The organism is Streptomyces sp. NPDC101225 (assembly GCF_044767585.1).
Taxonomy (GTDB): Bacteria; Actinomycetota; Actinomycetes; order Streptomycetales; family Streptomycetaceae; genus Streptomyces.
Map to the genome: position 1 here is coordinate 126121 of NZ_JBIWOE010000007.1, position 54492 is coordinate 180612.

Genomic DNA, 54492 nt, shown 5'->3' on the forward strand with positions numbered 1-54492 from the left:
GCCCGAGCAGGCCGAGACGTCCGAGCGAGGCGAGACGCCCGAGCAGGCCGAGACGTCCGAGCGGGCCGAGACGCCCGAGCAGGCCGAGACGTCCGAGCGAGGCGAGACGCCCGAGCAGGCCGAGACGTCCGAGCGGGCCGAGACGCCCGAGCAGGCCGAGACGTCCGAGGGGGCCGAGACGGATGCCGGCACGGAGGCCGCCTCCGACGGCGCCCCCGGCACCGACGGCGGCGGCAGCGGCAGCGGCAGCGGCAGCGGCAGCGGCAGCGGCGATGACTCCGCCGCGCCCACCGAGGTCCCCGGCCCCCACGAGATCGACCCCGCCCCGCCCGCCCGCCGGCGCACGCCCGTGCTCATTGCCTCCGTCGCCGCCGCTGTGCTGCTCGCGGGGGGCGGTGGCGCGTATCTGGCCATGGGGGCTTCCGGAGGCAACGGGGCGGGCACGGGCTCCGGAGCGCGCGGTGGCGGGGACACTCCCCCGCCCCTGGTGCTCGACGGGTACTCCACGGGCGGTTCGAACGGCATCGCGCCCGGGGAGCCCAATCCGTACGGCGTGACGTACCAGGCCGACGGCCCGCTGCCCGCGGGCCCCGGCTCCGCGGCCGTCTACCGGGCGCGCGGTGAGGTCGGCAAGGACGAGGTGACACGGCTGGCCGAGGCGCTCGGGCTGGACGGGACGCCGGTGCTGCGCGGGCAGGCCTGGCAGATCGGCCCCTCCAAGGACGGGTCCGGACCGAGCCTGGTGGTGGACAAGCAGGCGCCGGGCACGTGGACGTTCCGCCGGTACGCGGCCGGCACCGACAACTGCGACGCCGTCGCCACCTGCACGAAGGACCCCGCGAACCCGGCCGGGAAGCGGGTGAGCGAGGCGGAGGCGGAGCGGGCCGCGGCGCCGGTGCTGAAGGCGATCGGGCAGGACGACGCCAAGGTGGACGCGAGCCAGGTCATGGGCGCCCAGCGGGCGGTGAACGCCGATCCGCGGTTCGGCGGCCTGCCCACCCACGGCTGGACGACCGGCCTGACGGTGAGCGCGCAGGGCGAAGTGGTGGGCGGAACGGGCCGGTTGAAGGCGCCGGAGAAGAGCGACACCTACCCCGTGCTGGACGCGCGCGAGACGCTGGCGCTGATGAACAAGGCACCCCTGACCGACCACCGCATGGGCATCGGCGGCTGCGCGAGCCCCGTGCCGCTCAAGGACCGGCCGGAGCAGTCGTGCGGGCAGCCGACGACCGGCACCGCCCCGACGGAGACCGTCACGATCGGGAGCGCGGCCTTCGGGCTGGCCGCGCGGGCCGTGGACGGGCGGCAGGCGCTGGTTCCGTCCTGGCTGTTCCAGGTCAGGGGCGCGGACGGGCAGAACGGCTTCACGGTGACGTATCCGGCCGTGGACCCGCGGTACCTGGCCTCGAACTCCGCCTCGCCCACCCCGTCGGCGACCGCTCCGGGCGACGGGCCGACCTCGGCGCCGGCCACGCGTGACGTCCCGGTGGCCGGCTACACCGCGGACGGCAGGGAGCTGACCGTGAGCTACACGGGCGGGGTGTGCGCCGACTACACGGCCACGGCGGCCGAGAGCGCCAGCGAGGTGACCGTGAAGGTGACCAAGAAGCCCTGGAAGGGCAAGGTCTGCATCATGATCGCCAAGGAGATGCACCAGACCGTGCAGCTGGACCGGCCGCTCGGCGACCGCACGGTCAAGGACGCGGACGGCAGGGCGCTCCCGCTGGAGAAGCAGGGCGCACGGCTGCCCGGGACCACGACGGTGCGCTGACACTGCGGCACCAGGGCGGCAGGTCCCGGAGAAACGTGAAGGCGGCGGCCCCGTCGGAGGGGGCCGCCGCCTTCGGCCGTGTCGGTGGGCCGGACGGCTCAGCTGAAGGAGTCGCCGCAGGCGCAGGAGCCCGTCGCGTTCGGGTTGTCGATCGTGAAGCCCTGCTTCTCGATCGTGTCCACGAAGTCGATGGTGGCGCCGCCCAGGTACGGGGCGCTCATGCGGTCGGTGACGACCTTCACGCCGCCGAAGTCCTTCTCGACGTCGCCGTCGAGGGCGCGCTCGTCGAAGAAGAGCTGGTAACGCAGGCCCGAGCAGCCACCGGGCTGGACGGCCACACGCAGTGCGAGGTCGTCACGGCCCTCCTGGTCGAGCAGGGCCTTGACCTTGGACGCGGCGGCGTCGGTCAGCACGATGCCGTCGGTGACGGTGGTGGTCTCGTCCGATACGGACATCTACATCTCTCCCGGGTTGTACGGAGACTGCTTGCCGACGAGTGCAACCGGCAAGGCCGCGGATTCATTCCGGGCCGGGCGCCTTACTTTCGGCCCCTCCTTCATGCTCGCACATGCTCCCGGAAGCGGAAAACGCCTCATGGGGATTCACGTCACATGGACGCTATGACCATCGTCAAACTGACGTGAACCGGGTTATGATAGATAACGTCAATTCGACGAAAAGTAGAAAGGGTGCGTGTCGTGACCACCGCCCAGACCCCGGAGCTCGACGTACAGCCGACTCCTCTTGCCCTGCTGCTCCTCGGCCGCGAGGCCGACCCGAAGAGCGAGCGCGGCGTCGAGTGTCCCGGTGACCTGCCCTCGCCGTCCGACCCCGATCTCGTGGCCCGCGCCCGCGCGGCCAAGGAGAAGCTCGGCGACAAGGTCTTCGTGCTCGGCCACCACTACCAGCGCGACGAGGTCATCCAGTTCGCCGACGTGACGGGTGACTCCTTCAAGCTGGCCCGGGACGCGGCTGCGCGCCCGGAGGCCGAGTACATCGTGTTCTGCGGTGTGCACTTCATGGCGGAGTCCGCCGACATCCTGACGTCCGACGCGCAGAAGGTGATCCTGCCCGACCTCGCCGCCGGCTGCTCCATGGCGGACATGGCCACGGCCGAGCAGGTCGCCGAGTGCTGGGACGTGCTGACCGAGGCCGGCGTGGCCGAGCAGGTCGTGCCGGTGTCGTACATGAACTCCTCCGCCGACATCAAGGCGTTCACCGGCAGGCACGGCGGCACGATCTGCACCTCCTCCAACGCCCGGCGGGCGCTGGAGTGGGCCTTCCGGCAGGGGGAGCCCGATGCGACGAAGGTGCTGTTCCTGCCCGACCAGCACCTCGGCCGGAACACCGCGGTGCGGGAGATGGGCATGTCCCTGGAGGACTGCGTCGTCTACAACCCGCACAAGCCCAACGGCGGGCTGACGGCCGAGCAGCTGCGCGACGCGAAGATGATCCTGTGGCGCGGCCACTGCTCCGTGCACGGCCGCTTCTCGCTGGACTCGGTGAACGACGTCCGCGAGCGCATACCCGGCGTCAACGTCCTGGTCCACCCGGAGTGCCGGCACGAGGTCGTCGCGGCCGCCGACCACGTCGGCTCGACGGAGTACATCATCAAGGCCCTGGAGGCGGCCCCGGCCGGTTCCAAGTGGGCCATCGGCACCGAGCTCAATCTCGTGCGCCGGCTCGCCGACCGCTTCGCGCCCGAAGGCAAGGAGATCGTCTTCCTCGACAAGACGGTCTGCTTCTGCTCGACCATGAACCGCATCGACCTGCCCCACCTGGTCTGGGCCCTGGAGTCCCTGGCCGAGGGCACCACGGTCAACCGGATCGAGGTCGACCAGGAGACCGAGGCGTTCGCGAAGCTGGCGCTGGAGCGGATGCTGGCGCTGCCGTAGAACCGCGGCCCGACCGGCACCGGGGCCCCGGTGGTGGTGGCGGGCGCGCGCGACGCCGCCCGGCTCAGTCCGCCCTCGGACGTACCAGTCCGGACTCGTACGCGATCACCACCAGCTGGGCCCGGTCGCGCGCGCCGAGCTTGGCCATGGCCCGGTTGACGTGCGTCTTCACGGTGAGCGGGCTGACCTCCAGGCGTTCGGCGATCTCGTCGTTGGAGTGGCCGCCGGCGACCTGGACCAGGACCTCGCGCTCACGGACGGTGAGCGTGCCGAGCCGTTCGGAGCGGGCCGGGTCGCGGCCGTCGTCGTCGGAGTCGCCCTGGGCGAGGAAGCGGGCGATCAGGCCCTTGGTCGCGGCCGGGGAGAGCAGGGCCTCGCCGCCGGCGGCGACGCGGATGGCGCTCAGCAGTTCGTCCGGCTCGCTGCCCTTGCCCAGGAAGCCGGAGGCACCGGCCCGCAGCGACTGGACCACGTAGTCGTCGACCTCGAACGTCGTCAGGATCACCACCCGGACCTGGGCGAGGGACGGGTCGGCGCTGATCATGCGGGTGGCGGCGAGACCGTCGGTACCGGGCATCCGGATGTCCATCAGGACGACGTCGGCGCGCTGTTCCCCGGCGAGCCGCACCGCCTCCGCGCCGTCGGACGCCTCGCCGACCACCTCCATGTCGGGCTCGGAGTCGACGAGCACACGGAACGCGCTGCGCAGCAGGGCCTGGTCGTCGGCGAGCAGGACACGGATGGTCGTCATACGGGGTCCTTCGCGGAGGGCGGGGCGGTGGGTGTCCGGCGGCCCGCACGGAGGCGGCCCGTTCGGAGGCGGCCCGTACGGCGGTGGGTCATACGGCGTCTTCCGCGGCGCGTGAGCGGGTCCTGACCGGAAGGATGGCATGGACGCGGAAGCCGCCGCCGTAGCGGGGGCCGGTGGTGAGGGTGCCGCGCAGGGCGGTGACGCGCTCGCGCATGCCTAGCAGACCATGACCGCCGCCCTGCGACTCGTCGTCCTCGGCGGCGCCGTTGTCGAGGACCGTGATCTCCACGTTCGGGCCGACGCGTACCACGCTGACCTCGGCCTTGGCCTCCGTGCCCGCGTGCTTCTGCACGTTGGTGAGGGCTTCCTGGATGACGCGGTAGGCGGCCAGGCCGGCGGCGGCGGGCAGGGTGGTGCCCTGGTCGGCGCGGGCGACGTCGACGTGCAGGCCCGCGCTGCGGAAGGTGCCGACCAGCTCGTCGAGGCGGTCCAGGCCGGGAGCCGGTTCGGTCGGGGCCTCGGGGTCGCCGGACTGGCGCAGCAGGCCGACGGTGGCGCGCAGTTCGTTGAGCGCGGAGCGGCTGGCCTCGCGGACGTGGGCGAGCGCCTCCTTGGCCTGGTCGGGCCGCTTGTCCATGACGTGGGCCGCGACACCCGCCTGCACGTTGACCAGGGCGATGTGGTGGGCGACGACGTCGTGCAGGTCGCGGGCGATGCGCAGGCGCTCCTCGGCGACCCGACGGCGGGCCTCCTCCTCGCGGGTGCGTTCCGCGCGCTCGGCACGCTCGCGGATGGCCTGGACGACGGCGCGGCGGCTGCGGACGGCGTCGCCGGCGGTGGCCCCGATGCCGGTCCAGGCGAAGATGGCGAGGTTCTCCTGGGCGTACCAGGGCAGCGGGCCGGCGAGCATGGCGGCGCCGGTGAGGACGGTCATCGTCAGCAGGCCCAGGCGCCAGGTGGTGGGGCGGTCGGTGCTGGCGGCGACGGTGAACAGGGCGACCACCGCGGACATCGCGACCGGTGCCCTGGGGTCGTCCACCACGCTCTCGACGACCGAGAAGGTGCCGGTGAGGGCGAGGACGGTCCTCGGGGCGCGGCGGCGGAAGACCAGGGCGAGGGCGCCGAGGACCATCAGGACCACGGCGAGCGGGCCGGGGCTGCGGATGGCCCACTCCCCGCCGTCCCTGCCGCTCGGGTCCACGAAGGAACCGGCCACCATGCAGGCGAGCACACCGGCCGCGAGGGTCGCGTCCAGTGCCAGCGGATGTGCCCTGAGCCGGCATCTGGTGCGGTCTAGTGTGCTCACGCCTTGACAGTACGGGGGTGCACGCGGCGCGGGAACCAGTGGCCGCAGCTTGCGGTGACCGTCACCGCTGGCCGCCGTCCCCGGACCCCCGCCCGGGCCCGGACGGCCTCCTCCCCGCCGTCAGCCCGGGATCAGGCCGTCGTCGCTGAGCAGCTTCCGGACCTCCTCCAGGGTGGCGTCCGGGGACGGCAGGATCAGCTGGGACGGTTCCAGGGAGTCGTCGGGCAGGGGGGCGCCGAGTTCGCGGACCTTGGTGAGGAGGGCCTGCAGGGTGCGGCGGAAGCCGGGGCCGTCGCCGTTCTCCATCTCCGTCAGGAGTTCGTCGTCGAGCTTGTTGAGCTCGGTGAGGTGGCTCTCGGCCAGCCTCACCTGCCCCTCCCCCATGATCCGCACGATCATGTCGCCCATGTCGGCCTCCTAGGCGTGGCCCCTACTGCTTGTCGAAGCGCGGGGTGTCCGTCGGCTGCTGCTGGGACTGTCCCTGACCGGTGCCGCCCTCGATGGCCTGCTGCTGCGAGCTCGAGCCGCCGGCCAGCTCCGCCTTCATGCGCTGCAGTTCCAGCTCTACATCACTACCACCGGAGATCCGGTCCAGCTCGGCCTGGATCTCGTCCTTGTGCATGCCGGACTGGTCGTCCAGGGCGCCCGAGGCGAGCAGTTCGTCGATGGCGCCGGCGCGGGCCTGCAACTGCGCCGTCTTGTCCTCGGCGCGCTGGATCGCCAGGCCGACGTCGCCCATCTCCTCGGAGATGCCGGAGAACGCCTCGCCGATACGGGTCTGGGCCTGGGCCGCCGTGTACGTGGCCTTGATCGTCTCCTTCTTGGTGCGGAAGGCGTCGACCTTGGCCTGCAGCCGCTGGGCCGCCAGGGTGAGCTTCTCCTCCTCGCCCTGCAACGTCGCGTGCTGCGTCTCCAGGTCGGTGACCTGCTGCTGGAGCGCGGCGCGGCGCGACAGCGCCTCACGGGCCAGGTCCTCACGGCCGAGCGCCAGCGCCTTGCGGCCCTGGTCCTCCAGCTTGGACGACTGCGACTGCAGCTGGTTCAGCTGGAGTTCCAGCCGCTTGCGGGACGTGGCCACGTCCGCCACGCCCCGGCGCACCTTCTGGAGCAGCTCCAGCTGCTTCTGGTACGAGTAATCGAGGGTTTCGCGCGGGTCCTCGGCCCGGTCAAGGGCCTTGTTCGCCTTCGCGCGGAAGATCATCCCCATACGCTTCATGACACCGCTCATGGGCTTCGCGCGCCCCCTTCTGACCGACTCCGGCTCCAGCTCTGCGACAGGACCCACAGTACGGGCCCTGCATCCATTGACGCACTGTTCGGGGACGGATGCGCTCATCCGCAAGGACGACTGCTGCCGATCCCGATCCGGCGCAGGGAGTAGGTGGCCCCCCGGGAAGCACCGTGCGCAACGTCCCCTCTGTCCCTTACATGACGACTGGTGTTGCCGGATCGTTCCCCGCGGGGCTGGGGTCCAACCCCGGCCACCCCGTACCCTTGGGTTTTGTGTTCCGTAGCCGTGCCAAGGAAGAGAAGGCCGGCACCGCCAAGGTGTCCGTGACCGACTCCAAGCAGCCCAGAGACCCGCAGGCCCCGAAGGGTCGGCCCACGCCCAAGCGCAGTGAGGCCCAGTCCCAGCGCCGCAGCGTCGCCAACACCTCGATGACGCGCAAGGAGGCCGCCAAGCGCCAGCGCTCGGACCGCCGTACCGCGCTGGAGCGGCAGCGTCAGGCGCTGGCCGGCGGGGACGAGCGGTATCTGCCGGCCCGCGACAAGGGCCCGGTCCGCAAGTTCGCGCGCGACTGGATCGACTCGCGGTTCAACGTGGCGGAGTTCTTCCTGCCCATGGCCGTGGTCATCCTCGTGCTGAGCATCGTCCGGGTGCCCGCGCTGCAGAACATCGCGCTGCTGCTGTGGCTCGTCGTGATCGTGCTGATCGTGCTCGACGCGATCGTCAGCGCCGTCCGGCTGCGCAAGGCGCTCGCCGCCCGCTTCCCGGACCAGAACACCAAGGGCGCCACCCGCTACGCCCTGATGCGCTCCCTGCAGATGCGGCGCCTCCGGCTGCCGAAGCCGCAGGTCAAGCGCGGAGAGCGGCCCTGAGCACGACATCTTTCTCCGGGGGCGCGGCGGATGCCTGGCTGAGCAGGCTGGGCGGGCTGCGGGATGTCGTACGCCAGGAGCTGGTGGCCCGGCAGCTCGACGAGCAGATGGCGGGTCGGTTCCCGGTGGGGCAGCGGCTGCGGGTGCTCGACGTGGGCATGGGCCAGGGCACGCAGGCGCTGCGCCTGGCGCGGGCCGGGCATCAGGTGACCGGCCTGGAGCAGGACGCCACGATGGTCGCGGTCGCGCGCGAGGCGCTCGCCGGTGAGCCCCAGGGCATCCGAGAGCGGATGCGGATCATCGAGGGAGACGGCCGGGACACCGGCGTGCACTTCCTGCCGGGCAGTTTCGACGTGGTCCTGTGCCACGGCGTGCTGATGTACGTCGAGGAGCCGGACCCGCTGCTGGCCGGGCTGGCGCGCATGCTGGCCCACGGCGGGCTGCTGTCCCTGCTCGTGCGCAACGCCGACGCACTGGCGATGCGGCCGGGGCTGGCCGGCGACTGGCCGGCCGCGCTCGGCGCCTTCGACACGGTCTCCTACACCAACCGGCTGGGGCTCGACGTGCGGGCCGACCGGCTGAAGACGCTGACGGCCACGCTCGCCGGGATCGCCGCCCCGCTGCACGCCTGGTACGGGGTACGGGTGTTCACGGACACCGCTGCCGACGGGGCGCGGCTCCCGGACGACCTGGAGACCCTGCTCGCGGCCGAGGAGCGGGCCGGGCGGACGGATCCCTACCGCGGGGTGGCGGCGCTGCTGCACCTGTGCGGGGTGCGCGGCTGAACCCCATTCGGGCGTGCACCGCGCGCCGGGGGTCCGGCCCGACGTGAGACTCGGGGCATGGACGTTTCCCGCACCCCCGCCGTCCGGCTGCTCGTCCCGGCCGCGCTGTGCTGTTGCCTCGCGCTCCTCGCGGGCTGCTCCGGTTCCGCGTCCCGGGGCGGGAAGGAGCGGTCGACCACCCGGGCCGCGCAGGCCGCCGTACCCCTGTCGGGGGTGGACCTGCAGAGCGACTACCAGAAGGTGATCAAGGACGTACTGCCCTCGGTGGTGCAGATCCAGGCGGGCAACGACCTGGGCTCGGGGATCGTCTACGACGACCAGGGGCACGTCGTCACCAACGCGCACGTCGTCGGGGACCAGAAGACGTTCAAGGTGACGACCGCCAACAGCGAGGACGCGCTGACCGCCGAGCGCGTCTACTCCTACCCCGCGCAGGACCTCGCCGTCATCAAGCTGGACAGGATGCCGAAGGGGCTGAAGGCGGCCGCCTTCGCGGACTCCGCGAAGGTGCAGGTCGGGCAGATCGTGCTGGCGATGGGCTCGCCGCTCGGACTGTCGTCCAGCGTGACGCAGGGGATCGTGTCGGCGACCGGACGGACCGTCACCGAGAACAGCTCGGGCGGCGGTACGGGCGCGACGATCGGGAACATGATCCAGACGTCGGCGGCCATCAACCCGGGCAACAGCGGCGGCGCCCTGGTCAATCTGGACGGGCAGGTCATCGGCATTCCGACGCTCGCCGCCGTCGACCCGAACCTCGGCAACAGCGCGGCGCCCGGCATCGGGTTCGCGATCCCCTCCTCGATGGTGCGCACGGTCGCCGACCAGATCATCAAGAACGGCAAGGTCACCGACTCGGGCCGGGCCGCGCTGGGCATCACGGGCCGTACGGTCGTCGACGACCAGCTCCAGCCCGCCGGGGTCGCGGTGGTGGAGGTGAAGAGCGGCGGGGCGGCCGACCAGGCCGGTCTCCGGGCCGGGGACGTCATCACCCGGCTGGGCGACACGGACATCACCACGATCACGTCGCTGACCGAGGCGCTGGCCGCGGAGAAGCCGGGCGACAGGACGACGGTGACGTACACCCGCGGCGGCCGGCAGCAGAAGGCGGACGTGACGCTGGGCGAGCAGTGAGGGCCGGGCGGGCGTGAAAGGGGGCGGCCGGATGCCGGCCGCCCCCTCCTGCCCCGTACCGCCTATGCCTCGTCGGCGTGCAGGCTCATCGGCCCGTAGATCTCCGCGGTGTCCTCGAACAGCCGCACCTGGTCGGCGCCGCCTTCCTGAAGGGCCTTCCAGTGCTCCCCGATCCAGGACTCGGCGTCTCCCTGCGTGGTGAACTCCTCGGGCTGCACCGCGGGCCGGACCTCAGCCCCGTCCGCCTTCTCGAAACGCCACGTCCATGCCGCCATGTACGCCTCCCGTGTCTGGGGCACCTGCAGAGCAGAAGCCGGATCTTGGTCCGGCTCCTGCCCAGAAGACTAGTCGGACGGGCAGCACCTGCGCAGACACGCGAAAATCACTGTCGTGGAAGTGACTCTGCTCGGCACCGGTGCCCCCGCGGGCCTGCCCCGCCCCGACTGTCCCTGCGCCGCCTGCGCGACCGCGCTCGGCGGTGACGCGCGGGCGGCGACCGCCGTGCTCGTGGACGGGACGCTGCTGCTCGACCTGACGCCGGGCGCCGCGTTCGCGGCCGCGCGGTCGGGGCATTCGCTGGGCGGCGTACGGCAGGTGCTGCTCTCGCATCCGCACGACGGACCGCCGGTCGAGGTGCCCGCGGGGCTGCCGCACCCCGGACGGGTGCCGGACGGGCAGGAGTTGGCGCTGCTGACGGGCCATCGGGTGCGGGCGGTGGCGATGGACGCGCCGGGCACCGGGTACGCGGTGACCGGACCGAACGGGCAGCGGCTGCTGTACCTGCCGCCCGGCGGCGCACCGGCCGGGCTGGAGAACGGGTCGGCCCCGTCGTACGACATGGTGCTCGCCGACGTCGTGGGGCGCCCCGACGCGCCGGCCGGGCTGCGGGCGGCGGGGGCGCTCGGCCCGACCACGGACGTCGTCGCCGTCCACCTGGACCACGACGCGCCGCCGGGGCGCGAGCTGGCACGGCGGCTCGCCGCCGCGGGGGCGCGCGCCGTGCCGGACGGGACGACGCTGACGGTGGGGGTGTACGAGGACGTGCCCGACGTACCGCGGCGGACGCTGGTGCTGGGCGGGGCCCGGTCGGGGAAGTCCGTGGAGGCCGAGCGGCGCCTCGCGGCCTTCCCCGGCGTGCTGTACGTGGCGACGGGCGGCTCCCGGGACGGCGACGCGGAGTGGGCCGCACGGGTCGCCACGCACCGGGAGCGCCGGCCCGGGTCCTGGCGGACCCGGGAGACCTGCGACCTGGTGCCGCTGCTGAGGCAGGACGGGCCGCCGCTGCTGATCGACTGCCTGTCCCTGTGGCTGACGGACGCGATGGACTCCGCCGGGGCGTGGGACGACGCGCGGTGGGCGGACGGCGGGGAGCGCGCGCTGCGGGAGCGGGTGCGGGAGCTGACGGAGGCGGTGCGGGCCACCCGGCGGACCGTGGTCGCCGTGTCGAACGAGGTGGGCTCGGGCATCGTGCCGGCCACGCCGTCCGGCCGGCGCTACCGGGACGAACTCGGGCGCCTGAACGCCGCGTTCGCCGGTGAGTGCGAGCACGTGGTGCTGGTGGTGGCGGGCCAGGCGCTGGTGCTACGCGGCTGACCCGGTGCGGCGCACGACGATCCGGTACGTGCGCGGGAACCGGTCCAGGAGGTGCCGGCTCGCGGCCACGACCGTGCAGCCCAGCTCCTCCAGCCGGCGGCGCAGCTCGGGCGCCTCCCGGGGGGCGGCCTCCACCAGGAGGAGTCCGCCGGGGCGCAGGAGCGTGAGGGCGGCCGGGAGTTCGGTGCGGGGGTCCGGGACGGGTGAGCGGTGGTCGAGGAGGGTGACGACGTCGTAGCGGCCGCGCAGGATCGCGGTGATGTGCCGGTCCGTCACATGGCCCGCGTACGCCTCCTCGACGCGCTCCAGATGGCGGGCGTACGCCACGCGCGGGCCCGGGTCGAGGCCGTCGATGGAGGTGTACGGGAAGAGTTCCCGCGCCGTCTGCGGGAAGTGGGCCTCACCCGTGCCGACGTCCAGCCAGCTCTCCGGCTCGGGCAGCAGGCGCCGGATCGCGCGGGCCGTCGAACGGTGGCGTCTGTGCCGGTCGACGGCGCTGACGCGGGTGCGCAGGCGGTTCATGGCGGCTCCCCGAGGCATACGACAATCCACTGCAAAACGGAACGTAAGGGATCGGGATCGCGGGGGCAACGACGTCGTGTGCGTGTGGTGCCCCGGTGGCGCTGTCCTGTTCGACGGGTGCCGGTACTGTTCGGCGAATGAGCTCGCTTAATCTCGACGACTTCACCGATCTGATCGAGCGCCCGGACGGCGGGGTGCGGCGCGACGCCGAGGCGCGCAGGGAGCGCCGGATCGTGCCGCCAGGATCGCTGGGCCGCCTCGACGACCTGGGTGAGTGGCTGTCCGCCGCGCAGTCCGCCGTGCCGGTGCGGCCGATCGAACGGCCGCGGGTGGTGCTCTTCGCCGGTGACCACGGAATCGCCGAGCTGGGCGTGTCGGCACGGCCCGCGGGCAGCGCCGGGCTGCTGGTGCGGGAGGTCCTGGAGGGCGGCCGTCCGGTGTCCGTGCTCGCCCGCCGGCTCGGGGTGCCGGTGCGCGTCGTCGACATGGCCCTGGACTGCGACCCGGAGACGCTGCCCGACGAGGTCGTACGGCACCGGGTGCGGCGCGGCAGCGGGCGCGTCGACATCGAGGACGCGCTGACGGCCGAGGAGGCCGAGGCGGCGTTCCGCGCCGGGATCGCGGTGGCCGACGAGGAGGCCGACTCCGGCACGGATCTGGTGGTGCTCGGCGATGTGAGCGTGGGCGGCACGACGGTGGCCGGTGTGCTGATCGCCGCACTGTGCGGGACCGACGCCTCGGTGGTCACCGGACGGGGCGGGCTCGCCATCGACGACCTGGCGTGGATGCGCAAGTGCGCGGCGATCCGGGACGCGCTGCGCCGGGCGCGGCCCGTGCTGGGCGACCAGTTGCAGTTGCTCACGGCGGTGGGCGGCGCGGACCTGGCCGCGATGACGGGCTTCCTGCTGCAGAGCGCGGTGCGCAAGACGCCGGTGATCCTGGACGGGGTCGTGGCGGCCGCCTGCGCGCTGGTGGCGCAGCGGGTCGCGTTCCGGGCGCCGGACTGGTGGCTGGCCGCGCACGACAGCGGGGAGCCGGGGCAGGCCAAGGCCCTGGACCGGATGGCGCTGGAGCCGCTGCTGTCGCACGGGGTGACCGTGGGCGAGGGCGCGGGCGCCCTGCTCGCGCTGCCGCTCGTCCAGGCCGCGGCGGCGCTCGCCGCGGAGCTGCCCGAGAAGCCGGAGAAGCCGGAGGACTCCGGCGACGGTGACGACGGCGGTCTCGGCGCCGACGGGAAGAAGGACGCGGAGACCGAGACCGAAGAGATCGGGTAGGCACCGCGACAGGGGCCGAAAGTCGACCGACCGGCGACCAAAGATGGAGGGGTTCATCAGGGCATCGCCCATATGATCCTCTCTCATGGGAGATGCCCGAATTGCCTCGAGGCGGTCCGCCGCATTCGCCGTCTGGTATTTGCGGGCCGTCGCGTTCGTCAACTTTCTCAGTGCCGTGTGGGTGTCGCTGGGACAGGACGTGCGGCGGCACAACCAGGAGAACTTCTTCACGCCCTACCTGCTGACCGCGGGCTTCGCCTCCGGGGTGTTCACGGCCTTCCTCGCCGTCACCATGCGGCGCCGCAAGCGCGCCGCATGGATCCTCAACCTCGCGCTGGCGGGCCCGTTCCTCGGGCTGCTCGGCTTCGCGATGGTCTTCCCCGAGATCCGGCAGTACGCCCAGAACTGGGTCTCGCTCGCCCTCACCGCCGCCTTCGTCACCGCCCTCCTGGTCGGCCGCCGGGAGTTCTACGCCAAGGGCGACCGCTCCAACCCCCGGCTCGCCGCCGCGGTGGCGGTGGGCGGCACCCTGTCCGCCTCGCTGCTCGCCGGTCTGCTGGTGACGCTCACCAACCAGGCGCCGGACGCGGCCGGTTCGACGTTCCTGGAGCGCTGGCGCTACGGCACCTTCCGCCTGGTCTCCATCGCCGTCGACGAGTCGCGCTTCCCCGGCGTGGACGCGCCGAACTGGGTCAACGTCGCCATCAACGTCCTCAGCACGGTCCTCGTCCTCGCCGTCTTCTACGCCGCCTTCCGCTCCCGGCGCGCCGTCGACCCGCTCACCGAGGACGACGAGAAGCGGCTGCGGGAACTGCTGGAGCGGCAGGGGGAGCGGGACTCGCTCGGGTACTTCGCGCTGCGGCGGGAGAAGAGCGTGGTGTGGTCGCCGACGGGCAAGGCGGCGGTGGCGTACCGGGTCGTCGGGGGTGTCTCGCTGGCCTCCGGCGATCCCATCGGCGACCCCGAGGCCTGGCCCGGCGCCATCGAGCCGTGGCTCGCCGAAGCGCGGGCGCACGGGTGGATCCCGGCGGTGATGGGGGCGAGCGAGGAGGCCGGGACGGTCTACGCCCGGCACGGCCTGAACGCGCTGGAGCTGGGCGACGAGGCGATCGTGGAGGTCGCCGAGTTCACCCTGGAGGGCCGGGCCATGCGCACCGTGCGGCAGGCCCGCAACCGGGTCGAGCGGGCCGGGTACGGCGTGCGCGTCCGGCGGCACGAGGACATCCCGGCCGACGAGATGGCGTATCTGCTCCAGCGGGCGGACGACTGGCGCGACGGGGCCACCGAGCGCGGGTTCAGCATGGCGCTGGGGCGGCTCGGAGACCCCGGGGACGGCCGGTGCGTGATGCTCGAATGCACGGACGGGAAGGGCGAGTTGCGGGCGGTGCTGTCCTTCGTGCCGTGGGGGCCGCACGGCCTCTCCCTCGACCTCATGCGGCGCGACCGGGACTCCGAGAACGGGCTGATGGAGTTCATGGTGCTCGAACTGCTGCGCCGTGCCGGGGACATCGGCATCACCCAGGTCTCGCTCAACTTCGCCATGTTCCGGTCGGTCTTCGAACGCGGGGCGCGTCTCGGCGCCGGGCCCGTGCTCCGGCTGTGGCGCTCACTGCTCAGCTTCTTCTCGCGCTGGTGGCAGATCGAGTCGCTGTACCGCGCCAACGCCAAGTACCGGCCCATCTGGGAGCCGCGGTTCCTGCTCTTCGAGAAGAGCGCGGACCTGCCGCGCATCGGCATCGCGTCGGCCCGGGCGGAGGGGTTCCTGGAGGCGCCGGGGCTGCCGAAGTGGCTGCACCGCAGGCACCTGGAGACGCACCGATGAGGACCACCGCGTGAGGGCCCTCGCCCGCTGGGCCCGCGCCGAATGGGGACTGCTGTACGTCACGGCGCGCGAGCCGCTGCGGGAGCGGCGCTGGCGGGCGGTGCCGGCGACGCTCGGGGCGGTGCTGCTGACGGCTCTCCTGCAGCTGGTCCAGAACCAGTCCTGGGGCTACCGGTTCGTGCAGGACATCGGTGCGGTGCGCGTCGAGGACCCGTTGTGGCTGGCGCTCGTGCGCACCCCCCTCTCCCTGTTCGTGCCGGCCCTGGACCTGCCCGTGTGGGGTGCGCTCGTCCAGGTCCTCCTGGTCTTCGGCGTCGCCGAACTCTGCCTGGGCCGCCGGCTCACCCTCGGCATCGCCTACGCCGCCACCCTCGCCGGCACGCTCTACGCCCGCGCGGGCGTGGAGCTCGGCTTCGACCACCCCCTCGGCCTGCCGCTCTCGGACGCCGCCGTGGTCGACACGGGCCCCTCGGCGGCGGTGGTGGGCCTGGCCGTCTTCCTCGGCCGGCGCTACGGCGCCTACGCCACGGCCTGCGCCGTGACGGCCGCGATGGCGATCGAGGTCGCACTGAAGGGCAACCTGGCGGGCAAGGAACACCTGGCGGCGATCGCGGTGGTGATTCCGCTCTGCGCGCTGCCGGCGTCCCGGCACCGTCGCCGGTGGCCGGCCCGGGGCGGACGGGGGGCGAGGTTGCGGCGGACGCGGCCGGTGCGGCGGGTCCGGACCGGCCGCGAGTGCGGCGGCCGCACCGGATCCCCGTCACCGGCCGGGCACCCGGCCCGGCGGCGCGCCGGGCCGGAACCCCCGCTGCGGCGCCATGAGCACCGTCACCGGCTCAGCACGCGCCCCGGCGCCGGGTCCGGCTTGCCGCCGAGGAAGTCCTCGAACTTGCGGCGGGGACCCAGCCAGCGCCGGTCGTGGTGGTAGGCGCGCAGCAGGGACTTGGCGCGGGCCCGGGGGCGCCGGCGGTAGAAGCGCCGGGCCCAGGGGGAGGCGGGGCGGGCCACGCGGACGATGCCGATCAGGCCGATGAACGGGACGATGACGCTGAAGATCGCCATCCGCGTCTTGCCCTTGCTCAGGACGGCCAGCGAGAACAGGAAGTTGATGACCACGGTCGAGATCACGCTGCTGCGGTCCTGCAGTTCCTGGGACGTCATGTCGTTGACGCCGAACGGTGAGAAGCCCGCGAGCATCAGGCCCACCAGGGCCGCCGTGAGAACGACCACCTCGACGCTCTTGCGGCCCTCCTCGCTCCAGTAGACGTCGTCGAGGTGCAGGATCAGCGCGAACTCGTCGAGGACGAGCCCCGCCCCGACACCGAAGACGACCGCGAACGCGGCGGCGCCGAACCCCTGCCGGCTGCTGGCCACCGCGCCGAAGCCGCCGAGGACGGTCAGGACGACGCCGGGCACCACGTGGTGGATGTGCATGCCGCCCGCCTTGACGTTGCCGAACGGGCCCCTGCCCGCCCGGATGAGGCGAGTGATGACCCGGGTGACCAGGAACGTCAGCACGAACGCCGTGAGTGCGAGCAGCAACGGCAGCTTGCCCGGCTCGATGATGTTCCGCTGCAGCCAATGTCCCATATGCGCACTGTATCCAGGCCCGTCGCGACCCTCCTGCCGACTGCCGGGTAACCTGCGCCGGTGCCCGAACCCTCCAAGACGCCCTGGCCGGACGGCCTCCGTTTCGCCTTCGGCACGCTCACCGTGCTGCCGGTCCCGGTGACCCGCTGGGACCGCTCCGCGGCCCGCGGCGGCATGCTCTGCGCCCCGCTCGCCGGAGCCGTGGTGGGCGGCGCCGCGGCCCTGGCCGGCGTGGCACTGCTGGCGCTGGGCGCGAGCGCCCTGGTCGCCGCCGTCGCCTCCGCGGCGGTCCCCGCCGCCCTCACCCGCGGCCTGCACCTGGACGGGCTCGCGGACACCGCCGACGGCCTCGGCAGCGGCAAGCCCGCCGAGGAGGCGCTGCGCGTCATGAAGCAGTCGGACATCGGCCCCTTCGGGGTGATCACCCTGGTCCTCGTACTGCTCGCCCAGGTGGCCGCCCTGGCCCAGGCCTACGGCGGCTCATGGGCCCGCGGCGCGCTCGCCGCCGTCGTCTCGGCGACCGCCGCCCGCCTCGCGCTGACCCTGGCCGCCCGCGCCGGGGTGCCGGCCGCCCGCCCCGAGGGCCTCGGCGCGGCGGTGGCCGGCGTGGTGCCGGTACGGGCGGCGGCGCTCACGGCGGTCCTGGTCACCGGTGCGGCCGCCGGAGCCGGCGCGCTGCTCGGGACGTACGACGTCGTCCGCACGGCGGTCGCGGTCGTCACCGCGCTGCTCGTCGCCGAGCTCCTGCTGCGCCACTGCACGCGCCGCTTCGGCGGGGTCACCGGAGACGTGTTCGGCGGACTGGCCGAGACGGCGGCGACCCTGTGTGTCCTGGTCCTGTCGCTGGGGCGGTAGTCTCGTCCGCCGTACGGACACATGCAGGTGATCGGGGGACGTTCGTGCCGAAGCTTCGCCGTGCCACGGCCTGGTTCATCGACTTCGCGCTGGTGCTGGCGCTCGCCGCCGTGCTGGCCGTGCTCACCTTCCACCGCATAGCCGCGCTCGTCTCCGACGTGCCCGAGCTCGCCACCCGCGGCGGCCTCGACCTGCTGACCTCGCGCGGCGACGTGATCGGCGCCTCCGAGGGCTTCGGGGTGTCGCTGTGGGACAAGGCGGTGCTCTACGTGGAGGAGGCCTTCGGCCTGCTGATCGCCGTCACCTTCCTCTACCAGTGGGCCTGTCTCTGCGTCGCCGGGCGCACCGTCGGCAAGGGGCTCCTCGGCCTGCGGGTCACCCCGAGCCCGCCGCGCCGGGCCGCGGTGCGCGCCGCCGTCACCACGGCCGCCGACATCGCCGTCTACGCCGTCGCCTGCGTGCTGCTCGTCGAGGGCGACTTCCTGCTGTCGTTCGCGGTGTGGACGCTGGCCGTCGCCGTCTTCTTCCTGAACGCCCTGCCGGTCCTCTCCCCCACCCGCCGCTCCCTCGCCGACCGCCTGGCCGGCACCGCGGTCACCGGCCTCGGCCTGGGAGCCGGCGCCGCCACGTCCGCGGTCCGTCCGCTCTGAGCGACGCCCGCCCGCCACGAGGACGGCGCCGGGAACGAGTGAGCGCGCGCACGCGCGTAGTCTCGTGCCGAGTGTTCGCCGCACCGGGGAAGGCCCCGCTGAGCCCGCACCCTGAGGTCGGATCCAGGGTCGGCCGTCGGGCCCGGTCGACCCACACAGATCGACCACAGGAACTTCACATCGGAAGCGAGATTTCACCACCGTGACTGCTCTCACTCTCAGCACCGCCGCGGCGCCCGGTCTTCGGGCCGACGCGATCGTGATCGGTGTGGCCAAGGGCGCGAAGGGCCCGGTCGTGGCACCGGGCGCCGAGGCCGTGGACAAGGCCTACGACGGCAGGCTCGCCGGCGTCCTGGAGACCCTCGGCGCGTCCGGCGCCGAGGGCGAGGTGACGAAGCTGCCCGCGCCCTCCGGCTTCAAGGCCCCGCTCGTGGTGGCGGTGGGCCTCGGCCAGGAGCCCGACAAGGACGCGCGGGCAGCCTTCGACGCCGAGGCCCTGCGCAAGGCCGCGGGCTCGGCCGCACGTGCCCTCACCGGTGCCAGGAAGGCCGCCTTCGCCCTGCCCGTCGGCGACGCCGCCGACGTGTGCGCGATCGGCGAGGGCGTGCTGCTCGGCGCGTACTCCTTCGACACCTACAAGGAGACCGCGTCCTCGAACAACGCGGCCAAGAACGGCAAGGCCCCGCTCGCCGAGGCCGCGCTGCTCGGCGCCAAGCCGCGCGACAAGGAGCACAAGGCCGCCGTCCAGCGCGCGGTCGCCGTCGCCGAGGAGCTCAACCGCGCCCGCGACCTGATCAACACCCCGCCCAACGACCTCAACCCGGAGGCGTTCGCCGCCGTGGCGCTGGCCGCGGCCAAGGAGCACGGCATCAAGGTGCAGGTGCTCGACGTCAAGGCGCTGGAGAAGGGCGGCTACGGCGGCATCCTCGGCGTCGGCGCCGGTTCGGCGTCGGGGCCGCGGCTGGTGAAGCTGTCGTACACCCCCTCCCGGGCGAAGAAGCACCTCGCGTTCGTCGGCAAGGGCATCACCTACGACTCGGGCGGCATCTCGCTGAAGCCGGCGGGCCACAACGAGACGATGAAGTGCGACATGAGCGGCGCGGCCGCCGTCTTCGCCGCCGTGGTCGCCGCCGCGCGCCTGGGCCTGGACGTGAACGTCACCGGCTGGCTGGCGCTCGCCGAGAACATGCCGTCGGGCTCCGCGACCCGTCCCGGTGACGTGCTGCGCATGTACAGCGGCAAGACGGTCGAGGTCCTCAACACCGACGCCGAGGGCCGGCTGGTCCTCGCGGACGCGCTGTGGGCCGCCTCCCAGGAGAAGCCGGACGCCATCGTGGACGTCGCGACCCTCACCGGCGCGATGATGCTGGCGCTGGGCAGCCGGACGTTCGGGATCATGGCGAACGACGACGCGTTCCGCTCGGCGGTGCACGAGGCGGCCGAGGAGGTCGGCGAGCCGGCCTGGCCGATGCCGCTGCCGGAGCACCTGCGCAAGGGCATGGACTCCCCCACCGCCGACATCGCCAACATGGGCGAGCGGATGGGCGGCGGCCTCGTCGCCGGTCTCTTCCTGCGCGAGTTCGTGGGCGAGGGCATCACCTGGGCGCACCTGGACATCGCGGGCCCGGCCTTCAACGAGAGCGGCCCGTTCGGCTACACCCCGAAGGGCGGCACGGGTACGGCGGTGCGGACCCTGGTCCGGCTCGCGGAGCTGACGGCCTCGGGCGACCTGGGCTGATGCAGAAATGAGTGAGGGGGCTCCGCGCGCGGGTAGGGCGGAGCCCCCTTTTTCCGGCGGTTGCTCACATGAACGTGGGACGTCTCACACACCGGCCCGGCGTCTCGTTCACCTCCGACAAGTGCGAAGATGGGCCACGGCAGGACAGGGCCCCCACCACAGGGCCGAAGAAAGAGCGGCCGGACACCAGCCGACCGACCGGTCAACCCCGCGTATGGGACAAAGGGGCCCGGCGTACGGCGCACATGCATGGAGGACGTGACGTGGCGAACGACGCCAGCACCGTTTTCGACCTAGTGATCCTCGGCGGTGGTAGCGGTGGTTACGCCGCGGCCCTGCGCGGGGCGCAGCTGGGCCTGGACGTCGCCCTGATCGAAAAGGACAAGGTCGGCGGTACCTGCCTGCACCGTGGGTGCATCCCCACCAAGGCCCTGCTGCACGCGGGCGAGATCGCCGACCAGGCCCGCGAGAGCGAGCAGTTCGGCGTCAAGGCCACCTTCGAGGGCATCGACGTCCCGGCCGTCCACAAGTACAAGGACGGCGTCGTCTCCGGGCTCTACAAGGGCCTGCAGGGACTCATCGCCTCCCGCAAGGTGACCTACATCGAGGGCGAGGGCCGGCTGTCCTCCCCCACCTCCGTCGACGTGAACGGCCGCCGTGTCCAGGGCCGCCACGTGCTCCTCGCGACCGGTTCCGTGCCGAAGTCGCTGCCGGGCCTGGAGATCGACGGCAACCGCATCATCTCCTCGGACCACGCCCTCGTCCTGGACCGCGTGCCGAAGTCCGCGATCGTCCTGGGCGGCGGCGTCATCGGCGTCGAGTTCGCCTCCGCCTGGAAGTCCTTCGGCTCGGACGTCACCGTCGTCGAGGGCCTCAAGCACCTCGTCCCGGTCGAGGACGAGAACTCCTCGAAGCTTCTCGAGCGCGCGTTCCGCAAGCGCGGCATCAAGTTCAACCTCGGCACCTTCTTCCAGAAGGCCGAGTACACCCAGGACGGCGTCAAGGTCACCCTCGCCGACGGCAAGGAGTTCGAGGCCGAGGTCCTGCTGGTCGCCGTCGGCCGCGGCCCGGTCTCGCAGGGCCTGGGCTACGAGGAGCAGGGCGTCGCCATGGACCGCGGCTACGTCCTGGTCGACGAGTACATGCGCACCAACGTGCCCACCATCTCCGCCGTCGGTGACCTCGTCCCCACGCTCCAGCTCGCGCACGTCGGCTTCGCCGAGGGCATCCTGGTGGCGGAGCGTCTGGCCGGCCTGAAGACCGTCCCGATCGACTACGACGGCGTGCCGCGGGTGACCTACTGCCACCCCGAGGTCGCCTCCGTCGGCATCACCGAGGCCAAGGCCAAGGAGATCTACGGTGCGGACAAGGTCGTCGCTCTGAAGTACAACCTCGCGGGCAACGGCAAGAGCAAGATCCTGAACACCGCGGGCGAGATCAAGCTCGTCCAGGTCAAGGACGGTGCCGTGGTCGGCGTCCACATGGTCGGTGACCGCATGGGCGAGCAGGTGGGCGAAGCCCAGCTGATCTACAACTGGGAGGCGCTGCCCGCCGAGGTCGCCCAGCTCATCCACGCCCACCCGACGCAGAACGAGGCGATGGGCGAGGCCCACCTGGCCCTGGCCGGCAAGCCCCTGCACTCGCACGACTGACCCTCGGTCGACTTCGCGACGACACAGACTTTCCGCAATTCGTAAGGAGCAACCGAAACCATGGCGGTTTCCGTAACCCTTCCGGCGCTCGGCGAGAGCGTCACCGAGGGCACTGTCACCCGCTGGCTGAAGGCCGAGGGCGAGCGCGTCGAGGCCGACGAGCCGCTGCTCGAGGTGTCGACCGACAAGGTCGACACCGAGATCCCCTCGCCCGCCGCCGGTGTCCTCGCCAGCATCAAGGTCGCCGAGGACGAGACCGTCGAGGTCGGCGCCGAGCTCGCCGTCATCGACGACGGCACCGGTGCGCCGGCTGCCGCGCCCGCCCCGGCCGCTGCGGAGGCTCCGGCCCCCGCCGCCGAGGCCCCGGCCGCCCCGGCCCCCGCGCCCGCCGCCGCCCCCGCCGCTCCGGCCGGTGGCGCGTCCGGCACGGACGTGGTCCTGCCCGCGCTCGGCGAGTCCGTCACCGAGGGCACCGTCACCCGCTGGCTGAAGTCGGTCGGCGACTCCGTCGAGGCCGACGAGCCGCTGCTCGAGGTCTCCACGGACAAGGTCGACACCGAGATCCCGGCGCCCGCCTCCGGCACGCTGCTGGAGATCGTCGTCGGCGAGGACGAGACCGCCGAGGTCGGCGCCAAGCTCGCCGTCATCGGCGCCGCGGGTGCCGCCCCGGCGGCCGCCCCGGCCCCCGCCGCTCCCGCGCCCGCCGCCGAGGCCCCGGCCCCGGCTCCGGCCGCCCCCGCGGCTCCCCCGGCCCCGGCTCCCGCCGCCCCGGCCCCGGCTCCCGCCCCGGTCGCCGCCGCGCCGGCCCCGGCCGCCCCGGCCCCCGCGCCGGCCGCCCCGGCTCCGGTCGCCCCGGCCGCTCCCGCGCCCGCCGCGGGTGCCACGGACGAGGGCGCCTACGTCACCCCGCTGGTGCGCAAGCTCGCCGCCGAGAACGGCGTCGACCTGGCCGGCGTCAAGGGCACCGGCGTCGGCGGCCGTATCCGCAAGCAGGACGTGATCGCCGCCGCCGAGGCCGCGAAGGCCGCGGCCGCTCCGGCTCCGGCCGCTGCCGCCGCCCCGGCCGCCAAGAAGGCGCCGGTCCTGGAGGCCTCTCCCCTCCGCGGCCAGACCGTCAAGATGCCGCGCATCCGCAAGGTCATCGGCGACAACATGGTCAAGGCGCTGCACGAGCAGGCGCAGCTGTCCTCGGTCGTCGAGGTCGACGTCACCCGCCTGATGCGCCTGCGCGCCCAGGCCAAGGACTCCTTCGCCGCGCGCGAGGGCGTCAAGCTCTCCCCGATGCCGTTCTTCGTGAAGGCGGCGGCCCAGGCGCTGAAGGCCCACCCGGTCGTCAACGCCAAGATCAACGAGGCCGAGGGCACGATCACCTACTTCGACACCGAGAGCGTCGGTATCGCGGTGGACTCGGAGAAGGGCCTGATGACCCCGGTCATCAAGCACGCGGGCGACCTCAACCTCGCCGGCATCGCGAAGGCCACGGCGGAGCTGGCCGGCAAGGTCCGCGCCAACAAGATCACCCCGGACGAGCTGTCCGGCGCGACCTTCACCATCTCCAACACCGGTTCGCGCGGTGCGCTCTTCGACACGATCATCGTGCCGCCGGGCCAGGTCGCGATCCTCGGCATCGGTGCCACGGTCAAGCGCCCGGCGGTCATCGAGACCGAGGAGGGCACGGTCATCGGCGTCCGCGACATGACCTACCTGACCCTCTCCTACGACCACCGTCTGGTGGACGGCGCCGACGCGGCCCGTTACCTGACCGCGGTCAAGGCGATCCTGGAGGCCGGCGAGTTCGAGGTCGAACTCGGCCTGTAGGGCTCCAGCAGGTGCCGCAGACACGCGCCCCCGTCCGGAACTCCGGGCGGGGGCGCCGTCGTCGGCGCGACGGACCCCGGCTAGTGCGGCCGGAGCGTGTGGTCGCTCCAGTCCCACAGCGTCTCCACCCACACGTTCGGGATGTCCAGGTGCGGCGCGTAGGTGAGGTGCCGCGTCCGGTAGGCGTGCAGCACGTCGTAGACGGCGTCGAGGCAGTCCCGCGAGGTCAGGTCGCCGGTCGTCCGGTCGAGGCCGACGAGGAAGCCGCGGCTCTCCACGGCGCGGACCGCCCTGCGGGCGGCGGCCACGTCACCGGCCGGGGACGCGACGCAGCGGTAGCGGCGGTACGGGTGCGTCGACGTCCCCGGGTAGTGCGCGTCCCGGGACATCTCGCTGAGCATGCGGGCGTAGGAGCCCTGCGCGTGCCAGGCGCCGATGAAGCCACCGGGTGGGGTGTAGAGGGCGTTCGTGGGGTTCTCGACGGCGCCGTAGACCCATCGGTCCGTGCCCGTGACCCGGAAGCCCCAGCCGACGTGGCCGAACTTCTGCGCCCCGTCCGGCTTGACGAAGACACAGGCCCCGCCGGGTCCGGCGGGTCCTGTGGCGGACACGGCCGCGCCGGCCGTGCCCTGGACCCGTGTGCCGCCGTCCGCCGTGGCGGTGGCCGCCTCACGGGTGCTCGCGCCGGACGCGGCGGTGGGGGTCGGCCGGCACCCCGCGACGCCGACGACCGTTGCCGCGAGGGCCATCGCGACCGTCCAACCGAGCCTGCTGCGCCGTTCCCCGATGTTCATGCCGTCCCCCGGATGGTGCGGGGGCGCCCCGTTCGGACACCCTTGCCGACCGCGACGGCGCGGGGCGCCCGGGGGTTCTCCCCGTGACACGGCGGTGACGGCTCCGGGGCGGCTCCGGTACGGGTCTTTACACGCGACAGCGCTCTGTGCAGCGTGTAAGTCTCGTCTCACCTGCACGAAAGCGCCCCCGTGCGCCCCTCCGGAAAGGGCTCGCGGCCTTATTGTCTAAACGTCGAACGCCCCCGGGGCCGAGGGGCGGCCCCTCCCTAAGGAGCCTTCATGACCGCGCCCGTCATCCACTCGCTGCGCGAACAGATCCGCGAGCACATCGTGGAAGGGATCGTCAGCGGGCGCTGGCAGCCGGGCGAGCGCATCGTGGAGCGGCGCATCGCCACCGAGCTGGAGGTCAGCCAGACGCCGGTGCGGGAGGCGCTGCGCGAGCTGGAGTCGCTGCGGCTGATCGAGTCGGCGCCCAACAAGGGCGTGCGGGTGCGCAATCTGACAGCCGCCGACCTGGAGGAGAGCTATCCGGTCCGGGCCGGCCTGGAGGCGATCGCCGCGGAGCTGGCGGCCGAGCGGCTGGCCGCGGACTGCTCGGCCCTGGAGCCGCACGTGGCCGCCCTCTACCAGGCCGACCGCGCCGCCGACGGCACGGGCCAGGTGCGGCACACGGTCGCCTTCCACCGCGAACTGGTGCGGGCGGCCGGGAACTCGGTGCTGCTGCACACCTGGGAGGGCCTCGGCATCGAAGTCTTCACGGCACTGTCCATCCGCTGGCTGGGAACCGTTCAGCAGTCGTACGCGGAGGAGCACGAGGAGCTGGTGCAGGCGTTCCGCAGGAGGGACCCGAGGATCGCCGAGCTGGTGAAGGCTCACGTGCTGGGCTGCGCGCCGCGCGCTTGACACAGTCGAGCATCCCCTCGCTCACCTGCGGAAACCCTTCGAAAACGCGGCACCCGGTGCCACCGGACAAGGCACCGCATGCCCACTTTCTCGTCATCGAGAAGTTTTGCCCGGGAACCCTTTGATCGATCATCGATCAGGGAGTTATTGTCGCCGGTGGGCCTGAACCGAGGCCCAGCGCCCTGTCCTGCCAAAGACAAAGGGCACCCCCGAACCCTTACCGATGAGGGAACCCCCTTCGACTGAGGAAGGCGGCGACATGACCGACCCCAACGCCATCCAGCCGAGCGAGCTCGACCAGCTCCCCGACCGGGACCCCGAGGAGACCGCCGAATGGCAGGCCTCTCTGGACGCGGTCGCCAAGGCGGCGGGCCCGCACCGTGCCGCGTACCTGATGCGCCGCACGCTGGAGCGCGCGGAGGGCAACGGCATCGCGCTGCCCAAGCTCCTGGAGACCGACTACGTCAACACCATCCCGACCGCCGCCGAGCCCGGCCTGCCCGGTGACGAGGCGATGGAGCGCCGCATCACCGCGTGGAACCGCTGGAACGCGGCCGCGATGGTGACCCGGAGCAGCAAACTCGGCGTCGGCGGCCACATCGCCACCTTCGCCTCCGCGGCCTGGCTCTACGAGACGGGCTTCAACCACTTCTTCAAGGGCAAGGAATCCCAGGAGTCTCCCGGCTCCGGCGACCAGCTCTACATCCAGGGCCACGCCTCCCCCGGCATCTACGCCCGCGCCTTCCTCGACGGCCGCCTCACCGAGGCGCACCTCGACAGGTTCCGCCAGGAGGCGGGCGGCGGCGGCCTCCCGTCCTACCCGCACCCGCGGCGCCTGCCCTGGCTGTGGGAGTTCCCCACGGTGTCGATGGGCCTCGGCCCGCTGTCGGCGATCTACCAGGCGCGCTTCAACCGCTATCTGACCGCCCGCGGCATCAAGGACGTCTCCTCGTCCCACGTCTGGGCGTTCCTCGGCGACGGCGAGATGGACGAGCCGGAGTCCACGGCCGCGCTCGCCCTCGCCGCCCGCGAGGGCCTGGACAACCTGACCTTCGTCATCAACTGCAACCTGCAGCGTCTCGACGGTCCGGTGCGCGCCAACTTCAAGATCGTGCAGGAGCTGGAGGCCCAGTTCCGCGGCGCCGGCTGGAACGTGGTCAAGTCCCTGTGGGGCTCCGCCTGGGACGAGCTGTTCCAGCTGGACACCACGGGCGCGCTCGTACGCCGCCTGCGCGAGGTGCCGGACGCCCAGGTGCAGACGTACCAGACGCGCGACGCCGCCTACATCCGCGAGGACTTCTTCGCCAAGGACCCGGCGCTCGCCGAGATGGCGAAGCTGCTGAGCGACGACAAGATCCTCGAGTGCTTCCACCTCTCCCGCGGTGGCCACGAGGCGCGCAAGGTCTACGCCGCCTACAAGGCCGCCGTCGAGTTCAAGGGCGCGCCGACCGTGATCCTGGCCCAGACGGTCAAGGGCCACACCCTCGGCGAGGGCTTCGCGTCGAAGAACGCCAACCACCAGATGAAGAAGCTGACGGTGGACGAGTTCAAGACGATGCGGGACCTGCTCGAACTCCCCATCCCGGACGCGCAGTTCACCGACGGCCAGGTGCCCTACGGCCACCCCGGTGCCGACTCCCCCGAGGTCCGCTACCTCCAGGAGCGCCGTGCGGCCCTCGGCGGCCCGGCCCCGGCCCGCCGCTCGCACGCGCTCGCCCCGCTGCCCGCCCCCGCGGACAAGGCCTTCGCCTCCTTCGACAAGGGTTCCGGCTCGCAGAACGTGGCGACGACGATGGCCTTCGTCCGCCTGGTCAAGGACCTGGTCCGCGACAAGGAGACCGGGAAGCGCTGGGTGCCGATCGTCCCCGACGAGGCACGCACCTTCGGCATGGAGTCGCTGTTCCCGTCGCTCGGGATCTACTCCCCCAAGGGCCAGACGTACGAGCCGGTCGACCGCGACCAGCTGATGTACTACAAGGAGGCCAAGAACGGCCAGATCCTCAACGAGGGGATCACCGAGGCCGGTTCGATGGCCGACTTCATCGCCGCGTCCACCGCGTACGCGACGCACGGCGAGGCGATGATCCCGTTCTACATCTTCTACTCGATGTTCGGCTGGCAGCGCACGGCCGACCAGATGTGGCAGCTCGGCGACCAGCTCGGCCGCGGCTTCCTGGTGGGCGCCACGGCCGGCCGTACGACGCTGACCGGCGAGGGCCTCCAGCACGCCGACGGCCACTCGCCGGTCATCGCCGCGACCAACCCGGCGGCGCTGACGTACGACCCGGCCTTCGCGTACGAGATCGCCGCGATCGTCAAGGACGGTCTGCGCCGCATGTACGGCGAGGCGGCTCCGGGCGAGGACTCGAACGTCTTCTACTACCTCACCGTCTACAACGAGCCGATGCCGCAGCCGGCGAAGCCGTCCGCGGCGGGCGTCGACGAGGGCATCGTCAAGGGCCTGTACCGCTTCAGCACGGCCGAGGAGGCGGGGCTGGCGCCGGCCGCCAACGCCCCGCGCATCCAGCTGCTCGGCTCCGGCACGGCGATCCACTGGGCCCTGCAGGCGCAGAAGCTGCTCGCCGAGGAGTGGGGCGTGGCCGCGGACGTCTGGTCGGCGACCAGCTGGACCGAGCTGCGCCGCGACGCGATGGAGGCCGACGAGGCGCTGCTGCGCGGCGAGGAGCGTGTCCCCTACGTCCGCCAGGCGCTGCACGGCGCCGAGGGCCCGGTGCTCGCGGTCTCCGACTACATGCGCCAGGTCCCGGACCAGATCGCGCAGTGGGTCGACCAGGACTGGTCCTCGCTCGGCGCCGACGGCTTCGGCCTCTCGGACACCCGTGACGCGGCCCGCCGCCACTTCGGCGTCGACGCCCCCTCGATCGTGGTCGCGGCGCTCGCGCAGCTGGCGCGGCGCGGCGAGGTGAAGGCCACGGCCGTGAAGGAGGCGCGCGAGAAGTACGGCCTGTAACAGGCGGAGCCTGCGAAGAGCCGGTTGACGGGGCCCCCGCCGCGGCGGGGGCCCCGTTGCATCATGAACCCATGCGCGCTGCCCGCCTCATCAAGATGGTGCTGCTCCTCCAGTCCCGGGCCTCCATGACCGCCGCCGAGCTGGCGCGGGAGCTGGAGGTCTCCGAGCGGACCGTGACGCGGGACGCGCAGGCGCTGTCCGAGGCGGGCGTGCCGGTGTACGCGGACCGGGGGCGGGCCGGCGGGTACCGGCTGGTCGGCGGGTACCGCACCCGGCTGACCGGGCTGGCGCGCGGTGAGGCCGAGGCCCTGTTCCTGTCCGGTGTGCCGGGCGCCCTGCGGGAGATGGGGCTGGAGGACGCCGCCTCGGCCGCCCGGCTGAAGGTGTCGGCGGCCCTGCTTCCGTCCCTGCGGGACGCCTCCCGGACGGCCGCGCAGCGTTTCCATCTGGACGCCCCCAACTGGTTCACCGAGCCGACGTCACCCGATCTGCTGCCCGGCGTCGCGGACGCGGTGTGGGACGACCGGCGGGTCACGGCGCGCTACCGCGGCCGGGACGGCGGGGTGGAGCGGGTACTGGAGCCGTACGGGCTCGTGCTCAAGGCGGGGGTCTGGTACGTGTGCGCCCGGGTCGCGGAGAACGGGTCGTACCGGGTCTACCGCGTCGACCGGTTCACGGCCGTGGAGCCCGGCGGGGAACGGTTCGCGCGGGACGAGGAGTTCGACCTGCCCGCCTTCTGGGAGGAGCGGGCCGCGCAGTTCGCACGGTCGATCCTGCACGCCGAGGTCGTCGTACGGCTGTCGCCGGACGGGGCGCGCAGGCTGCCGTACGCCGTCGATCCGGCCGCCGCGCGGGAGGCGCTCTCGGCCGCGGGCACGCCGGACGGGGACGGATGGCTGACGCTGACGCTCCCGGTGGAGTCCGAAGAGGTCGCCCACGGCCAGCTCGCGGGGCTCGGCCCCGAGGTGGAGGTGCTGGCCCCCGAGACCCTGCGGGCGCGTTTCGCCGGCGACGCGGCACGCCTGGCCCGCCTGTACGGGACATAACAATCCGTCGCACTCCACGTGCGCCCCACCCGCCCAGGGCCGATGCTGGACGCGTGATGGACGAGACGGAGTTCTGGGAGCTGGTGGACGCCACCCGCGAGGGCGCCGAGGGCGACCCCGAGGAGCAGGCCGACCTGCTCGTGGACCGGCTGCTCCAGCTGGACCCGGACATGGTCCTGGACTTCGCCCGTCATTTCGAGGCCCGCTACAACCGCGCCTACACCTGGGACCTGTGGGGCGCGGCATGGGTCCTGCTCGACGGCGCGAGCGACGACGCGTTCGACTTCTTCCGGTGCTGGCTGATCGGCCAGGGGCGCGAGGTGTACGAGGGGGCCGTGCACCAGCCCGACACACTGGCCGACCTCCTGGCCGACTTCGACGAGGAGATCGACGGCGACGGCGAGGAGCTGGGCTACGCGGCGGACGAGGCCTACGAACAGCTCACCGGGACCGTCGCGCCCGACCTCGGCATCCCGCCCGCGCCCTCCGAGCCGGAGGGCGCGCCGCTCGACTTCGAGAACGAACGGGTGCTGGCCCAGCGCTATCCCAAGCTCTGGGACCGCTTCAGGGATTGACGACCACCATGTCGACGTCAGACGTCAGGGGGATCATGGCCCGCATTCCGTACCCGGAGCGTGCTGCCGACGCCGTCACCAGGCTGCCCGTGCAGCTCAACGCCTTCCGCATGCTCTCGCACGCCCCGCCGATGACGGGCCCGGCGATCGACCTGGGCCTGGCCGTGCTGCGCGAGTCGACGCTGCCGGTCCGGCTGCGCGAACTGGTCGTGCTGGCGGTCGCGTCCGGCACGCGGTGCGCGTATCTGTCCGTCCAGCACGGCCCGATCGCGCTCAACGCTGGTGCCACGCCGGAGCAGTTGGCGGCGATCGCCGAACAGCGCACCGACGGGCCGGAGTTGGACGCGACCGAGTCGGCGGCGGTGACCGCGGCGTTCGAGCAGGTGTCCCGGCACACCCTGTCCGAGGGGACCCTGGCCGCCCTGCGTGCCCGTGTCGGCGACCGGCAGGTGGTCGAGGTCGTCATGACGACCGGTTACTACGTCATGCTGGCGGGCCTCATGAACGGCCTCGGGGTGGACGTCGATCCGTCCGGCGAGAAGTTCCTGGGACTGGTCGGCGGCGACCCCGGCTGAGCGTCAGGCCCCGGCCGTGTGCCGGCGAACGGTGTCCGAGGGGACGCGGGCCTGCGCCTGGTCCGCCTTCACCGCGTGGCGCATCGGGGCGGCGTTGGCCTGGTCGAGCGCGGACGCGGTGACGGCGGCCGGGCCCAGCACGACGGCGACCGCCGCGCAGAGCGCCGCCCAGGGGCCGCGGGAGGTCCGGACCGCGGTGCCGGTGCGACTGCTGCTCATCTCTTCCCCACCTCCGGTCGAGTGCGTGTGCCCGAGCCTAGGAAGGGAAGCTCGGCGGGCCCGGTGAGACGGCTGCGAGACACCTGTGAGCGCCTCCCGGGCCGCGTACGGAGCCCACGCCGCGCCCCACGCCGCGCCCCGCGCCGCGGGACCTTCGCGGCACGTCCTAGGGAGTCCGCCCCTGCAGCCGCGCCGCCCGGCGCCTGATCTCCGGGAGGCGGGCGCTCAGGGCCTCGCCCGGGCAGGACGTCATGTAGGCGTCCTTGTGGCCGGCCAGGGCCGGCAGGGTGGCGGCGGTCCCGGCGGGGTAGCGGCTGAGGCTGTTGCTGGAGACCAGATGCGCCTCGGAGCGCGGGTCGACGTCGGCGAGCCCCAGCTTCCACGCGGCGAGGGCGGCGATCGCGTCCGTCATGGCCCTGGGCACCGGGACGCCCGCCGTGAAGGTGCCGATCGCGGCGATGCCGGCGGTGCGGTGGTTGAAGCCCTGGGTGTGGGCGCCGGTGACGGCGCGGTCCACCCCGCCCGCGCGGCCCTCGTAGATGGTGCCGCAGCGGTCGACGAGGAAGTTGTAGCCGATGTCGTCCCAGTCCCGGGCGCCGGTCTGGCCCGCGTAGAGGTAGCGGATGATCCGCGGCACATTGGCGCAGTCGTAGCCGTTGGGCGAGTCGGTGTGGTGGACGAAGACCGCGACGACCTCGTCGTCGTAGCGCGGGGGCGGCTGGGCGCGCCGGGAGAGCGGATCCAGCCAGGCCGACCGGGGCACGATGCGCGGCTTCGGCGCGGTGTGCCGGGTGGCGGCGCGCGCCTCGGCGGACGGGCCGGCCTTCGGGCCGCGGTGCCCGACGCCGTCCGCGCACAGGACCAGTCCGAGGACGGCGGCCAGTCCGGGCAGCCAGGAGAGCAGCACGAGCACGGGCCGGGGTGTCTGCGCTCGGTGCGCCCGCCCTGCTCCGCGCGGTCTTCGGACACGCATGACTTCACTTTCGGGCCGATCCGCCCCGTCCGCGATGTGTGCTGTGCCACCCGGTGGAACCATCGTCCTGGTCCGAGGCGTTTTTCCCGGTGCACGCCTGCGTGCGGCCGGTTCCCCGGCCTCGTGTGCGGGCAGTTGATCACCGGGCCCGTCCCGCTCGTAATGACGCTTGACCGGGGGTCTGAGAGAAAGGCGGCTCCGTGGACCTGCTCGACATCCTGCTGGTGCTCGTGGTGGTGGCCTACGCGGCGTCCGGCTACCGACGCGGGCTGGTGGCCGGCTGCGTCTCGCTGGCCGGGTTCGTGGGCGGCGCCGTTCTCGGCGTGTGGGTCCTGCCGTGGGTGATGGACCTGGTGACACCGGGCACGACCCGGGCGACCGTGACGGCGGTGCTGACGGTGCTGGTGCCGGCCGCGGTGGGGCACGAGCTGGCGGGGCGGCTGGCGCTGCGGCTGCGCAGGGAGCTGGACCGGGGGCCGCTGCGGGTGGCCGACGGGGTCGGCGGCGCCGCGGCCAACTCGGTGGCGGTGCTGATCGTGGCGTGGGTGGCCGCGAGCGTCCTGGGCGCGTCCTCCTCACCGCTGCTCACGACCGCGATCCGGGACTCCGCGCTGCTCGGCGCGGTGCAGGACGCGATGCCGGACACCACCCCGGCCTGGTTCTCGCGGGCCACCTCGGCGCTCACCCAGGCGGGCTTCCCCCAGGTCTTCAACCCCTTCGAGAACGATTCGACGGCCCGGGTCGCCAAGCCCACCGGCGACAGCGTCACCCCGAGCGCCGCGAACGCCGCGAAGCTCAGCACGGTCAAGATCGAGGGTGTCTCCGGCAACCAGGGCCGCGAGGGCAGCGGGTTCGTGTACGCGCGCGACCACGTGATGACCAACGCGCACGTGGTGGCCGGCATCGACGACCCGAACGTGCGCATCGGCGGGGTCGGGCGGTCGTACGAGGCGCGGGTGGTGCTCTTCGACCCCGACCGTGACGTGGCGGTGCTGTACGTGCCCGGGCTGCGCGCCCCTGTGCTGCGCTTCGACGGCGGCGCCGCGCGCGGGGACTCGGCGGTGGTGGCCGGCTATCCGCAGGACGGCGACCTGAACCTCCAGGCGGCGACCGTCGCGGGCCGGGTGCAGGCCACCGGCCGGAACATCTACGGCGACGCCACGGTGACGCGCGAGATCTACTCGATCCGCTCGACGGTGCGGCCCGGCAACTCCGGCGGCCCGCTGCTGACGACCGACGGCCGGGTCTACGGCGTGGTCTTCGCCCGCTCGACGACCGACGGCGAGACGGGCTACGTCCTGACCGCGGACGAGGTCTCCTCCGACGCCGGGCGCGCGGCGGCCTCGACGACGGCGGTGGACACGGGCGACCTGGTCGCGTCGTAGGGGGCCGGCCGCCGTCAGAGGCTGCACCCCATCAGGACGTCGTCCACGTACGCGCCCTCCAGCAGGAACTCGCCGGGCAGGACGCCCTCCACGGCGAAGCCCTCGGTCTCGTAGAGCGTGCGCGCCGGGGTGTTGTGGCCGAGGACGCGCAGGCTGAGCCGGCGCGCGCCGTGACGGCGGGCCTCCTCGCGCACCGCCCGCAGCAGCGCCCGCCCGACACCGGCGCCGCGCGCCTCCTCGGCGACGACCAGCCCCTGGATCTGCCGGACGTGGGCGTTGCAGACGAGCGGGGTCGGACAGCCCAGCCTGATGTAGCCGACCACCTCGCCGCCGATCTCCGCCACCAGATGGTCCCGCGGCCCGAACCGCTCGGTGTAGAAGGGCTCGTAGGGCGGCTCGGGGCGCGGCTGCACGGAGTGCAGCGGGGACCAGGTGACGCGGTCCAGACGGCCCAGCGTGTCCTCGTCGTCGAGGGTGGCGTGGCGTATGTACGGAACGGGCATGACGGTCACCCTATGAGGCCCGTGCGCCGAGCAGAATGGGCGCATGCAACGTTCCCGAATCGCGGTGGCAGGTGCGTCCGGTCTCATCGGTGCCGCTCTGGTGCGGTCCCTGGCCGCCGACGGGCACGAGGTGGTACGGCTGGTGCGCCGGCCGCCCCGGGGGCGGGAGGAGGTCCGCTGGGACCCGGAGGGCGGGCGGGTGGACGCGGCCGGGCTCGCCGGGTGCGACGCCGTGGTCAACCTCGCGGGCGCCGGCGTGGGCGACCACCGCTGGACCGACGCCTACAAGGCGCGCATCCGGAGCAGCCGGGTGCACGGCACCACGGCGCTGGCCGAGGCGATCGCCGGGCTGGAGCACAGGCCGCGGGTGTTCGTGAGCGGCAGCGCGATGGGCTACTACGGCGAGACCGGCGAGCGCGCGGTCGACGAGGGCGCGCCGCCCGGGAACGGCTTCCTGCCGCGGCTGTGCGTGGAGTGGGAGGCCGCGGCGGCGCCGGCGCGGGAGGCGGGCGTACGGACCGTGTTCCCGCGGACCGGGCTGGTGGTGGCCCGCGGGGGCGGGGCCTGGGGCCGGCTGTTCCCGCTGTTCGAGGCGGGGCTCGGGGGACGGATGGGCGACGGGCGGCAGTACTGGTCGTACATCTCGCTGCACGACGAGGTCGCCGCGATCCGCCACCTGCTCGACACCGACGGGCTGTCCGGGCCGTTCAACCTCACCGCGCCGGTCCCGCTGACGAACCGCGAGATCACCGCGGCCATGGGGCGGGTGCTGCGCCGGCCGACGCTGTTCACGGTGCCCGCGCCGGTGCTGCGGGCCGTGCTCGGCGAGCTGTCCGGGGACGTCCTGGGCAGCGCGCGGGTGCTGCCGAAGCGGCTGCTGGAGTCCGGCTTCACGTTCGCGTTCCCGGACATCGAGGGGGCGCTCCGGGCGGCGTAGCGACAGCTGGGGCGGCGGCGCGGAGAACCCCTGCGACCGTATGCGACCGCCGTGCGACCGTGCTTCGTCCATGCGCGACTGCCCTTGACCGATCACAGCCCTAACCTCGACCCGAACTCGGGTATCCCTGGAGCCTGTTGGGGGCATGACGTCTCCACCGGCCGCGCAACCTCGAGGAGGGGCACGTGCTTGAGCCCGCGTACCAGGCAGACGTCGTGATCGTAGGAGCCGGGGTCGCCGGACTCTCGGCGGCACATCGGCTGACCAGCGCAGGAGTGACGACGGCGGTCCTGGAGGCCGCCCCGTGGGCCGGGGGCCGGATGTCGACGGAGAAGGTCGACGGGTTCCGGCTCGACCGGATCGGGCAGCTGCTGTCCACGGCGTATCCGGAACTACGGCTGACGCCCGGGCTCGACGCGCTGGTCCTGCGCCGGTTCGCGCCCGGCGTGCTCCTCCACACCGACGGACGCCACTGCCGCGCGGTCGCTCCGGCGGCCACGGGGGGCGCAAGGGGCGCACTCCACGCGGTGCGCGCCCTGGCAAGCGCCCCCACCAGGAGCGCACCCCGGTCCGGGACCCCGATCGGCGGCGCCGTCGACCAGGCCCGCCTCAACGCCGCGCTCGCCCGGCTCGCGGCCACGTCCGTCGAGCGGCTGCTGTCCCGGCCGGAGCTGCCCGCGGCACAGGCCCTCGCGGCCCGCGGTCTGCCCGCGCGCACCGTCGAGGGCTTCCTGCGCCCGCTGCTCGCCGCGCTGCTGTGCGACCCGGAGCTGGCGACCTCCAGCCGGTGCGCCGACCTCGCCCTGCGCGCCTTCGCCGGCGGGCGGCTGTGCCTGCCGGAGGGCGGCGCGGAGATGCTGCCGGAGCTGCTGGCCCGGGCGCTGCCGCCGGGCACCGTGCACACCGGTGTGCGCGTCACCTCGGTCTCGACGAGCGCGGTGACCACGGCCGAGCACGGCGAGATCCGCTGCCGCGCCGTCCTGCTGGCGACGGACGCGCGCGCCGCCGCCGAACTGCTCCCCGGCCTGCGCGTACCCGACTTCCACCCGCTGACGGTGCTGCACCACACGGCGGACGAGCCGCCGCGGACCGGCGCGGCCCTGCTGCTCGACGCCGACCGCGGCGGCCCGGTCGCGCACACGTCCGTGGTGAGCGCGGTCGACCCGAGCCGTGCGCCCGCGGGCCGCACGCTCATCTCCTCCACGGTCCTCGGCCCGCCCCCGCCCCACCTCGACACCGCCGTACGCATGCACCTCGCGCGCCTCTACGGCACCTCGACGGCGCGCTGGGAGACCCTCGCCGTCCACCACACCCCCGAGGCGGTCCCCGCGATGCGCCCGCCCCACGACCTGCGCCGCCCGGTCCGTCTCCTGGCCGGCCTCTACGTCTGCGGGGACCACCGCGACACCAGCACGGTCCAGGGCGCCCTGCACTCGGCCCACCGGGCGGCGGCCGCGATCCTCACGGACCTGGGGGCGGCGGGCTCCATGCACCGGGCCGACCCCCTGCCCGCGACGAAGGCGGCCTGAAGGCTTCCCGCCGTCGGGTGCGCCCGGCTACCCCAGTGCCGCGACCCTGTCGCGATACCCCCGCACCGGCGCCGCGTCCTTGTACGGCTCCAGCCGCCGCTCGAAGTCCCGCACGTACTCGAGCGCCCGCACCGACCGCATCTCGGCCGCGGCCCCCGCCGCCTCCGCACCCAGCGCACAGGCCTGGTCCAGCTCACCCAGACCGAGCCGCGCCGAAGCGAGCACGACCCGGCAGAAGAGCCGGCTGCGGGCGAACGCGGGCGCACGCAGCTGCAGCGACCGCTCGGCATGCTGCGCCGCCGCCCGGAACTGCTGCAGGTCCCGATGGCAGTGGCCGAACTCGTCCGCGAGCTGCGCCTCGTCGAAGAACCGCGCCCAGAACGGGACCTCGTCGCCGGGCCGGGCCGCTTCGAGCGCCCGCTCGGCCCGCACGAGCGCGGCGGTGCAGTTGCGCACCTCGCCCAGCACGCCGTGCCCGCGCGCCTCCGAGCAGTGCAGCAGGGCCTGCACGACCGGCGGGGCGTTTGTCGCGACGCCCTGCTGGGCGACCCGCGCGAGCTGCACCGCCTCCCGGCCGTGGCCGAGGTAGACGGCCTGGCGGCTCATGGTGACCAGCACGTACGAGCCGTAGGCCCGGTCCCCCGCCGCCTGCGCGAGGCGCAGCGCCTGCACGAAGTAGCGCTGGGCGAGCCCGTGCGCCGCGATGTCGTACGACGTCCAGCCGGCGAGCCGGGTCAGGTCGGCGGCCGCGCCGAACAGCCGCCGTCCGGTCTGCTCGCCGTAGGTGCCGCGCAGCATCGGCTCGCACTCGTGCTCCAGGTAGCGCACGAGGGCCTGGCGGGCGTGGCCGCCGCCGTACATGTTGTCCAGGGTGCGGAAGAGCTCGCCGACCGAGCGCAGGGCGGCGATGTCGCCGGAGGTGACCTTCTGGCCGGCGCCGCGTTCGGCCTGGCCGCGCTGGCGGGGCACCACCGGCCGGCCCTGGGCGGGGACGGTGGGGGTCCCTCCCGTTCGGGCGAAGCCGGGAGGAGGGGAGGGCTGCTCGCCGCGGGCCACCCGGTCGTCGGGGCGGCCGATCAGCCAGTCGCGGCTGGGCACGACCAGCCCGGCCGGGGTGAACGCGATCTTGCGGAGCTCCGCGTGCGAGCCCGAGTCCTTGCGCCACAGCCCGCCGACGATGTCGACGGCCTCCTCGGGGCCGGCGGCGAACTCCAGCCCCGCGTAGACGGGGGCGCAGGCGTCGAGCCCGAGGTCCTGGGCGGTGAGTCTGCGGCCGAGGCGGCGGGTGAAGACCTCGGCGATCAGGGCGGGCGTGGTGCCCCGGGGCTGCTGGCCGCGGAGCCAGCGGGTGACCGACGTCTTGTCGTAGCGCAGGTCGAGCCCGTGTTCGAGACCGAGCTGGTCGACCCGACGGGCGAGACCCGCGTTGGAGAACCCGGCTTCTGCGATGAGCGCGGCGAGCTGGCGGTTGGGAGTGCGCTGCGCGGGTCGTTCCGTCATCTGCGGTGCGGTCTCCTGCCTTTCGGGCCTTCCGGGACCGCCGTCGGCCCTGTTGTGCCCGGGTTGCCTGTGAGCTGCCCTTATGGACCTCTGTGAACGGCGCGAATGTAGCGGAGAGTGAGCGCCCGATCGCACACTTCGACGCTCGTTCATCCGATCGTGTGAGGATTGCCCGCAGGGCTGACGCGCAGCGGACGGTCGTACAGTGGCGTAGGCACGTTTCGTGCCTTACGACCTTCTAGGGAGGCGCTTGCCGTGAGTGAGCTGCGGTTCGTCCGCATGGGATTCGGTGCCGAGGCGGTCGAGTACCAGCTGGCCTGGGACGAGCAACGCCGGGTGCACGCGGCGCGCTTCGCCGACGAGATCCCCGACACGGTGCTGCTCCTGGAGCACCCGCCGGTCTACACGGCGGGCCGGCGCACCGCGGACAGCGAGCGGCCGCTGGACGGCACCCCGGTCGTCGACGTGGACCGCGGCGGCAAGATCACCTGGCACGGCCCGGGCCAGCTGGTGGGCTACCCCATCCAGAAGCTGCCGCGTCCGGTGGACGTGGTCGCCCACGTGCGGCGCCTGGAGGACGCGCTGATCCGCACCTGCGCGGAGTTCGGCCTCCGGACCACGCGCGTCGAGGGCCGCAGCGGGGTGTGGGTGCTCGGCGACCCGGTCGAGCAGCGCCCGGCGCTGGGCGGACTGTCCCTCGACTTCGACCCGCGGCTGCACGACGAGGAGTTCGACCCGCGCATGAACGGGCCGGAGTACGCGCCCTCCAACGCCGGCCAGCGCCGCGAGGACCGCAAGATCGCCGCGATCGGCATCCGCGTGGCCAAGGGCGTCACGATGCACGGCTTCGCGCTGAACGTGAACCCGGACAACCGCTGGTTCGACCGCATCATCCCGTGCGGCATCCGCGACGCCGGCGTCGCCTCGCTCGCGAACGAGCTGGGCCGCGACGTGACCGTCGACGAGGTCCTGCCGGTCGTCGAGCGGCACCTGAAGGACGTGCTGGAGAACGCGGAGCCGACGCCGCGCGAGATCGAGAAGGCCTCCGCCTAGGGCATGTCGCGCAAGGCCGTCGGCGGGGAATGCACCCCCGCTGCCCGAGGTTGCCCACTCGGAAGGCCGCATACATCACGGGCGTACCCTGGTGTACGCCGAGGAATCGAAGCTACAGGGAGCCGACGTGTCCGCAGTCACACCCGACGGACGCAAGATGCTGCGCCTGGAGGTCCGCAACAGCCAGACCCCCATCGAGCGCAAGCCCGAGTGGATCAAGACCCGGGCGAAAATGGGTCCCGAGTACACGAAGATGCAGAACCTCGTGAAGAGCGAGGGCCTGCACACCGTCTGCCAGGAAGCCGGCTGCCCCAACATCTACGAGTGCTGGGAGGACCGCGAGGCGACCTTCCTCATCGGCGGCGACCAGTGCACCCGGCGCTGCGACTTCTGCCAGATCGACACCGGCAGGCCCGAGGCGCTGGACCGTGACGAGCCGCGCCGGGTGGGCGAGTCCGTGGTCACGATGGACCTGAACTACGCCACCATCACCGGCGTCGCCCGCGACGACCTGGAGGACGGTGGCGCCTGGCTGTACGCCGAGACCGTGCGGCAGATCCACGCGCAGACGGCCGGCCGCGAGGGCGGGCACACCAAGGTCGAGCTCCTCGCCCCCGACTTCAACGCGGTCCCCGAGCAGCTGGCCGAGGTCTTCTCCTCCCGCCCCGAGGTCTTCGCGCACAACGTCGAGACGGTGCCGCGGATCTTCAAGCGCATCCGCCCCGGCTTCCGCTACGACCGCTCGCTGAAGGTCATCACCGAGGCCCGCAACCACGGCCTGGTCACCAAGTCGAACCTCATCCTCGGCATGGGCGAGACCCGCGAGGAGGTCGGCGACGCGCTGCGGCAGCTGCACGAGGCCGGCTGCGAGCTGGTCACCATCACCCAGTACCTGCGCCCCTCGGTGCGCCACCACCCCGTGGAGCGCTGGGTCAAGCCGCAGGAGTTCGTGGAGCTGAAGGAGGAGGCCGAGCAGATCGGCTTCTCCGGCGTGATGTCCGGACCGCTGGTGCGCTCCTCGTACCGCGCCGGCCGCCTCTACCGGATGGCCGTGGAGCAGCGGCACTCGGCCGCCCCGCAGCACGGCGGCTCCTACGCCGCCTCGCGGGCCGTCTGATTGCTGACGCAACGTCACCCGGCTTGCGCACCCCGGCGCGAGGCAAGCGTGTGAATTCCCGCACAAGAAGCTACTCATGAGTAGTGACCGATTCGGCGCGGTCCTGGCCGTACGCCCTGATCAGGGCGTACGCCGGGGCCGCGGCACGGTCCGCGACCCCCGCGACAAGGCTTCATGCGTGTTTGACCGGTCGGTCACGCCCTGGTAACACCAATCAGTGACGCTGGACTCACGCCACGTACACCCACGCCGAGCCCGTACCCGAGGGGGGACCTCCACCATGCAGGCCGCGCCGGTTCGCGCCACCGCAATCCCGTCGTTCACCACCGCACTGCGTGCGGTCGAGTCGCTCCTCATGAGCGGGGGCCAGCGCACCGCCCGCCGCAACGCCTGGACCTCCGTCCTGGAGGACCGCCGCCGTGCCAAGGACCGCGTCGAGGCCCAGCGCGTCCTGGACCAGAACGTCCTGCACCGTTCCTGAATCCCGCCTTCCGGACACTGCCGTCGTACGGCGCTCCCCGGGCCACGTAGACTTCCTGCCATGGCGAGGAAGGAACCTGCAGCGGACGCTGCGAACCCCGGGCGACTGAAGCAGATCGCTCTGACCTACAAGATGACGCGCAAGGCCGACAAGAAGATCGGTCTTGTACTCGCGGGCGTCGGCATCGTCACCTTCGGTGTCTTCCTCGCGATCGGTTTCTTGATCGGTCACCCCATCTATCTCGGCATCCTGGGCCTGCTGCTCGCCTTCCTCGCGACGGCGATCATCTTCGGGCGCCGGGCCGAGCGGGCGGCCTTCGGGCAGATGGAGGGCCAGCCGGGCGCGGCCGCCGCGGTGCTGGACAACATCGGCCGGGGCTGGACCACGACCCCCGCGGTCGCCATGAACCGCAGCCAGGACGTGGTGCACCGGGCCGTCGGCAAGGCCGGCATCGTCCTGGTCGCCGAGGGCAACCCGAACCGGGTCAAGAGCCTCCTGGCCGCCGAGAAGAAGAAGATGAACCGCATCGTCGTGGACGTCCCGGTGCACGACATCATCGTGGGCAACGGCGAGGGCCAGGTGGAGCTGAAGAAGGTGCGCACCACCATGCTGAAGCTGCCGCGCGTGCTCACCGGCCCGCAGGTGACCGCCACCAACGACCGGCTGCGCGCCATGGGCGACCTGATGAGCAACATGCCGCTGCCGAAGGGACCGATGCCGAAGGGCATGAAGCTGCCCAAGGGCGGCAAGGCCCGCTGACCCGCGTCCGTACCGCGAAGGGGCCGCCCGGATTGATTCCGGGCGGCCCCTTCGCCGTCTCGTTCGCCGCCTCCCGCGCGGGAGCGTCAGCCGCGGACCTCGACCGTGCGCGCCAGCCGGTCGTGCAGGCCCCTGCCGTCGCGGTCCCAGATCAGGGCCGGGACGGCGATGCACAGCAGGGCCGTGCGCAGGACGGTGCGCAGGGGGCTCGGGCGGCCGGTGTCCAGGGCGACCACACGGAGGCCGAAGAGGCGCTTGCCGGGGGTGAAGCCGATGGTGCCGACGGTCAGGACGTGGAGCACGAAGAAGACCAGCAGGGCCCAGTTGCCGGTAGCCTGGTCGTAGCCGTGGGTGATGAGACCGTATGCGATCAAGAGGCACAGCCCCCAGTCGACGGCCAGGGCGCCGAACCGGCGGCCCGGGCGGGCGATCGACCCTGGCCCCTCCTCCGGCAGGCCGAGCTGCTGACCCCGGTATCCGAACTCGACTCCGGCGTCCTCCGCGGCCGCGCGGGGGCCCGAGAGCCATGAGCCGATTGCATCCCTGTTGTCCACGCGTCCACGGTACTGCGGGCGTTTCGCGATCCGGACAGGTGGGGTATGCCGGACGCGGTCCGGTTAACTTGTGCGAAACAAATGGGTCACGCCCGAGAAATCACGCGTCCCTAGGGTCGAGGTCAGCGTGTGTCACCGCACTGGCCGCACGACGAACTACCACCCCGGCGGGACGGTCGGGAGTAGGAGGAGCTGGATGTTCCAGAACGCCGACGAGACCAAGAAGTTCATCGCGGACGAGGACGTCAAGTTCGTCGACGTCCGTTTCTGCGACCTGCCGGGCGTCATGCAGCACTTCACGGTGCCCGTCGAGGCGTTCGACCCGGACGACGAGCTCGCCTTCGACGGATCCTCGATCCGCGGCTTCCAGGCGATCCACGAGTCGGACATGGCTCTGCGCGCCGACCTGTCGACGGCTCGGGTGGACCCCTTCCGCCGCGACAAGACGCTCAACATCAACTTCTTCATCCACGACCCGATCACGGGTGAGCAGTACTCCCGTGACCCGCGCAACGTGGCGAAGAAGGCCGAGGCCTACCTCGCGTCGACCGGCATCGCCGACACCGCGTACTTCGGTCCCGAGGCCGAGTTCTACGTCTTCGACAGTGTGCGTTTCGCCACCACGTCGAACGAGTCCTTCTACCACATCGACTCCGAGGCGGGCGCCTGGAACACGGGCGCGCTGGAGGACAACCGCGGGTACAAGGTCCGCTACAAGGGCGGCTACTTCCCGGTCCCGCCGGTCGACCACTTCGCCGACCTGCGCGCCGAGATCTCGCTGGAGCTGGAGAAGAACGGCCTGAAGGTCGAGCGCCAGCACCACGAGGTGGGCACCGCCGGCCAGGCGGAGATCAACTACAAGTTCAACACGCTGCTCGCGGCCGCCGACGACCTGCAGCTCTTCAAGTACATCGTGAAGAACGTGGCCTGGCGCAACGGCAAGACCGCGACCTTCATGCCGAAGCCGATCTTCGGTGACAACGGCTCGGGCATGCACGTGCACCAGTCGCTGTGGGCGGGCGGCGACCCGCTGTTCTACGACGAGGCCGGCTACGCGGGCCTGTCGGACACCGCCCGCTACTACATCGGCGGCATCCTGCGGCACGCCCCGTCGCTGCTGGCCTTCACCAACCCGACGGTGAACTCCTACCACCGCCTGGTGCCGGGCTTCGAGGCCCCGATCAACCTGGTCTACTCGCAGCGCAACCGGTCGGCCGCGATGCGTATCCCGATCACCGGCTCGAACCCGAAGGCCAAGCGCGTCGAGTTCCGTGCGCCCGACTCCTCCGGCAACCCGTACCTGGCCTTCTCGGCGCTGCTGCTGGCCGGCCTCGACGGCATCAAGAACAAGATCGAGCCGGCCGAGCCGATCGACAAGGACCTCTACGAGCTGGCTCCCGAGGAGCACGCGAACGTCGCGCAGGTCCCGACCTCGCTGCCGGCGGTGCTGGACTCCCTCGAGCGCGACCACGAGTTCCTGCTCGCGGGCGACGTCTTCACGTCCGACCTGATCGAGACCTGGATCGACTTCAAGCGCACGAACGAGATCGCCCCGCTGCAGCTGCGTCCGCACCCGCACGAGTTCGAGCTCTACTTCGACGTGTGATCGGCGCCTGAGCGCAGATACGCCCGTGCCCCCGCCGCCGGCTGTACCGGCGGCGGGGGCACGGGCGTATGTTCTATTCTGCTGGGGGACGACACGGGGGTGGACGGAATGCCGCAGCACGGACACGACGACCCGGAGCGCGAGTTCGACCTGAAGTGGGCGGACGGCGCCGAGCACAAGGAGCCCTCGGCGCGGGCCCGGATGCTGGCCGCGCGCTGGCGGGAGAACCCGCCCGGGCCGCAGCCCTTCCGCGCCGACCCCGGCCCGGCGGCACGGCGCCGCTCCTCCTGGGTGTCCACCACCGTGGTCCTGGGCGTGGTCGCCGCGATCATCCTGCTGCTGGGCTACGCGCAGTTCCGGGCGCCCTTCTAGGCCCTGTCACGGGAGTGCCGTCGTCGGCCCGAAGGACGGTCCGGCCGCCGTCGCATGTCTTTCGCGTCACACAGGGCCGTCCGGCCTGTGCACTTTGCAGCACCTAGGGCCGTTCGGGACCACTTCATGGGAGTCACCGGGTGCACACTGGCAGTGGGACGAGTGCCTGACTGCGGGGTGATGCAGATGCAGAGCCGCTTCCGGAGCGACCGGCGGCTGACCGTGCGAATGACGGTCACGATGTTCCTGCTCGGGTTGCTGTACGTGGCCTTTGTCGCCGCGTTGATCGTTTTGCTCAAGTCCTGGCTGCTCGTCGTCGTACTGGTGGCGGCGATGTTCGTCGCGCAGTTCTGGTTCTCGGACCGGATCGCGATGTACGCCATGCGCGGGCGGGTCGTGGAGCGCGAGGAGTATCCCGAGCTGCACGCGGTCGTCGACCGCCTGTGCGCGATCGCCGACATGCCGAAACCGGTGGTGGCCGTGTCCGAGATGGACATGCCCAACGCGTTCGCGACCGGACGCAACGCCGATCACGCCGTGATCTGTGTGACCACGGGACTGCTGCGCCGGCTGGAGCCCGCCGAACTGGAGGGCGTGCTCGCCCACGAGCTGTCGCACGTCGCGCACAAGGACGTCGCCGTGATCACGATCGCCTCCTTCCTCGGCGTCATCGCCGGGCTGATCGTGCGGTTCGCCTTCTACTCGCAGCTCTTCGGCGGCGGACGCCGGGACCAGAACACCGCGGCGGTCTTCGCCGCCGTGATGGGTGTGTCGGCGGCCGTGTACGCGATCAGCTTCCTGCTGATCAGGGCCCTGTCCCGGTACCGGGAGCTGGCCGCGGACCGGGCGGCGGCACTGCTCACCGGGCGCCCCTCGGTGCTGGCCTCCGCGCTCACCAAGGTCTCCGGCGACATCGCGCGGATCCCGACCAAGGACCTGCGGACCGCGCAGGCCTTCAACGCCTTCTACTTCACGCCCGCGACCGGCAAGGAGCCCGGTATCGAGCGGTTCTTCTCGACCCACCCCAGCCTGGAGCAGCGGCTCGACCAACTGGGCCGGATCTCCGCCGAGCTGGGCGAGGCGCAGACCCCCGGAAAGGCATGATGCATGGGCCTGCTGGACATCCTGCTCGGCCGTACGAAACCGGTGCTGCCCGACCTCGACCGGCTCTTCGCGCTTCCGTCGGCGGCCGTGACCCTCGAGGCCGCGGCCGGTTTCACACCGACCGGCACCGGCGCGGTGTGCTTCGCCACGGTCGAGGGCTCGGCCTTCGAGCAGACGCACCGGGAGGTCCAGGCCCTGCTGGACGCCGACGCCGACCGGGACGGCCCCCCGGTGGAACTCAGCCAGGACGAGTACGGCTACTCCTGGCTGCTCTCCCGCCGCTCCCCCGAGCAGCTGTCCGCGCTGGTCAACGACCTGCACGCGGTGAACAGCTCGATGGAGGTGAACGGCTTCGGGCCGCAGCTGCTGTGCTCCCTGGCCGGCTTCCGCGCCGAGGGGGACAGACGGCTGGCGCTGGTCTACCTCTACAAGCGCGGCACGTTCTACCCGTTCGCGCCGCTGCCCGGTGCAGGGCAGCGGCGCGACAACGCGCTGGAGCTGCAGGTGAAGGCGGCGCTCGCCGACGACCTGCGGATGGAGCAGGACCTCGGCCGCTGGTTCCCCGTGTGGGGCGCCCCCGGCCTGTAGCCCTGGAGCTGACCTAGCCGCTCTTCTCGCGCTGCTGCCGGCGGTGCTGCAGGGGGCGCTCGCGGCGGTACCGGCGCTCCCACTTGGCCTGCTGGTCACGGCGCCTGCGGTAGGCCTGATAGCTGGCGGGCATCGTTCCCGACGAGGATCCCCCCGTCGACGGGGACTGCGAGGCGCCGCCGGTGGAACCGCTGCGTCCGAACTGGACGTAGAGGAAGAGAACGGCGACCGCGACGAGCCACCAGACGTGGTTTCCGAATCCTAGGAGCACCAGGACGACGGTCCCGGCTACGACGATGGTGCCCATCCGGGCCTCCGTGGGCGTGGGTGTGTACGAGCGGTGACGGTGTGCTGTCCCGGCGGGGCGCTGGGGGAAGGCGCCCGGCCGTCGGTGCGTAGAGAGTAGCCCCCAGGCCGCAGGGTGATGCCGGTCCTGCCGAAAGCGTTCTGGGCAGCTCCGCCACGCGTGTCCAGCGTAGGGAGGCGGTCACTCGGCGTGCATCCCGTTTTCTCCCCGCCCGGCGTCGGAACGAATCGGCCGATCAGCCGCATTCTCCGTATTCACCGCACAAGGGATGCACCTCGATGAGTGATCTCTTGCTCTTCCTGGCAGGCACCCCCTAGTGCGCGGGCAGGTCCAGCCTTCGCGCCACCACCTCCGAGGCGACCTCGGCCAGCCGGCGGCGGTGGGAGCGGGCGTGGGCGCGCAGGATGCGGAACGCCTCGTCGACCGAGATGGAGTGCCGGGCGGCGAGCGTGCCCTTGGCCTGCTCGATGATGATCCGGCTGGTCAGCGCGTGCTCCAGCTGGTCGGCCAGGGTGCGGGTCTCGCGCAGTCGGCGATCCCGCTCCAGCACCCAGCCGGCCGCGTCCGAGAGAGCCTGGCCGAGCGCGAGGAGGTCGGCGGGCAGGGGTGTGCTGCCAGGCCCCAGCAGCACCAGGGCGCCGAGGGTGTCCTGGCCGACGCGCAGCGGCAGGGCGGCGGCCCGGCCGAAGCCGAGCTCCAGGGCCCGGACCGACCAGCGCGGCCAGTCGCGGCGGGCCCGCTCGCCGTCGAGCGCCGTGTCCGCGACCGGCAGGCCGCTGCGGCGGGCGTCGTACCCCGGCCCCTCGTCCCAGCCGACCGCCTCCTCGGCGAGGCGCGTCAGCTCCTCGCCCACCGCCGTCACCCCCACGCGGGAGCGCGCGTCGGGGGCGTACAGCACGACGGCCGCACACGTGCCGAGCAGCTGGGTGCCGTGCGCGGCCAGGGCCGCGAGGAGACCGGTGGGATCGGACACCTCGGTGACCGGGCTCGCGGCCAGGTCGACGAACGCCCGTGCCAGCTCGCGCGGCGACGGGGACATCGTGGTCATCGGCTGGATTCCCTTCACCTGCCGGCCGGCGGCCTCCGGCGGCGTCCTCACTTCGTGTTCGTCCACTGCCGGGTGCCTCCTCACCTCAATGGAAACGCAGTTGGCCACTGAGGATGCGCTCGGCGATCGCATGCGCAGAGGCTCCCTCGGCAAACGCGTGAGCCTTGATCAGTTGCAGGGCGTCGGCCACCGGGCACTCGAGGTGCACGGAGACCATGCCCGCGGCCTGGTGCACCTCGGCGCGCATGTCGGTGGCACCATACAGGTCCGGATCGCTGTCCGGGCCGAGGATCATCGAACGGGTCAGCGCTTCGGCCACCCCGCCGAAGGTGTCCGCGTTCGTGACACCTTGTACCGGATCGAAGACCGCCAGCGCGCCGAAGCACGTCCCGGACAGGCTGAGCGGTACCGCGGCCACCGCCCCGATGCCCAGTTCCGCCAGCGCCGGACCGTAGCCCGGGTAGCGGTCGAGCAGTTCCGTGCCGTCCGCCAGCACCGGCCGGTGCTCGCTGGTCGCGTCCCGGGCCGGGCCTTCACCGAGCAGGAACTCCAGCTCCTGGGCGGCGCGGGCCGGTTCGTCGGAGGCGGCCAGGGCCAGCTGGTCGGGGGCGGCTCCGGTCAGCGTGACCGCGGCGCTCCGCGTGCCGCAGGCCTCCGCGACGCCGGACATGAACAGGGGCATCGGAGCACCGCGCTGCAGCGACCAGCCGGAGAGCCGGGTCAGGTAGTCGTCCTGGAGCCGCGCCGCGGTCAGGTGGCAGGCCGCGGTCGAACGGTGGATCCCGGCGATCCGCCGGTGCATGTCCCCGAGGGCCCGGGTACGAGCCTGCCGGGCGAGAAGCTCATGCCGCTCGGCGCGATCCGTCTCGTATGCGAAACGCGCCCGCGCCAGAGCGGCCTTCCGCTTCGCGGAAGCGATCAGGTCCGAGGCCGCGTCTTCGGTGGCCATACCGGAATCGTACGCTCACGTCCTCCTACTCGGAGCCGTTGGCGCGGCCTTCCTCCATCAGCAGGACGACGCCGCCGTTGTGGCCGTCGAAGGGGCTGCACTGCACCGTGCAGATGATCGAGCGGCCCAGTCGGTTGATGGCCGGCACGGGCAGCGGCTCGCCCCGTCTGCCGGTGTCGACGCAGAGCTGGATGGTTCCGCGCAGCTTCTCCGTGGGCAGCCCGAAGTCGAGACCGTGGAAGGGCTGGTCGAGGACCTCGTCGACGCGCAGGCCCCACAGGTCGACGGCGCCGCGGTTCCAGCTCTTGACCTTCATGCTCTGGTCGAGGACGACGACTCCGGCGGCGATGGAGGTCAGCACCGCCTCCAGGAAGGTGCGGGCCTCGTCCAGCTCCTCGGTGCGGACGCGCATCTCCTCGTTCATCGTCTCCAGTTCCTCGTTCCCGGACTGGAGTTCCTCGTTGGTCGTCTCCAGCTCCTCGTTGGTCGACTGGAGTTCCTCGTTGGTCGTCTCCAGCTCCTCGATACTCGACTGGAGTTCCTCGTTGGTCGTCTCCAGCTCCTCGTTCGTGGACTGGAGTTCCTCGTAGGCCGTCTCCAGGTCCTCGCGGACCCGCTTGATCTCGGATTTCAGCTGCGTGGCGACCGTGACATCGGTGAAGGTGATGTTGGTGGCGGTCACCAGGCCCTCGGGGCCGGTGAGGGGCTGGATGGTGATGTCGAAGTGCTGGACGCCGTCGGCGACCCGGCGTTCGGCGCCGTTGACCCGCAGGGTGCGCCGCTCGTGGGTGGCCTGTTCGATCAGGGAGCGCAGTTCGACGGGGCGGTAGGAGATCTCCAGGTCCTGGAAGGGCCGCCCGATGTCGTTCGTGGTGAGGCCGAACTCGACACGTGCGTGGTTGTTGATGAGCAGGACCATCCCGTCGGCGTCGACGGCCAGCGCCGCTCCCGGCGCCGCGTCGAGGATGAGGTCGCGCAGCTGACGATGGCGCACGGCACTGTGCAGTTCGCCGCCGAGCCCCGCCCTGATCTTCAACGGGACGGGCTGGTACGGCGGAGAGGCCTCTCCGGGACGGCGCCGGAACACGCGCTGCCGCATGCTCATCACCTCGAACCGCTCGGCGTCGTTGAGCAGCATCTCCGCCTTGCCCAGGAAGAGGAAGCCGCCCTCGCGCAGCGCGAAGTGGAAGCGGTCCATGATCTGCGTCTGCGCCTCGACGTTGAAGTACATCAGCGTGTTGCGGCACACCAGAAGGTCCAGACGGGAGATCGGTGCGTCACGCGTGATGTCGTGACGGCCGAAGATCACTTTGCGCCGGAGGTCGGAGCGGAACCCGAACCGCGCGCCGTTCTGCTCGAAGTACTTGTCGCGCAGCTCGGGCGAGAGCGGTTCGAGGACCTTCGCCGGATACAGGCTGGTGCGGGCGTCGCGCAGTGCCTCGTCGTCGATGTCCGTGCCGTAGATCTTGACCCGCTCCAGCGCCTCCTCCACGCCCAGCGCCTCGGCGAACATGATCGCCAGGGAGTAGGCCTCCTCGCCGCTGGAACAGCCCGCGCTCCACACCCGGATCTCGTCCTCGGGCCCGCTCTGCGCGAGCACTTCGGGCAGCACCTCGCGCTGGAGGAAGGTCCAGGCGTCGGGGTCGCGGAAGATGGAGGTGACGTTGATCAGGATGGTGTTGAACAGGGCGTCGAACTCGTCCGCGTTGGTCTCCAGGCGGTCGCGGTAGTCCATGTAGGAGCCGACCTGGGCGTCCGCCATGCGCTTGCGGATGCGGCGGCCCAGGGAGGAACGCTTGTATCCGGTGAAATCGAACCCGCGGGCGTCCCGCAGGAAACGCAGGAGGTCCTCGAGTTCCTCGTCCGTCTCCACGTCCGGCTGTCCGTCAACCATTGCTGCCGCCCACTTCTCCGCTACTGCCGCTTGGCCTCGACCAGTCCACTGATCACTGCGGCGATCTCCTCAAGAGGTAGCACGAAGTCCACTGTGCCCGTACCCAGGGCGGCCTCCGGCATGCCCCTGAATTCCGCTGTCGCCGGATCCTGCACGATGACGGTGCCTCCGCGCGATTTGACCGCGTCCACGCCCATCGACCCGTCACGCCCGGTGCCGGTGAGCACGCAGGCGATGGCCTGGGATCCGTAGGCGCCGGCGACCGACTCGAACAGCAGGTCGGCCGACGGCCGGACGAAGTGGACCAGCTCGCTGTCCGTGAGGGCGAGCAGTCCGCCGGGGCGGACGAGGAGGTGCCGGTCCGGCGGGGCGATGTAGACCGTGCCGGGGAATATCTGCTCCTGGTCCTCGGCGAGCTTCACCCGCATCGCCGTCCGGCGGGCCAGGACCTCGGCGATGACGGTGCGGTGGCGGGGGTCGAGGTGCTGCACGATCAGCACCGGCACGGGAAGCTGCGCGTCCAGGCCGCCGAGGAGGGTGCCGAGGCCGTGGATTCCGCCGGCGGAGGAAGCGACGGCGACGACCTCGTAGCCGTCGCAGGCGCGCTCGGATGGGTGCACACGGCCAGACTAGGGCCGTGGGGCGCGTCCGGCGGGCCCTGCGGGCCGTGCGGGGCAGGACGGCCGGGTCACACGCCCGGAGCCGCCCTGACCACGCCGGCGGCGACCGCCGCGCCCAGGGCGGCGTGGTCCGCGCGGGTCTGGTCCGCGTAGCGCAGGGCGAAGTCGGCGACGGCCTGCTCGAAGGTGTCCGCGCCGCCGAGATAGGCGGCGATCGCGATCCGGTCGCCGGAGCGGGCGTGGGCCCGGGCGAGCGCGGTGCCGCACAGCCGGGCGTAGCCGGCGAGGTCGGCGGGGCTCATCCCGGCGACGTCCGCGGAGCCCTTCATGTCGCGCAGCTGGCGCCAGTAGAACGCCCGCCCCTGGGGGCCGCTCATCCACCCCAGGAAGATGTCGCCCGCCGCCTGCAGCAGGCGCTGCCCGGCGACCACACGGTGCCCGGGATGCACGTACGGCCCGTGCGGCAGATGCTCCTCGAGCACGGACGTGCGCGCCTCCTTGATCTGCAGGAACAGCGGGTCGTCGGTGTCCCGCCCGGCGAGCAGGACGACGAAGCACCGCAGGCCCACGCTCCCGACGCCGACGACCTTGCGGGCGGCGTCCAGGAAGCGGTAGCGGTCCAGGAGCAGGCGGCGCTCCTCGGACAGGGTGGAGCGGTAGTCGCTGAAGATCTTGCGCAGGGAGGCCGTGTCGGAGGCGCCGGCGGGTTCGAGCAGCGGCGGGTCGTGGACGATACGGCGGCGCCCGTCGACCACCTCGGTCAGCTTGCCGACGGCCTGGAGGCTGGTGCGGCGGCGGGCCCGGGTGAGACTGGAGCCGGCGTGGCGGCGCCGGCGGGCGGAGCGGACCAGCGGCAGCAGGCTCTCGGCGTCGATGCGCTCGTACCAGACGGCGAGTTCGCCCCGCCGGGCCAGCCGCCGCATCGCGGTCCGGTAGGCGGCGCCCGCCTCCAGTGCGGCGCGGCGGGCCCTGGCGTCGGCGTGCCCGTTGGCGCGGGCGGCCACGGCGACGGAGGCCGCGAGCCTTTTGACATCCCATTCGAAGGGGCCGGGGAAGGTCTCGTCGAAGTCGTTGAGATCGAAGAGCAGGGAGCGCTCCGGGGAGGCGTACAGGCCGAAGTTGAGCAGATGGGCGTCGCCGCACAGCTGCACGGTGAGCCCGGTGTGCGGCTGGGCGGCGAGGTCGGCGGCCATCACGGCGGCGCCGCCGCGCAGGAAGGCGAACGGCGAGGCGGTCATGCGCCCGTACCGGACCGGCAGCAGCTCCGGGAGCCGGTCGCGGCCCTGCCGCTCGAGTACGGCGACGGGGTCGGGGCGGTCGACGGACGGGACCCACGCGTCGTGCGCGGAACGGGCGACGCGGCGGCGGGCGGCCTTGCCGCGGTCGGCCCGTCCGGCGGGCGTGGTCATGGCGCCCACCACCGCATGCCGCGCCTGCGCATCACGCCTCCCACCGGGTTCCACCGCCTCCTGATCGCAGTGAAGGCGGGTGCGGGGACGGACGCATGCCGGGCACGGCGATCGGGTGACGCGCGCCGCCCGGGCGGGCGGCCGGTTGTCGGTGGCCTCCGGCAGGATGGGCTCACGCGTGAGTGACGGGGAGGCCGGTATGGGCGGCATGCGGTACATCGGGGCGGCGGAGCGGCGGGCCCGGCTGGCGGTGCGCCACCGGCTCGCCGGTGCGGCGCGGGCCGGGAGCCCGGAGGAGGTGGCGCGGGCGCTGGTCGCCCTGCACGGCACAGACCCGGCGACGGTGTACCTGGCCGTCGGGGCGCGGCTCACGGACCCGGCGGTGACCGTGGCGGAGACCCAGCGCGCGCTCTACGAGGACGGCTCCCTGCTGCGGATGCACGGCATGCGGCACACCGTGTTCGTCTTCCCCGCCGACCTCACCGCCGTCGTGCACGCCTCGACCGGCCGCACGGTCGCCGCCCGCGAACGGGCCTCGCTGCTCAAGGACATGGCGAAGGCCGGAGCGCCGGACGCGGCCTGGCTGAAGGAGGTCGAGGAGTCGGCGCTGGCGGCCCTGGCGCGGCGTGGGCAGGCGACGGCGGCCGAACTCGCCTCGGACGAGCCGCGGTTGCGCGAGCAGTTCGTGTACGCGGCCGGCAAGAGCTACGAGGGCGTGCACACCGTCTCCACCCGGCTGCTGAGGGTGCTGGGCGTGGAGGGCAAGGTCGTGCGGGGGCGGCCGCTCGGGTCCTGGACCTCCAGCCAGTTCCGCTGGGCGGTGGCGCCGCCGCATCCCGAACTCGACGTGGCGGACGCGCAGGCGGCGCTGCTCGGCCGGTGGCTCGCGGCGTGCGGGCCGGCCACCGAGGACGACCTGAAGTGGTGGACGGGCTGGAAGGTGACGGACGTGCGGCGGGCGCTGGCCTCGATCGGCGCGCAGACGGTGTCGCTGGACGAGGGCACGGGACATGTCGTGGCCGGTGACACCGAGCCGGTCGCCGCGTCCGCCGAGCCGTGGGCGGCTCTGCTGCCGGGACTGGATCCGACGGCGCTGGGGTGGCGGGAGCGGGACTGGTACCTGGCCCCGGAGCTGCGGCCGATGCTCTTCGACCGCAGCGGGAACGTGGGGCCGACGGTGTGGCTCGACGGGCGCGTGGTGGGGGCGTGGGCCCAGCGGAAGGACGGGGAGGTCGTGTGGCGGGCCCTGGTCCCCGGCGGGGTGGGACGGGAGGCGTCCGCCCTGATCTCCGCCGAGGCGGAGCGGCTGCGGGGGTGGGTGGGCACCACGGGGGTGACCCCGCGCTTCCGGACGCCGGTGGAGCGGGAGTTGGCGGGGTGACCCGCCGACTCCCGCTCGGCCGACGACGACAGCGCCGGGCGCCGCACACACCGGAGGGCACCCGGCGCGTCCGTCACCGTGAGTACCGCATCAGCGCCCGCACCATGTGGCACGTCGTGTCCGACGGCGGATGCACGCCGATGACCTCCGCCGTGCTGCGGATCCTCTCGTTGCGGGCCTGGTTCGGCAGATGGACGCCCGAGTCGAGCAGGGCGATCGCGAGCCGCATCGCCTTGAGGCGACGGTTGTGCGTGACGTACCACTCGCGCGGACGGCCCGGCGGCAACGGGCGCTTCTCCACGGGCTCGTAGGGCAGGTCGAGCAGAACGGGGTGCTGGACGGTGGACTGCATCGGCTTCGGTGCGGCAGCGGGCACAGGCATCCTCCTGTCGCGGTCAGGTCGTCCACCAGGGGCCTTCCGCCCCCGGCGACTTCCTCGAACACTGCTTCTATTCTAGCGTCCGCCACTGACAAAAGCCCCTGGCCACAAGGGCTTTCGGGCGCCGGGGCGTCCCGGCGGAAAGCCTCAAGAGCCCCGCGGGACCTCTCATTCCGCTGTGACGCACGTTACTTCGGCGACTCCTGCGACCGGTGAGTAACTGCGTTCGGTATCTCGTACATAGCGGCGTACGCTCCCCTACCTCTCAGGAGGCGCGCATGTCGCGTAGGCGAAGTCTTGGCACGAAGAAGAAGATCGCGCTGCTGGTGAGCGCGGCGGCGGTGGCGGGAGGCGGCGCCTTCGTCATGGCGAGCACCTCCGACGCCGCGCAGAGTCCCGGCCCCAAGACCCTGTCGTCCGCCGCGGATTCGAACGTCTGCCTGGGGCTCGCCACCGCCCTCGGGAACAACCAGAGGTTCATCGACGGGCAGAAGGCCAGTCCCGACGCCCAGTCCGCGGCGCGGATCGCCAATCGCGAGGCGGTCATCGAGCAGATCAAGGTCCAGCAGAAGGCGTCCGGTTGCACCGTTGGGGAGTCGGCTCAGGGCTCCCAGTCGACGCAGCCGGCGCAGAACGGCCAGCAGGCCGGCGGGGCCCAGCAGACCGCCACCGCGCCGCCCGCGCAGAGCGCCCCCGCGGGAAACGCGAACGGGAACGGCGGCGGTGCCGCGGCCTCCGGTCAGCAGGTGTGCAACGGCTCCACCGTGACCCTCTCCGGCGAGGGCGGTGCGCCCGCCGCCTCCAGCAACCAGTTCCCGGTGGGGACGACGCTGAAGGTCACCAACCTGGACAACGACAAGTCCACGACGGTCAAGGTGACGTCGGCCTCCGGCAGTTGTGCGCTGCTGAACAACGCGGCCTTCGAACAGGTCCGTGAGCCCGGCAAGTTCCTGATCCGCCGTGCGCTGATCGAGAAGGTGGGGTGAGGCTCAACGACCCAGGAACTCCGAGAGGCGGCGGCCCAGTTCGGCGGGTGCGGCCTGCGGCAGCGCGTGGTGCGGGACACCGGGGAGGTCCACCGTCTCGACACGCGGCAGCAGCGCACCGGCCCGCGCCGCCACCCGGTACGTGTCATGGGTCCTGCTGCTCCCGGCCAGGAGCAGCAGGACCGGCACGTTGAGCCCGCGCAGCGCGTCGGGTGCCGGGCGGGGACCGGTCACCGGCTTCGACACGGAGGGGAAGCCGGCGGCCGCCTCCTGCAGGCGGAGCCAGTCGGGGTCGGGAGTGACTCCCCCGCTCTCCCAGCGCAGGAAGGCGCGCACACGGGCGGGCGTCGGCCGCAGCAGCACCGGCAGGGCGCGCAGCAGATACGCCGGCCGGTGGCCGGCGAAGCAGCCGGTGGGATCCAGCAGGGCGAGGCGCCGCACGCGCGCGGGTGCGTGCAGCGCGTGGTGCAGGGCGATCCAGGCGCCGTAGGAGTGCCCGGCCAGCGCGGTCTCCCCCACCCCGAGCCCGTCGAGGACCGCGTCCAGCCAGGCCACCAGGTCGGCGACCGTACGGGGGTGGCGGTCGCCGGCCTCGGTACCCCGGCCGGGGGCGCCGATCAGGTCGACGGCGAGGACCCGGTGGGTCCGGGCCAGCTCGGCGGCCTGGGCGTACCAGGACGCGGAGGTCGCTCCCCCGCCGCCGGGCAGGAGGACCAGCG

Annotated in this window: 54 protein-coding genes (1 of these 54 only partly in view); 32 read left to right on the forward strand and 22 right to left on the reverse strand. The window is 72.7% G+C overall.

The features are described from left to right. The coding region (locus ACIRPX_RS12860; RefSeq protein WP_404192419.1) for a hypothetical protein at window positions 1-1771 on the forward strand (1771 nt) is incomplete at its 5' end. A 98-nt stretch (window positions 1772-1869) separates the two neighbouring features. Here the strand turns inward: ACIRPX_RS12860 and ACIRPX_RS12865 are convergent. Next, on the reverse strand, window positions 1870-2226 hold the full coding sequence (locus tag ACIRPX_RS12865) for a HesB/IscA family protein (RefSeq protein WP_384269228.1): 357 nt from the start codon (window positions 2224-2226) through the stop codon (window positions 1870-1872). 243 nt (window positions 2227-2469) lie between these two features. On the opposite strand from ACIRPX_RS12865, the gene nadA reads away from it, so the two are divergent. Continuing rightward, window positions 2470-3666: a quinolinate synthase NadA gene (gene nadA, locus ACIRPX_RS12870; protein WP_404192422.1), complete on the forward strand. Its 1197-nt coding sequence runs from the start codon at window positions 2470-2472 to the stop codon at window positions 3664-3666. 64 nt (window positions 3667-3730) lie between these two features. On the opposite strand, the gene ACIRPX_RS12875 is transcribed toward nadA, so the two are convergent. From ACIRPX_RS12875 to ACIRPX_RS12890, 4 genes are all read right to left on the reverse strand, one after another. Next, the gene (locus tag ACIRPX_RS12875; protein ID WP_404192424.1) at window positions 3731-4417 is read right to left on the reverse strand and encodes a response regulator; all 687 of its coding nucleotides are present in this window, start codon (window positions 4415-4417) and stop codon (window positions 3731-3733) included. Between the two features lie 88 nt (window positions 4418-4505). Further along, window positions 4506-5723, reverse strand: a complete 1218-nt coding sequence (locus tag ACIRPX_RS12880; protein WP_404192426.1) for a sensor histidine kinase — start codon at window positions 5721-5723, stop codon at window positions 4506-4508. Between the two features lie 120 nt (window positions 5724-5843). Beyond that, window positions 5844-6122, reverse strand: coding sequence for a hypothetical protein (locus ACIRPX_RS12885; RefSeq protein WP_404192882.1), 279 nt, complete (start codon window positions 6120-6122; stop codon window positions 5844-5846). Window positions 6123-6153: 31 nt separating this feature from the next. Then, window positions 6154-6924 (reverse strand): PspA/IM30 family protein, encoded by a 771-nt coding sequence (locus ACIRPX_RS12890; RefSeq protein ID WP_384268938.1) that lies wholly within the window; start codon window positions 6922-6924, stop codon window positions 6154-6156. 227 nt (window positions 6925-7151) lie between these two features. Here ACIRPX_RS12890 and ACIRPX_RS12895 point away from each other — a divergent pair, with 227 nt between their 5' ends. From ACIRPX_RS12895 to ACIRPX_RS12905, 3 genes are all read left to right on the forward strand, one after another. Next, window positions 7152-7823 (forward strand): DUF3043 domain-containing protein, encoded by a 672-nt coding sequence (locus ACIRPX_RS12895; RefSeq protein ID WP_404192428.1) that lies wholly within the window; start codon window positions 7152-7154, stop codon window positions 7821-7823. A gap of 83 nt (window positions 7824-7906) precedes the next feature. Further along, window positions 7907-8608, forward strand: coding sequence for a class I SAM-dependent methyltransferase (locus ACIRPX_RS12900; RefSeq protein WP_404192431.1), 702 nt, complete (start codon window positions 7907-7909; stop codon window positions 8606-8608). 57 nt (window positions 8609-8665) lie between these two features. Continuing rightward, window positions 8666-9742, forward strand: coding sequence for a S1C family serine protease (locus ACIRPX_RS12905; RefSeq protein WP_404192434.1), 1077 nt, complete (start codon window positions 8666-8668; stop codon window positions 9740-9742). A 62-nt stretch (window positions 9743-9804) separates the two neighbouring features. Here the strand turns inward: ACIRPX_RS12905 and ACIRPX_RS12910 are convergent, their stop codons facing one another. After that, window positions 9805-10017 carry a hypothetical protein gene (locus ACIRPX_RS12910; RefSeq protein ID WP_404192437.1) on the reverse strand — a complete coding sequence of 71 codons (213 nt, stop codon included), beginning with the start codon at window positions 10015-10017 and terminating at the stop codon, window positions 9805-9807. A 115-nt stretch (window positions 10018-10132) separates the two neighbouring features. Here ACIRPX_RS12910 and ACIRPX_RS12915 point away from each other — a divergent pair, with 115 nt between their 5' ends. Continuing rightward, the gene (locus ACIRPX_RS12915; protein WP_404192439.1) at window positions 10133-11335 is read left to right on the forward strand and encodes a bifunctional adenosylcobinamide kinase/adenosylcobinamide-phosphate guanylyltransferase; all 1203 of its coding nucleotides are present in this window, start codon (window positions 10133-10135) and stop codon (window positions 11333-11335) included. On the opposite strand, the gene ACIRPX_RS12920 is transcribed toward ACIRPX_RS12915, so the two are convergent. Beyond that, window positions 11324-11857, reverse strand: coding sequence for a class I SAM-dependent methyltransferase (locus ACIRPX_RS12920; RefSeq protein ID WP_404192441.1), 534 nt, complete (start codon window positions 11855-11857; stop codon window positions 11324-11326). The two genes, ACIRPX_RS12915 and ACIRPX_RS12920, sit on opposite strands and share 12 nt — an antisense overlap. 137 nt (window positions 11858-11994) lie before the next feature. Between ACIRPX_RS12920 and cobT the strand changes: the two genes are divergently transcribed. The 3 genes from cobT to ACIRPX_RS12935 all read left to right on the forward strand — a co-directional run bounded on the left by cobT (window position 11995) and on the right by ACIRPX_RS12935 (window position 15881). Continuing rightward, the gene (cobT, locus tag ACIRPX_RS12925; protein ID WP_404192444.1) at window positions 11995-13131 is read left to right on the forward strand and encodes a nicotinate-nucleotide--dimethylbenzimidazole phosphoribosyltransferase; all 1137 of its coding nucleotides are present in this window, start codon (window positions 11995-11997) and stop codon (window positions 13129-13131) included. Between the two features lie 85 nt (window positions 13132-13216). Then, window positions 13217-14953 (forward strand): phosphatidylglycerol lysyltransferase domain-containing protein, encoded by a 1737-nt coding sequence (locus tag ACIRPX_RS12930; protein WP_404192447.1) that lies wholly within the window; start codon window positions 13217-13219, stop codon window positions 14951-14953. Window positions 14954-14963: 10 nt separating this feature from the next. Further along, entirely contained in the window at window positions 14964-15881 is a 918-nt protein-coding gene (locus tag ACIRPX_RS12935) for a hypothetical protein (RefSeq protein WP_404192449.1), read from the forward strand. On the opposite strand, the gene ACIRPX_RS12940 is transcribed toward ACIRPX_RS12935, so the two are convergent. Then, window positions 15782-16543 (reverse strand): hypothetical protein, encoded by a 762-nt coding sequence (locus tag ACIRPX_RS12940; protein WP_404192452.1) that lies wholly within the window; start codon window positions 16541-16543, stop codon window positions 15782-15784. The genes ACIRPX_RS12935 and ACIRPX_RS12940 overlap by 100 nt on opposite strands. A gap of 60 nt (window positions 16544-16603) precedes the next feature. Here ACIRPX_RS12940 and ACIRPX_RS12945 point away from each other — a divergent pair, with 60 nt between their 5' ends. The 5 genes from ACIRPX_RS12945 to sucB all read left to right on the forward strand — a co-directional run bounded on the left by ACIRPX_RS12945 (window position 16604) and on the right by sucB (window position 23256). After that, window positions 16604-17398, forward strand: coding sequence for an adenosylcobinamide-GDP ribazoletransferase (locus ACIRPX_RS12945; RefSeq protein WP_404192455.1), 795 nt, complete (start codon window positions 16604-16606; stop codon window positions 17396-17398). A gap of 44 nt (window positions 17399-17442) precedes the next feature. Further along, the gene (locus ACIRPX_RS12950) at window positions 17443-18048 is read left to right on the forward strand and encodes an RDD family protein (protein WP_404192457.1); all 606 of its coding nucleotides are present in this window, start codon (window positions 17443-17445) and stop codon (window positions 18046-18048) included. Window positions 18049-18250: 202 nt separating this feature from the next. Continuing rightward, complete coding sequence (locus ACIRPX_RS12955; RefSeq protein ID WP_404192459.1) at window positions 18251-19786, forward strand: leucyl aminopeptidase; 1536 nt, start codon at window positions 18251-18253, stop codon at window positions 19784-19786. Between the two features lie 263 nt (window positions 19787-20049). Then, window positions 20050-21438, forward strand: coding sequence for a dihydrolipoyl dehydrogenase (gene lpdA, locus ACIRPX_RS12960; RefSeq protein ID WP_404192461.1), 1389 nt, complete (start codon window positions 20050-20052; stop codon window positions 21436-21438). Window positions 21439-21498: 60 nt separating this feature from the next. After that, on the forward strand, window positions 21499-23256 hold the full coding sequence (gene sucB / locus ACIRPX_RS12965) for a 2-oxoglutarate dehydrogenase, E2 component, dihydrolipoamide succinyltransferase (protein WP_404192464.1): 1758 nt from the start codon (window positions 21499-21501) through the stop codon (window positions 23254-23256). An 80-nt stretch (window positions 23257-23336) separates the two neighbouring features. On the opposite strand, the gene ACIRPX_RS12970 is transcribed toward sucB, so the two are convergent. Next, a complete protein-coding gene (locus ACIRPX_RS12970) occupies window positions 23337-24050 on the reverse strand; it encodes a hypothetical protein (RefSeq protein WP_404192467.1) in 714 nt (237 codons plus the stop codon). 279 nt (window positions 24051-24329) lie between these two features. Here ACIRPX_RS12970 and ACIRPX_RS12975 point away from each other — a divergent pair, with 279 nt between their 5' ends. The 5 genes from ACIRPX_RS12975 (at window position 24330) to ACIRPX_RS12995 (ending at window position 30120) form a co-directional block, all read left to right on the forward strand. Continuing rightward, complete coding sequence (locus tag ACIRPX_RS12975) at window positions 24330-24953, forward strand: GntR family transcriptional regulator (RefSeq protein ID WP_404192470.1); 624 nt, start codon at window positions 24330-24332, stop codon at window positions 24951-24953. Between the two features lie 259 nt (window positions 24954-25212). Then, window positions 25213-27924, forward strand: a complete 2712-nt coding sequence (aceE, locus tag ACIRPX_RS12980; RefSeq protein WP_404192473.1) for a pyruvate dehydrogenase (acetyl-transferring), homodimeric type — start codon at window positions 25213-25215, stop codon at window positions 27922-27924. 71 nt (window positions 27925-27995) lie between these two features. Beyond that, window positions 27996-28970 carry a helix-turn-helix transcriptional regulator gene (locus tag ACIRPX_RS12985; protein WP_404192476.1) on the forward strand — a complete coding sequence of 325 codons (975 nt, stop codon included), beginning with the start codon at window positions 27996-27998 and terminating at the stop codon, window positions 28968-28970. 56 nt (window positions 28971-29026) lie between these two features. Beyond that, window positions 29027-29545 (forward strand): DUF4240 domain-containing protein, encoded by a 519-nt coding sequence (locus ACIRPX_RS12990; RefSeq protein ID WP_404192884.1) that lies wholly within the window; start codon window positions 29027-29029, stop codon window positions 29543-29545. 8 nt (window positions 29546-29553) lie between these two features. After that, entirely contained in the window at window positions 29554-30120 is a 567-nt protein-coding gene (locus ACIRPX_RS12995; protein WP_404192478.1) for a carboxymuconolactone decarboxylase family protein, read from the forward strand. 3 nt (window positions 30121-30123) lie between these two features. On the opposite strand, the gene ACIRPX_RS13000 is transcribed toward ACIRPX_RS12995, so the two are convergent. Then, the gene (locus ACIRPX_RS13000) at window positions 30124-30339 is read right to left on the reverse strand and encodes a hypothetical protein (protein WP_404192481.1); all 216 of its coding nucleotides are present in this window, start codon (window positions 30337-30339) and stop codon (window positions 30124-30126) included. Between the two features lie 166 nt (window positions 30340-30505). Then, entirely contained in the window at window positions 30506-31312 is an 807-nt protein-coding gene (locus ACIRPX_RS13005; RefSeq protein WP_404192483.1) for a peptidoglycan recognition protein, read from the reverse strand. Window positions 31313-31512: 200 nt separating this feature from the next. Between ACIRPX_RS13005 and ACIRPX_RS13010 the strand changes: the two genes are divergently transcribed. Beyond that, entirely contained in the window at window positions 31513-32697 is a 1185-nt protein-coding gene (locus ACIRPX_RS13010) for a MarP family serine protease (protein ID WP_404192486.1), read from the forward strand. A gap of 14 nt (window positions 32698-32711) precedes the next feature. On the opposite strand, the gene ACIRPX_RS13015 is transcribed toward ACIRPX_RS13010, so the two are convergent. Continuing rightward, complete coding sequence (locus ACIRPX_RS13015) at window positions 32712-33209, reverse strand: GNAT family N-acetyltransferase (protein WP_404192489.1); 498 nt, start codon at window positions 33207-33209, stop codon at window positions 32712-32714. 34 nt (window positions 33210-33243) lie between these two features. Here ACIRPX_RS13015 and ACIRPX_RS13020 point away from each other — a divergent pair, with 34 nt between their 5' ends. Together ACIRPX_RS13020 and ACIRPX_RS13025 are read left to right on the forward strand one after the other, a co-directional pair. Next, window positions 33244-34137: a TIGR01777 family oxidoreductase gene (locus ACIRPX_RS13020; protein WP_404192492.1), complete on the forward strand. Its 894-nt coding sequence runs from the start codon at window positions 33244-33246 to the stop codon at window positions 34135-34137. A gap of 185 nt (window positions 34138-34322) precedes the next feature. Next, complete coding sequence (locus tag ACIRPX_RS13025) at window positions 34323-35666, forward strand: NAD(P)/FAD-dependent oxidoreductase (RefSeq protein ID WP_404192495.1); 1344 nt, start codon at window positions 34323-34325, stop codon at window positions 35664-35666. A 27-nt stretch (window positions 35667-35693) separates the two neighbouring features. On the opposite strand, the gene ACIRPX_RS13030 is transcribed toward ACIRPX_RS13025, so the two are convergent. Beyond that, window positions 35694-37166 carry a regulator gene (locus tag ACIRPX_RS13030; RefSeq protein ID WP_404192498.1) on the reverse strand — a complete coding sequence of 491 codons (1473 nt, stop codon included), beginning with the start codon at window positions 37164-37166 and terminating at the stop codon, window positions 35694-35696. Between the two features lie 255 nt (window positions 37167-37421). Here ACIRPX_RS13030 and lipB point away from each other — a divergent pair, with 255 nt between their 5' ends. The 4 genes from lipB to ACIRPX_RS13050 all read left to right on the forward strand — a co-directional run bounded on the left by lipB (window position 37422) and on the right by ACIRPX_RS13050 (window position 40576). Beyond that, window positions 37422-38219 carry a lipoyl(octanoyl) transferase LipB gene (gene lipB, locus ACIRPX_RS13035; protein WP_404192500.1) on the forward strand — a complete coding sequence of 266 codons (798 nt, stop codon included), beginning with the start codon at window positions 37422-37424 and terminating at the stop codon, window positions 38217-38219. 127 nt (window positions 38220-38346) lie between these two features. Then, window positions 38347-39336, forward strand: a complete 990-nt coding sequence (gene lipA / locus ACIRPX_RS13040; RefSeq protein ID WP_404192503.1) for a lipoyl synthase — start codon at window positions 38347-38349, stop codon at window positions 39334-39336. Between the two features lie 280 nt (window positions 39337-39616). Next, window positions 39617-39817 carry a hypothetical protein gene (locus tag ACIRPX_RS13045; RefSeq protein ID WP_404192506.1) on the forward strand — a complete coding sequence of 67 codons (201 nt, stop codon included), beginning with the start codon at window positions 39617-39619 and terminating at the stop codon, window positions 39815-39817. A gap of 60 nt (window positions 39818-39877) precedes the next feature. After that, the gene (locus ACIRPX_RS13050) at window positions 39878-40576 is read left to right on the forward strand and encodes a DUF4191 domain-containing protein (protein WP_384268886.1); all 699 of its coding nucleotides are present in this window, start codon (window positions 39878-39880) and stop codon (window positions 40574-40576) included. Between the two features lie 86 nt (window positions 40577-40662). Here the strand turns inward: ACIRPX_RS13050 and ACIRPX_RS13055 are convergent, their stop codons facing one another. Next, window positions 40663-41130: an RDD family protein gene (locus ACIRPX_RS13055; RefSeq protein ID WP_404192511.1), complete on the reverse strand. Its 468-nt coding sequence runs from the start codon at window positions 41128-41130 to the stop codon at window positions 40663-40665. A 196-nt stretch (window positions 41131-41326) separates the two neighbouring features. Between ACIRPX_RS13055 and glnA the strand changes: the two genes are divergently transcribed. The 4 genes from glnA to ACIRPX_RS13075 all read left to right on the forward strand — a co-directional run bounded on the left by glnA (window position 41327) and on the right by ACIRPX_RS13075 (window position 44800). Then, window positions 41327-42736 carry a type I glutamate--ammonia ligase gene (gene glnA, locus ACIRPX_RS13060; protein ID WP_404192514.1) on the forward strand — a complete coding sequence of 470 codons (1410 nt, stop codon included), beginning with the start codon at window positions 41327-41329 and terminating at the stop codon, window positions 42734-42736. A 108-nt stretch (window positions 42737-42844) separates the two neighbouring features. Next, on the forward strand, window positions 42845-43108 hold the full coding sequence (locus ACIRPX_RS13065; RefSeq protein ID WP_404192517.1) for a hypothetical protein: 264 nt from the start codon (window positions 42845-42847) through the stop codon (window positions 43106-43108). A 186-nt stretch (window positions 43109-43294) separates the two neighbouring features. After that, window positions 43295-44212, forward strand: coding sequence for a zinc metalloprotease HtpX (htpX, locus tag ACIRPX_RS13070; protein ID WP_404192519.1), 918 nt, complete (start codon window positions 43295-43297; stop codon window positions 44210-44212). A gap of 3 nt (window positions 44213-44215) precedes the next feature. Continuing rightward, on the forward strand, window positions 44216-44800 hold the full coding sequence (locus ACIRPX_RS13075) for a hypothetical protein (RefSeq protein WP_404192522.1): 585 nt from the start codon (window positions 44216-44218) through the stop codon (window positions 44798-44800). Between the two features lie 13 nt (window positions 44801-44813). Here the strand turns inward: ACIRPX_RS13075 and ACIRPX_RS13080 are convergent, their stop codons facing one another. The 6 genes from ACIRPX_RS13080 to ACIRPX_RS13105 all read right to left on the reverse strand — a co-directional run bounded on the left by ACIRPX_RS13080 (window position 44814) and on the right by ACIRPX_RS13105 (window position 51027). Beyond that, window positions 44814-45107 carry a hypothetical protein gene (locus tag ACIRPX_RS13080; protein ID WP_404192525.1) on the reverse strand — a complete coding sequence of 98 codons (294 nt, stop codon included), beginning with the start codon at window positions 45105-45107 and terminating at the stop codon, window positions 44814-44816. A 313-nt stretch (window positions 45108-45420) separates the two neighbouring features. Next, the gene (locus ACIRPX_RS13085; protein ID WP_404192528.1) at window positions 45421-46221 is read right to left on the reverse strand and encodes an ANTAR domain-containing protein; all 801 of its coding nucleotides are present in this window, start codon (window positions 46219-46221) and stop codon (window positions 45421-45423) included. Window positions 46222-46240: 19 nt separating this feature from the next. Next, window positions 46241-47104, reverse strand: coding sequence for a GAF and ANTAR domain-containing protein (locus tag ACIRPX_RS13090; RefSeq protein ID WP_404192531.1), 864 nt, complete (start codon window positions 47102-47104; stop codon window positions 46241-46243). A 25-nt stretch (window positions 47105-47129) separates the two neighbouring features. Then, window positions 47130-48998 (reverse strand): CheR family methyltransferase, encoded by a 1869-nt coding sequence (locus ACIRPX_RS13095; RefSeq protein WP_404192534.1) that lies wholly within the window; start codon window positions 48996-48998, stop codon window positions 47130-47132. A 20-nt stretch (window positions 48999-49018) separates the two neighbouring features. Beyond that, window positions 49019-49618: a chemotaxis protein CheB gene (locus tag ACIRPX_RS13100; RefSeq protein ID WP_404192537.1), complete on the reverse strand. Its 600-nt coding sequence runs from the start codon at window positions 49616-49618 to the stop codon at window positions 49019-49021. Window positions 49619-49686: 68 nt separating this feature from the next. Next, window positions 49687-51027, reverse strand: a complete 1341-nt coding sequence (locus ACIRPX_RS13105; protein ID WP_404192540.1) for a DUF2252 domain-containing protein — start codon at window positions 51025-51027, stop codon at window positions 49687-49689. 208 nt (window positions 51028-51235) lie between these two features. Here ACIRPX_RS13105 and ACIRPX_RS13110 point away from each other — a divergent pair, with 208 nt between their 5' ends. Continuing rightward, on the forward strand, window positions 51236-52408 hold the full coding sequence (locus ACIRPX_RS13110) for a winged helix DNA-binding domain-containing protein (RefSeq protein WP_404192887.1): 1173 nt from the start codon (window positions 51236-51238) through the stop codon (window positions 52406-52408). A 73-nt stretch (window positions 52409-52481) separates the two neighbouring features. Here ACIRPX_RS13110 and ACIRPX_RS13115 read toward each other — a convergent pair whose 3' ends face one another. Continuing rightward, on the reverse strand, window positions 52482-52790 hold the full coding sequence (locus ACIRPX_RS13115) for a hypothetical protein (RefSeq protein WP_404192542.1): 309 nt from the start codon (window positions 52788-52790) through the stop codon (window positions 52482-52484). Window positions 52791-53065: 275 nt separating this feature from the next. On the opposite strand from ACIRPX_RS13115, the gene ACIRPX_RS13120 reads away from it, so the two are divergent. Further along, a complete protein-coding gene (locus ACIRPX_RS13120) occupies window positions 53066-53773 on the forward strand; it encodes a hypothetical protein (protein ID WP_404192544.1) in 708 nt (235 codons plus the stop codon). A 3-nt stretch (window positions 53774-53776) separates the two neighbouring features. Here the strand turns inward: ACIRPX_RS13120 and ACIRPX_RS13125 are convergent, their stop codons facing one another. Next, a protein-coding gene (locus tag ACIRPX_RS13125) for an alpha/beta fold hydrolase (protein WP_404192547.1) crosses the window boundary here: on the reverse strand, window positions 53777-54492 show its 3' portion. 145 nt of this gene lie beyond the right edge of the window; the window shows 716 of its 861 coding nt (coding positions 146-861); its start codon lies off the right edge, out of view; the stop codon is at window positions 53777-53779.

Excerpts from the sequence above, each read along its gene's own strand:
- htpX (WP_404192519.1), top strand. The coding sequence starts at position 43,295 with ATGCAGAGCCGCTTCCGGAGCGACCGGCGGCTGACCGTGCGAATGACG.
- ACIRPX_RS12920 (WP_404192441.1), bottom strand. The coding sequence starts at position 11,857 with ATGAACCGCCTGCGCACCCGCGTCAGCGCCGTCGACCGGCACAGACGC.
- ACIRPX_RS12995 (WP_404192478.1), top strand. The coding sequence starts at position 29,554 with ATGTCGACGTCAGACGTCAGGGGGATCATGGCCCGCATTCCGTACCCG.
- ACIRPX_RS12905 (WP_404192434.1), top strand. The coding sequence starts at position 8,666 with ATGGACGTTTCCCGCACCCCCGCCGTCCGGCTGCTCGTCCCGGCCGCG.
- ACIRPX_RS13030 (WP_404192498.1), bottom strand. The coding sequence starts at position 37,166 with ATGACGGAACGACCCGCGCAGCGCACTCCCAACCGCCAGCTCGCCGCG.
- ACIRPX_RS12875 (WP_404192424.1), bottom strand. The coding sequence starts at position 4,417 with ATGACGACCATCCGTGTCCTGCTCGCCGACGACCAGGCCCTGCTGCGC.
- ACIRPX_RS13095 (WP_404192534.1), bottom strand. The coding sequence starts at position 48,998 with ATGGTTGACGGACAGCCGGACGTGGAGACGGACGAGGAACTCGAGGAC.
- ACIRPX_RS13005 (WP_404192483.1), bottom strand. The coding sequence starts at position 31,312 with ATGCGTGTCCGAAGACCGCGCGGAGCAGGGCGGGCGCACCGAGCGCAG.
- ACIRPX_RS13080 (WP_404192525.1), bottom strand. The coding sequence starts at position 45,107 with ATGGGCACCATCGTCGTAGCCGGGACCGTCGTCCTGGTGCTCCTAGGA.
- ACIRPX_RS12940 (WP_404192452.1), bottom strand. The coding sequence starts at position 16,543 with ATGGGACATTGGCTGCAGCGGAACATCATCGAGCCGGGCAAGCTGCCG.
- sucB (WP_404192464.1), top strand. The coding sequence starts at position 21,499 with ATGGCGGTTTCCGTAACCCTTCCGGCGCTCGGCGAGAGCGTCACCGAG.
- ACIRPX_RS13105 (WP_404192540.1), bottom strand. The coding sequence starts at position 51,027 with ATGACCACGCCCGCCGGACGGGCCGACCGCGGCAAGGCCGCCCGCCGC.
- ACIRPX_RS13075 (WP_404192522.1), top strand. The coding sequence starts at position 44,216 with ATGGGCCTGCTGGACATCCTGCTCGGCCGTACGAAACCGGTGCTGCCC.
- ACIRPX_RS13045 (WP_404192506.1), top strand. The coding sequence starts at position 39,617 with ATGCAGGCCGCGCCGGTTCGCGCCACCGCAATCCCGTCGTTCACCACC.
- ACIRPX_RS13115 (WP_404192542.1), bottom strand. The coding sequence starts at position 52,790 with ATGCCTGTGCCCGCTGCCGCACCGAAGCCGATGCAGTCCACCGTCCAG.
- ACIRPX_RS12895 (WP_404192428.1), top strand. The coding sequence starts at position 7,152 with ATGACGACTGGTGTTGCCGGATCGTTCCCCGCGGGGCTGGGGTCCAAC.
- ACIRPX_RS13065 (WP_404192517.1), top strand. The coding sequence starts at position 42,845 with ATGCCGCAGCACGGACACGACGACCCGGAGCGCGAGTTCGACCTGAAG.
- ACIRPX_RS12865 (WP_384269228.1), bottom strand. The coding sequence starts at position 2,226 with ATGTCCGTATCGGACGAGACCACCACCGTCACCGACGGCATCGTGCTG.
- ACIRPX_RS13050 (WP_384268886.1), top strand. The coding sequence starts at position 39,878 with ATGGCGAGGAAGGAACCTGCAGCGGACGCTGCGAACCCCGGGCGACTG.
- ACIRPX_RS12970 (WP_404192467.1), bottom strand. The coding sequence starts at position 24,050 with ATGAACATCGGGGAACGGCGCAGCAGGCTCGGTTGGACGGTCGCGATG.
- ACIRPX_RS12885 (WP_404192882.1), bottom strand. The coding sequence starts at position 6,122 with ATGATCGTGCGGATCATGGGGGAGGGGCAGGTGAGGCTGGCCGAGAGC.
- ACIRPX_RS13020 (WP_404192492.1), top strand. The coding sequence starts at position 33,244 with ATGCAACGTTCCCGAATCGCGGTGGCAGGTGCGTCCGGTCTCATCGGT.
- ACIRPX_RS12990 (WP_404192884.1), top strand. The coding sequence starts at position 29,027 with ATGGACGAGACGGAGTTCTGGGAGCTGGTGGACGCCACCCGCGAGGGC.
- ACIRPX_RS13110 (WP_404192887.1), top strand. The coding sequence starts at position 51,236 with ATGCGGTACATCGGGGCGGCGGAGCGGCGGGCCCGGCTGGCGGTGCGC.
- ACIRPX_RS12975 (WP_404192470.1), top strand. The coding sequence starts at position 24,330 with ATGACCGCGCCCGTCATCCACTCGCTGCGCGAACAGATCCGCGAGCAC.
- ACIRPX_RS12985 (WP_404192476.1), top strand. The coding sequence starts at position 27,996 with ATGCGCGCTGCCCGCCTCATCAAGATGGTGCTGCTCCTCCAGTCCCGG.
- glnA (WP_404192514.1), top strand. The coding sequence starts at position 41,327 with ATGTTCCAGAACGCCGACGAGACCAAGAAGTTCATCGCGGACGAGGAC.
- ACIRPX_RS12910 (WP_404192437.1), bottom strand. The coding sequence starts at position 10,017 with ATGGCGGCATGGACGTGGCGTTTCGAGAAGGCGGACGGGGCTGAGGTC.
- ACIRPX_RS12890 (WP_384268938.1), bottom strand. The coding sequence starts at position 6,924 with ATGATCTTCCGCGCGAAGGCGAACAAGGCCCTTGACCGGGCCGAGGAC.
- ACIRPX_RS13090 (WP_404192531.1), bottom strand. The coding sequence starts at position 47,104 with ATGGCCACCGAAGACGCGGCCTCGGACCTGATCGCTTCCGCGAAGCGG.
- ACIRPX_RS13000 (WP_404192481.1), bottom strand. The coding sequence starts at position 30,339 with ATGAGCAGCAGTCGCACCGGCACCGCGGTCCGGACCTCCCGCGGCCCC.
- aceE (WP_404192473.1), top strand. The coding sequence starts at position 25,213 with ATGACCGACCCCAACGCCATCCAGCCGAGCGAGCTCGACCAGCTCCCC.
- ACIRPX_RS12930 (WP_404192447.1), top strand. The coding sequence starts at position 13,217 with ATGGGAGATGCCCGAATTGCCTCGAGGCGGTCCGCCGCATTCGCCGTC.
- cobT (WP_404192444.1), top strand. The coding sequence starts at position 11,995 with ATGAGCTCGCTTAATCTCGACGACTTCACCGATCTGATCGAGCGCCCG.
- ACIRPX_RS13120 (WP_404192544.1), top strand. The coding sequence starts at position 53,066 with ATGTCGCGTAGGCGAAGTCTTGGCACGAAGAAGAAGATCGCGCTGCTG.